Here is a 57,362-nt window from a genome sequence, read left to right as displayed (position 1 = left end):
GATACAGGTAGACGGCTTTGACCTTCGGGTCGGGACGCATCATGGCATTGGGCTCCACTGTAAAACGGGAGCCCAGCTTCCTTGGCCCTTCTAGTCATTTGAAGGTGGGGTTTGTGGAGCGGTTACGCTCATGGCACGGTCGCCTTGCGCATCTTCGCTGAGGCTGTAGGCATAGCCGCCAGAGATGTTCCAGCCCTCGGCGAGTTCTCCATTGACCTCCAGTTCCACACCCTTGGTGGTGATGCCCTGCAGGGCACGGTAGGCGCTGATGGTGGCGTCGTACTCCGCGACATTGTCCTGCTCGACCTTGAACAGCGCCAGGCTGGCATTCAGGCGCCCTTCATGGAAGCCAGCCTTGATACCGGCTTCATAGGCGCTGCCTTCTTCCGGATCGAGCGGGCTGTTGTTTATGTCGCGCGCCGTCGCGCTTTGCGGGTTGAATATCTGTGTGTAGCTGCCGTATAGCGACCAGGTGTCGTCCAGCGCATAGATCAGGCCCGCAAAGGGCACGACCACACCGTTTTCCTTTTTCTCGCTGCTGCTGCGTACCCCGGCAGTCGTCGTGGTGTCGGAGGTGCGTTTCCAGTCGATCACCCGGGAGCCCACGATCAGGCTGGCGGCATCCGTCAGGTTGAAGCGCGATGTCAGGTAGGCGCTGTATTGGGTTTCTTCCGTCTCCGATTTGCCTGTCCTGTTGAAGACGGGGCGGTTGGCGCCACTGCCATCCCACTCCCAGATATTGCCAAGTGTGCCGTCATAGTTGCTGTTCCATGCATACAGCCAGTTATAGTTATTGGGCTTGCTGTCCGTTCTGGAAAGAGCAACGCCCGTGGCCAATTCATGTTCGCGCCCTCCGAGTGAAAAGGGCCCGGATATATAGGCGTCCAGGCTATTCTGTTTATCGGTTTGTTCCCATTTGACCGGTGCAATACTGCTTCCCAGGCCGGTGTTCTGATCGATGCCGCCATACTGGTAATAGGAGATGGCATCCTGTTCGTAGCGTGTATGGCCGATCTCTACCTTGCCTCTCCAGCCATTGCCGAACCGGTGATCCAGTGACGCGAAGAAACTGCTCTGCTTGGTATCGTAATACGACCAGTCCGGGGCATTGTTGTAGGAGCGTGGCAGGTCGATCCTGACGCCATTGCGGTAGTTATCGTTGTAATAGAGCGGTACGCCACTGCGCATCGGCTGCTCATGGTCGTTTGCCTGATGACTGAAGCCCACACTCAACAGTGTTTCAGCGCTCAGGTCGAACTCGGTGATGCCATAGGCCAGCAGGGATCGGCTTTCGTAGCGATCCAGCCAACTGTTCTGATCCTTGAGGTCGAGGACCAGCCGGCTACGGATGCTGCCTTCCTCGTTGAGCGGTCCCGAGAGGTCCGTGCCTACCCCGTAGTGATCCCAACTGCCCACCTCCGCGCTGATGCTGGCCTGGCCTTCGACGGTCGGGCGTTTGCGGATCAGGTTGATGGAGGCTCCGGGGTTGCCCATGCCGCTCATCAGGCCGGTGGCGCCGCGCACGACCTCCACCCGGTCGAACATGGCCGTCCCGGATTGAAGGTTGAATATCCTGCCAGACGACCTGGGCAGGCCATCGACCAGATAATTGGAAATGATGAAGCCCCGCGAGTAGGGCTGGTTCAGGTCAGTGCCTATGCCCTGGTTGAAGGTGGTGACGCCTACGGTCGCTTCCAGTACATCGCTGATGTTGGAGAGCTTCTGGTCATCCATGCGCTGGCGAGTGATGACGCTGATGGACTGCGGTGTCTCGTGCAGGGCCAGGCCCAGTCTGGTAGCGCTATTGCTGGGGCCGGCGGTGGTGTAGCTGCCACTGCCTTCCGTGGTGGCGGCGTTGCCGATCGCCGCGCCGGTCACGCTGGTGGCGGCCAGCTCCAGCGTAGTGTCTCCCTCCTTGCCGATCACCAGCGTATTTCCCGCGCGCTGGTAATGCAGGCCGCTATTGGCCAGCAGCCGGGCCAGGGCATCGACGGCTTCCAGGTTGCCACGCACGGCGGGAGCATTCAGGCCGCGCAGCAACGCGGAATCCACCGCGATGGTCAGGCCCGAGGCTTCGCCCAGTTGGCGCAAGGCGCCGGCCAGGGGCTGGGCCGGGATATCCAGGGCGACCGGCGCGGCCTGGGCGGCGGCGCTGGCCGCCAGGGTGATGGCGAGCGCCAGGCGGCGCAGGGGGATGGGGGTGAGCATATGCAGGTTCCCTTGTTGGGTGGTGGCAGATGCTTCACTGACGCGGGAGGGTGGTTTTTCCCTGATATGAGGGTGAGAATTATTTTTCTTTTACGGACGCCCGGCTTTCAGCCCAGCCAGCGCAACAGCCCCAGGGCCGCGGCGCGGCCGGTGGCGAAACAGGCGGTGAGCAGGTAGCCGCCGGTCGGTGCTTCCCAGTCGAGCATTTCCCCGGCGCAGAACACACCGGGCAGCTTGCGCAGCATCAGGTTGGCGTCCAGCTCCTCGAAGGGCACGCCGCCGGCGCTGCTGATGGCTTCTGCCAGGGGGCGGGGGCGCAGCAGTTCGATCGGCAACGCCTTGATGGCCGCCGCCAGGGCCTGCGGGTCGTTGAAGGTGTCGGCGGCCAGGCATTCGTGCAGCAGGGCGCTTTTGGCGCCTTCCAGGCCGGCCTGGCGCCTGATGTGCTTGCCCCGCGACTGGCTACCGCGTGGCTTGCCCAGCGCCTGTGCAAGCTGCTGCTGCGAGCGCTCCGGCAGCAGGTCGAGGAGGATGAGGGCACTGCCGTGGCGGGCGATCTCTTCACGAATCGCGGCCGACAGCGCATAGACCAGGCTGCCTTCCACACCCTTTTCGGTGAGGACGAATTCGCCCTTGCGCGTGGCCTGGCCGGCCAGCGCCAGGCTGACGTTCTTGATCGGTGCGCCGGCGAACCTGTCCCGTAGCAGCGCGCTCCAGCCAGCCACCTCGAAGCCGCAGTTGGAGGCTTGCAGGGGCGCTATCGCCACCCCATGGGCCTGCAGTTCGCCAACCCAGCGGGCGTCCGAGCCGAGCCGTGGCCAACTGCCGCCACCCAGGGCCAGCAACGTCGCGGCGGGTCGGACCGAGAGGGTGCCGTCGGGGCTATCGAAACGCAGGGCGCCATCCGCCGAGCAGCCGCGCCAGCGATGCCGGGTATGCAGGCGCACGCCACTGTCACGCAGGCGCTTGAGCCAGGCGCGCAGCAGCGGCGCGGCCTTCATGTCGGTGGGGAACACGCGGCCGGAGCTGCCGACGAAGGTGTCGATACCCAGCCCGTGGATCCATTCGCGCAGTTGCGCCGGGGTGAAGTCGTCGAGCATCGGCCGCAGATCGCCGGCGCGTTCGCGGTAGCGGGCCAGGAAAGGTTCGAACGCCTCCGAGTGAGTGATGTTCATGCCGCCAACGCCCGCCAGCAGGAACTTGCGCCCCGGCGATGGCATGGCGTCGTACAGGTCGACGGCGATGCCGCGCCGGGCCAGGGTTTCGGCGGCCATCAGGCCGGCGGGGCCGGCGCCGATGATGGCGACATTGGGTGCGGTCGGGGCGGTTGTCATGGCTGCGGCCTGGGCTCTCGGGGCGCTGATTGTAACGGCTGCGAATGGTTGTCGATATTTCCGCTTTGTCCGTAACATGCGCGTCTGCCCGTGCCCTGAGGAAAATGACATGACCGATACACTCGATACGTTGGTGAACCTGCTGTCACTGGAGAAGATCGAGGAAAACCTGTTCCGTGGCGCCAGCCAGGACCTGGGCTTCCGCCAGTTGTTCGGTGGGCAGGTGCTGGGGCAGGCATTGTCCGCGGCCAGCCAGACCGTCTCCGCGAAGCGGCACGTGCATTCCCTGCATGGCTATTTCCTGCGCCCCGGCGACTCCAACGAGCCGGTGCTGTACATGGTCGACCGGGTGCGCGACGGCGGCAGTTTCACCACCCGGCGGGTCTCTGCGATACAGCGCGGCAGTACGATCTTCACCTGCAGCGCCTCGTTCCAGGCGGACGAGGCTGGCTATCACCACCAGTTGCAGATGCCCGAGGTGGCCGGCCCGGACGACCTGCCCAGCGAGTGGGACCTGCTGCGCCAACTGAGCGCGGGCGTGCCCGAGCGGGTGGCGGAGAAGCTGAAGCGGCCGAAGCCGATCGAGATCCGCCCGGTCACCCGCCAGGACCCGTGCAACCCGCAGCCGATCGAGCCGGTACGGCACCTGTGGTTCCGCGCCGATGGCCAGTTGCCGGACAACCCGGCGCTGCACAAATACCTGCTGGCCTATGCGTCCGACTTCAGCTTCATCGGCACCGCGTTGCAGCCCCATGGCGTCAGTTCGTGGAGCCGCTTCATCCAGTTGGCCAGCCTGGACCACGCCATCTGGTTCCACCGTGATGTGCGCATGGACGACTGGCTGCTGTACGCCGTCGACAGCCCCTGGGCGGGCAATGCCCGTGGCTTCGTGCGCGGCAGCATCTTCAACCGTGCCGGGGAGCTGGTGGCCTCGGTGGCCCAGGAGGGGCTGATGCGCGTGCGCGAGGACTGGAAGTGAGCTTGCGCCAGGCGCGCCACTGGGTATTCGACATGGACGGTACCCTGACGGTCGCCGTGCACGATTTCGCGGCGATCCGCCGTGGCCTGGAGATTCCCGAGAGCGACGATATCCTCCAGCACCTGGCGGCCCTGCCCATGGCCGAGGCGGCGCGCAAGCGGGCCTGGTTGCACGAGCACGAGCGTGAACTGGCCCGCGCCGCACGCCCGGCGCCGGGCGCCTACGCGCTACTGGACACTCTGCACCGGCGCGGTGACCGCCTGGGGATACTGACGCGCAACGCGCATGACCTGGCGCTGTTGACCCTGGGTACTCTGGGCATGCTGGCGTTCTTCGATGCCTCGGATATTCTCGGGCGCGACGAAGCCCGGCCGAAGCCCGATCCCGACGGCCTGCTGAGCCTGGCCGGGAAGTGGGGCGTGGCGCCGGCTGAGCTGGTGATGGTCGGTGACTATCATTTCGACCTGGCCTGCGCCCGCGCCGCTGGCGCGCGCAATGTGCTGGTCAACACCCCGGACAACCCCTGGCCCGAACTGACCGACCAGCATGCCGCCGATTGCGCGGCGCTCAGGGCGATGCTGGGGTAAGGCAGCGGCCGTGCATACCGATCACTGTTCCTGCATGGCCATCGACCGTTGGTGGGTTTCGCTGCGTTCTACCCACCCTACGCCCGCCGCAAGCCGAAGATGCCGAGAGACATGGGAGCAGCGCGACACGTAATGTCGTCCAGCCAATACTCCTTCTTGCAGCTTGCAGCTTGCAGCTTGCAGTTGCTTAAAGCTTTTGAGCCTGGAACGTATCGCAACGCAGCGGCTGGCCATGCTCGAAGCCGGCACGGAACCACCTGACGCGCTGCGCCGAGGTGCCGTGGGTGAAGGCGTCGGGCACGACCCGGCCCTGGCTCTGCTGTTGCAGGCGGTCGTCGCCGATGGCGCTGGCGGCGTTCAGGGCCTTTTCCAGGTCGCCTTCCTCCAGCCAATCGTGGCGTGCCTGGGCATGGTGCGCCCAGACTCCGGCGAAGCAGTCGGCCTGCAGTTCCTGGCGCACCAGCAGGCCATTGGCGCCCTCCATCCGTGCGCCGCCCTGGCGCGCCTGGTTGACCTGCTGCGAGACGCCCAGCAGGGTCTGCACATGGTGGCCGACCTCATGGGCTATCACGTAGGCCTGGGCGAAGTCGCCGGCGGCGGCGAAGCGCCTGGCCATTTCCTCGAAGAATTGCAGGTCCAGGTAGACCTGCTGGTCCCCCGGGCAGTAGAACGGGCCGACGGCCGAACTGGCGAAGCCGCAGGCGGAGTTCACGCCATTGCGGAACAGCACCAGTTTCGGGTCGCGGTACTGCTGGCCGGCCTGTTGGAAAATGGTGCGCCAGGTGTCCTCGGTGTCGCCGAGGATGGCGCGCACGAAGTCGACCTGGGGATCCTCACTGGAGGCGGGAGCGCTTTGCTGCTGTGTGGTACCGCTGCCCGCTTCCATCTGCCCGGCCAGTTGCCCGAGAATCTGCAACGGGTCCTGGCCCATCAGCAGGCCCAGCACCACCACCAGGGCGATGCCGCCCAGGCCCAGGCGTCCGCCGCTCAGGCCGCGCGAGCCGCCGCCGCTTCTGGCATCCACCACGTTGTCACTGCGTCGTGCCCGTTTCCAGCGCATAGCCTGCCCGCCTGTCTATCTGTTCTATCTGTTCGCTGCTGGCCGTTCAGTTGGCCGGATAGCTGTTGATCACGCTTTCCCGGCCCTGGCCGTCCAGGCCGATGACCTGGTAGGCATCCTGGCGGTCACCCATTTCCATGCCGGGCGAGCCCAGTGGCATGCCGGGTACGGCGGCGCCGATCAGGGCCGGTTGCTGGCGCAGGGTGAGGATGTCGGCGGCCGGCACATGGCCTTCGACGAACTTGCCGTCGATCACCCCGGTATGGCATGAGCCAAGGCGATGGGGGACGCCGTACTTGCTCTTGATCGCCGCCATATCGCTTTCGACGTGGTCATGGACCTCGAAGCCGTTGTCCCGCAGGTGGCTGATCCAGGCCTTGCAGCAGCCGCAGTTGGGGTCGCGGTAGACATCGATGCTCAATGCATCGGCGGCCTCGGCCAGGCCGGCGAACAGAAGGGGGACAAGGATCAGGCGGCGCATGGGAATCTCCGGGAAGCTGTCTCGGGCTACAGGCTACAGGCTACAGGCTACAGGCAAAAAGCGGAAACCCGGACATGCACGTTGACCTTGTGGATCCCCCCCACCATCCTGCTCCTGCTCCTGCTCCTGCTCCTGCTCCTGCTCCTGCTCCTGCTATCTGCGCTCGAGCAACACCCCCGCCTCCATATGATGCGTGTAAGGGAACTGGTCGAACAACGCACAGCGGCTGATGCGATGGCTGTCGTGCAGTTGCGCGATGTTCCGCGCCAGTGTCTCCGGGTTGCAGGAGATATACAGGATGCGCGGGAAGCGCCGGGTCAGCTCGCAGGTGTCCGGGTCCATGCCGGCGCGGGGCGGGTCGACGAACACCGTGCCGAAGTCGAAGCCTTTCAGGTCGATGCCGGCCAGGCGGCGGAAGGGCCGTACTTCGTTGAGCGCCTGGGTCAGCTCCTCGGCGGAGAGGCGCACCAGGGTCACGTTGTCGATGCCGTTGTCGTCCAGGTTGGCCAGCGCGGCATGCACCGAGGACTTGCTGATCTCGGTGGCCAGCACCTTGCGTACCCGGGTGGCCAGCGGCAGGGTGAAGTTGCCGTTGCCGCAGTACAGCTCCAGCAGGTCGTCGTCGCGCTGGCCGAGGGCGTCGAAGGCCCAGCCGAGCATCTTCTGGCAGACCTCGCCGTTGGGCTGGCTGAAGGCGCCCTCGGGCTGGCGGTAGCGATAGTCGCGCCCGGCCACCTGCAGGGTTTCCAGCACATGGTCGCGGCCAATGACCAGCCGTTGCCCCCTGGAGCGGCCGACGATACTGGCCTGCAGTTCTTCGGCCAGCGCCCGGGCCGCCGCCTGCCAGGCGTCGTCCAGCGGCCGGTGGTAGGCCAGGGTGACCAGCGCATCGCCGCTCAGGGTGGTGAGGAATTCCACCTGGAACAGCTTGAAGCCCAGCGCCTCGCTGGCCAGCCAGGCGGCTTTCAAGCGAGGCATCAACTGGTTGATGCGGCGGCTGGCGACGGGAAAGTCGTCGATCAGGATCGGCGTGTGCTTGTCGCCCGGCGCGAACATCGCGTAGTGCCGCTGGCCGTCCTCGCGCCACAGGCGGAATTCGCTGCGCAGGCGGTAATGCTCGTGTGGCGACTCGAATACCTCGGGGGCTGGCGCGGCGAACGGCGCCAGCAGCTCGACCAGGCGCTGGCGCTTGGCGGCGAGCTGGCTGGCATAAGTGTCGGGATCGAAGAATGGCTGACTCATAGGAAACCTGAAAACCGAACGAAGGGGGCAGGATGCTCCCGGTTTTTCTCTTGCCGCTTGAAGTTTGCCGCCGCTCTTTCAGAACAGCCCCAGCTTGATGGTGCAGAACACCGCGAGGATCACCAGCACCGGGTTCAGTTCGCGCCAGCGCCCGGCCAGGACCTTGGCCGCGACCCAGGCGATGAAGCCGAAGGCGATGCCGGTGGCGATGGAATAGGTCAGCGGCATCGCCAGGGCGGTGACCACCACCGGCGCGGCGACGGTGATGTCGCGCCAGTCGATCTCGGCCATGCCCGAGGCCATCAGTACCGCGACGAACAGCAGCGCCGGGGCCGTGGCGAAGGGCGGCACGCTGCCGGCCAGGGGCGCGAAGAACAGCGCCAGCAGGAATAGCAGCGCCACCACGATGGCGGTCAGGCCGGTACGCCCGCCGGCGCTGACCCCCGCGGCCGACTCGATATAGCTGGTGGTGGTCGAGGTGCCCAGCAGCGAGCCGCCGAGCGCCGCGGTGCTGTCGGCGATCAGCGCGCGGCCCATCTTCGGCAGGTAGCCATCCTTGCGCATCAGGCCGGCCTTCTTCGCCACCGCGATCAGGGTGCCGGAGTTGTCGAACAGGTCGACGAACAGGAAGGCGAAGATCACGCTGATCAGGCCGACGTCCAGCGCGCCCATGATGTCCAGTTGCAGGAAGGTCGGCGCCAGCGACGGCGGCAGCGACACCACGCCGCCGAACTCGGAGATGCCCAGCAGGATGCTGGCCAGGGTGACCGCGAGGATGCTGATCAGCACCGCGCCGGTGACCTTGCGTGCCTCCAGGCCGATGATCAGGAAGAAACCGAGGATCGCCAGCAGCGCCTCTGGCTTGCCCAGGTCGCCCATGCCGACCATGGTTGCCGGGTTGTCGACCACGATGCCGGCGCTCTGCAAGGCGATCAGCGCCAGGAACAGGCCGATACCGGCGGCGATCGCCGAGCGCAACTCCAGCGGGATACTGTTGATGATCGCTTCGCGGATCCTGAGGATCGACAGCAGGAAGAACAGGCAGGCCGAGAGGAACACCGCGCCCAGCGCCACCTGCCAGGTATGGCCCATGCCCAGCACCACCGTGTAGGTGAAGAAGGCGTTGAGGCCCATGCCCGGCGCCAGGGCGATCGGGTAGTTGGCGATCAGCCCCATCACCGCCGAGCCGAAGGCCGCCGCCAGGCAGGTGGCGACGAACACCGCGCCCTTGTCCATGCCCGTCTCGCCGAGGATGCTCGGGTTGACGAAAAGAATGTAGGCCATGGTCAGGAAGGTGGTGACGCCCGCGAGGATCTCGGTGCGTACCGTGGTGTCATGGGCCTGGAGTTGGAACAGTCTTTCCAGCATGGGTGTCTCCCGCGCGCTTGGGTGATGGCGGCGCGCATGATAGCAGTTGTCGGTAAAAGCACGGGAAGGCCGGTTTCTGTCGCTCCGCGAGGTGGGTCGAGCGGCCCCGTCCCGTGGCCTGCCGCCGCACCCGGGCAATGCACACATCTACGCCCGCGGGATCACCGTTCCTGGCATCCGCACAGCCATTTTCAGCAGCGCCTGTGGGAAAGAGCGCGACACCAGGAACGCCAGGACAAGGCGTAGATGTGTCAGGGCGCTCGCGCTATGCACGGCAAACAGCCGAAACAGCGCAGGAAGGCTGGGCGAAAGCGCGTGGCAACCGGTGTTTTTCGTCCAGCTTTGCAGCCTCCAGCGCTTTTATCGAAGGCCCTTGCCGGTGAATAACGGCATAGCGTGATCGCCCTGGTAGATGTGTGTATACGTCAGCCCCCCGGGGAGAGGGGAAATCCGCGTATGGCAGCCCGCCTGTAGCCTACAGCCGCGTTTCCCCGCTATTCGTCCTGGCTACAGCGCCGCCAGGGCCTGGCGGATATGCTCCAGGCCCTCTGCGGAATAGTCGAGCGCCAGCGCCCGGGTATGGCCGCTGGCGTCCATCTTGCGCAGGGACTTGCACAGGATATCGACGATCTTGTCCGGGTATTCCCGGTGGAAGGCCTCGTACTGGTATTGCAGGAACACCAGGCACAGGGCGTTCTCGATGACCTGTACGTCGGCGTCGGTCTTGATGCCCTTCTTCTGGATGATCTGGCTCACCCGCCCGACCAGCGGTTCCGGGTAGCCGAGTTCGCGCAGTATCCGCGCCGAGTGCGCGGCGTGATGGCCCATCAGCTCCTTGCGCCATTGCAGGTAGCCGAGACGGCCCTCGGGGTAGCTGTCGCGGGGCATTTCCCAGCGGCCGATATGCTGGCTGCGCGCGGCCAGCAGCAGCGCCTCGCCGGCTTGCGGGGCCAGTTCGAGCACCCACTCATGGCGTTTGCGCGACAGGAACAGCTCGCGCGGGTGATCCTGCCCTTGCCATTCGAAGCGGTTCGGGTCCCGGGCGTTGTAGGCATCGTAGCGTTGGAACGCCTGCTGCAGGCGTGATGTGGCATCGTTCATGGCTGTCTTCGGGCGGCGAGAATGACGAATTTAGGGGTGGCGGCGACCTGCCGGCAGTTGCCGAACAGGCGCTTCAGTTTCAAGTGATAGCCCAGGTGGCGGTTGCCCACCAGCAGCAGTTCGCCGTTCGTCGCAAGCGCCCTGTGGGCCTGCTGGAACATGCGCCAGGCGAGGAAGTCGCCGACCACCTGTTGCTGGTGGAAAGGCGGGTTGCACAGTACCAGGTCGAGGGAGCCGGCCGGCTGTCGCGCCAGGCCGTCGTCGGCGCGAATCTCCACCGCCCGCTCGCCCAGCGCCGCCTGCCAGTTCTGCCGCGCCGACTGCACGGCCATGTAGCTCTCGTCGACCAGGGTCAGTTGCGCTTGCGGGTTGGCCAGGGCACAGGCGATGCCGAGGATGCCGTTGCCGCAGCCGAGGTCGGCGACCCGCCGCCCGCCGAGGTCTTGCGGTAGGTGCGGCAGCAGGGCGCGGGTGCCGATGTCCAGCCCCTCGCGGCAGAACAGATTGGCATGGTTGAGCAGTTCCAGTGGCGGTTGCTCGATACGGTAGCGGCTTGGATAGGGTGACTGCGGCTTGCGCTTTTCCTCTGGCGTGGCCGACAGCAGGCGCGCCTTCTTCACCGCCAGCGAGGCCTGGACCGGGCCGATATAGCGCTCCAGCAGGTCGCCGGCGGCACGTGGCAGGTGCTTGAGCATGGCGCCGGCCACCACCTGGGCGCCCGGCGCCAGTTGGCCATGCAGGCGGATCAGTTGTTCCTCCAGTAGCGCCAGGGTCTTGGGCACGCGGATCATTACATGGTCGAAGGGCCCCTCGGCGGTTTCGCTGGCCGGCACGAATCGCAGGCCGCTCGCCGGCAGGCCATTGCGTTCGAGGTTCTTTTCCAGCGCCAGCCTGGCCAGGTGCGAGTCGCCGCTGCTGCAGACTTGCGCATGGGCGGCCAGGGAGCAGGCGAGGGCGCCGAAGCTGTCGTTGAGGACCAGTACGCGCGCATCCGCCGGCAAACCCCGCTGCCACAGGTGGTCGAGCAGGTATTCGTCGGCGGCATCGAACGCCTGCAGGGGCTCGTTGGGCCGCTCGGGCTGGCGAACCAGGTCGAGGCTGGCAAAATGACTGGTTAGAATAGGCATGGCAACCGACGGTGTTTATCTGTACCTGGATGAGGTATCAATGAACCCCGGCCGGCACCGCCGCCAGGTATTCGCAAGGAAAGAAGTATGACCGTGAGTGACGAGAAGTTCACCCGCCAGCGCTTGCTCGATGTGCAGACGCTGACACCCAGCCTGTTCACGCTGCGCACCACCCGTGACCCCGGGTTTCGTTTCAAGGCCGGCCAGTTCGCCCGCCTGGGGGTACGCAAGCCGGACGGCACCATCGTCTGGCGCGCCTATTCGATGGTGTCCGCGCCCCATGACGAGTTCCTGGATTTCTTTTCCATCGTGGTGCCGGATGGCGAATTCACCAGCGAGCTGAGCCGCCTGCGGGTTGGCGACGAGCTGCTGGTGGACAAACAGGCATTCGGCTTCCTCACCCTCGACCGTTTTCCCGACGGTCGCGATCTCTGGCTGCTGGCGACCGGCACCGGGGTGGCACCGTTCATTTCCATCCTGCAGGACTTCGAGGCGTGGCAGCGTTTCGAGCGCATTGTACTGGTCTACAGTGCCCGCGAAGGGCGTGAGCTGGCCTACCAGCGACTGATCGCCGAACTGCCGCAACGCGATTACCTGGAGGGCCTGGGCGACAAGCTGCTGTACCTGCCGGTGGTCACCCGCGAGCAGGTGCCGGGCGCCTTGCAGGGGCGTATCACCGCATTGATCGAGAATGGCGAGCTGGAGCGCGCGGCGGGCCTGCAACTGACCCCCGAGCATTCGCGCATCATGCTCTGCGGCAACCCGCAGATGATCGAGGACACCCGCACGCTGCTGAAGACCCGCGACCTGAACCTGGCTCTGACCAGAAGGCCGGGGCAGGTGGCGGTGGAGAATTACTGGTAAAAACAGTAGCTGGAAGAAAGAGCCGAAAAAGAGCGCTGGAGACTGGAAGGCTGGACGAAAAAGCGGAAAGCGCTTGACAGGGTTTTGGCGCTGAGGCGCACGCTGTCCAGGCTCCAGGCTCCAGGCTCCAGGCTCCAGGCTCCAGGCTCCAGGCTCCAGGCTCCAGGCGCTTTTAGACCACCCCCTGCGCCAGCATGGCGTCGGCGACCTTGACGAAGCCGGCGATGTTGGCGCCGTCCACGTAGTTCACCTTGCCGTTGCGCTTGCCATGAGTTTCGCAGGCATGGTGGATGGACTGCATTATGTTGTGCAGTCGGGTGTCCACTTCGCCGGCGCTCCAGTGCAGGCGCATGGCGTTCTGGCTCATCTCGAGGCCGCTGACCGCCACGCCGCCGGCGTTGGAGGCCTTGCCCGGCGCGTAGAGGATGCCGGCCTCGATGAACAGGTCCACCGCTTCCAGGGTCGATGGCATGTTGGCGCCTTCGGCGACGCAGACGCAGCCATTCTTGAGCAGGGTACGGGCATCTTCGCCGTCCAGTTCGTTCTGGGTGGCGCAGGGCAGGGCGATGGCGCAGGGCAGCGACCAGGGGCGCTGTTCGGCGAGGAACGGCAGGTCGAAATGCCCGGCCATTTCCTGCAGCCGGCCGCGACGGACGTTCTTCAGTTCCATCAGGTATTCCCACTGCTCTTCGCTCAGGCCCTGCGGGATGTGCAGGGTGCCGGCCGAGTCGGAGAGGGAGATGACCTTGCCGCCCAGCTCGATGACTTTCTGTGCGGCGTACTGGGCGACGTTGCCTGAGCCGGAGATGGCGACGCGGCGCCCGTCGAAGCCGCTGAGGGTGCTCTTGAGCATTTCCTCGGCGAAGTACACGCAGCCGTAGCCGGTGGCTTCCGGGCGGATCAGGCTGCCGCCGTAGGAACTGCCCTTGCCGGTCAGCACCGAGGTGAACTGGTTGGACAGGCGCTTGTACTGGCCGAACAGGTAGCCGATCTCGCGCCCGCCGACGCCGATGTCGCCCGCCGGCACGTCGACATCGGCGCCGACATGGCGATACAGCTCGGTCATGAACGACTGGCAGAAACGCATCACTTCATTGTCGCTCTTGCCCTTCGGGTCGAAGTCGGAGCCGCCCTTGCCGCCGCCCATGGGCAGGGAAGTCAGGGAGTTCTTGAAGACCTGTTCGAAGGCGAGGAACTTGAGTACGCCGAGGTTGACCGACGGGTGGAAGCGCAGGCCACCCTTGTAGGGGCCGATGGCACTGCTCATCTGCACGCGGAAGCCACGATTGACGCGGACCTGGCCCTGGTCGTCGACCCAGGGGACGCGGAAGGTGATGACCCGCTCCGGTTCGACCATGCGCTCCAGGATGCCGTCGCGCAGGTACTTGGGATTGGCTTCGAGGAACGGCCAGAGGCTGCGCAGGACTTCTTCCACCGCCTGGTGGAATTCCGGCTGGTGGGGGTCGCGCTGCTTCAGCCGTGCAAGAAAGGCATGAAGGGTTTCAGTCATATCAAGAGCCCTCGGCGGACCGCCACCGGCAGTCATGGGGAAAAAGCGGGCAGCGACTTTAGCAAAGATTTTTTGCACCGTAAAAGGGCGTAATTGAATGTTTTTTGTTCTTGTGTGGTGCGTTAGGTGAGTAGCGTAAAATCTCGAATGGCCAGGAAAAGCACTGATTGCGCGATATAAAAAGGGTTTACACAATGCTGGGTGGATTTTTCAGGATTTTAATCTGCCCATATTTGTGTCTGGCGAATGTTTTATATTGGTGCGTGATTCGTTGCGCAATGCGGCGCCCACAGGGCGATCGCAACGGCATCCCAGTCCATGGCCGTGGAGGCCGGGTAATCGTACGACGCCTCGTTGCGAGTGGATTGGCAATAATGTGTCTGGCTTCAGGATCGTAGAGCGCAACCTTGAGCTCACCTTATCTGTGCGAATGCCTGGTGGCGGGACGGGGCACGCGTGAATACATCCCTGTAGCTCTTCGCCGCCATCCCTGGCGGCGAAGGCCCCGTCCCGCTACCTGGCATCCGCACAGCCACTTTCGGCGGCGCCTGTGGCAAAGAGCCGGCGAACGTGGCGCATACTTGGCTTGAAGCTTGGGGAAGCGGATGTACGCTACCTCCAGCCTCCAGCCTCCAGCCTCCAGCCAGCCTTTATTGCGCCAACTTCTTGTGCCGTACCCGGTGCGGCTGGGCGGCGGCGTCGCCGAGGCGTTTCTTGCGGTCGGCCTCGTACTCGGTGTAGTTGCCTTCGAAGAACACCACGCCGTCGTCCTCGTAGGAGAGGATGTGGGTCGCCACGCGGTCGAGGAACCAGCGATCGTGGGAGATCACGATGGCCGCGCCGGGGAAGTCCAGCAGTGCTTCTTCCAGCGAACGCAGGGTTTCCACGTCGAGGTCGTTGGAGGGTTCGTCGAGCAGCAGCACGTTGGCGCCTTCCTTGAGGGTCAGGGCCAGGTGCAGGCGCCCGCGCTCACCGCCGGAGAGGTCCTTGACGAACTTCTGCTGGTCGGCGCCCTTGAAGTTGAAGCGGCCGACATAGCCACGCGACGGCACCTCATAGTTGCCGATGCGGATCATGTCCAGGCCATCGGAAACCGCTTCCCAGACGCTCTTGCTGCCGTCCAGGTCCTCGCGGCTCTGGTCGACGCAGGCCAGTTGCACGGTGTCGCCGATCTCGATGCTGCCCGAATCCGGTTGTTCCTTGCCCATCAGCATGCGGAACAGTGTGGATTTACCCGCTCCGTTGCCGCCGATCACGCCGACGATGGCGCCCTTGGGCATGCTGAAGGACAGGTTCTCCACCAGTACTCGGTCGCCGTAGCCCTTGGAGACGTTCTTGAACTCTATGACCTTGTCGCCCAGGCGCGGCCCGGCGGGGATGTAGATCTCGTTGGTTTCCGCGCGTTTCTGGAACTCCTGCGACTGCATTTCCTCGAAGCGCGCCAGGCGCGCCTTGGATTTCGACTGGCGTGCCTTGGCGCCCTTGCGCACCCACTCCAGTTCTTCCTTCATGGCCTTTTCATGGGCCGATTGCTGCTTGGACTCGCGGGCCAGTCGCTCGGACTTGGCCTCCAGCCAGCCGGAGTAGTTGCCCTCGTAGGGGATACCCTGGCCACGGTCGAGTTCGAGAATCCAGCCGGCGACGTTGTCGAGGAAGTAGCGATCGTGGGTGATCGCCACCACGGTGCCGGGGAAGTCGTGCAGGAAGCGCTCCAGCCAGGCCACCGAGTCGGCGTCCAGATGGTTGGTCGGCTCGTCCAGCAGCAGCATGTCGGGGGCCGACAGCAGCAGGCGGCACAGCGCCACGCGGCGCTTCTCGCCACCGGACAGGTGGCCGATGCGCGCTTCCCAGGGCGGCAGGCGCAGGGCGTCGGCGGCGACTTCCAACTGGCGCTCCAGGTTGTGGCCGTCGGCGGCCTGGATGATCGCCTCCAGCTTCGCCTGCTCGGCGGCCAGGGCGTCGAAGTCGGCATCCGGCTCGGCGTAGGCGGCGTAGACCTGATCCAGGCGCGCCTGGGCGTCCTTGATCGCGCCGACGGCTTCCTCGACCACTTCGCGCACCGTCTTGTCCGGCTCCAGTTGCGGTTCCTGCGGCAGGTAGCCGACGTTCAGCCCGGGCATGGCGCGGGCCTCGCCGTCGAACTCGGTATCGACCCCGGCCATGATGCGCAACAGGGTGGATTTGCCCGCGCCGTTCAGGCCGAGTACGCCGATCTTGGCGCCCGGGAAGAACGACAGGGAGATGTTCTTGAGGATTTCACGCTTGGGCGGAACGACCTTGTTCAGCCGGTGCATGGTATAGACGTATTGAGCCATGGAAGCGAAATGTCCGTGACGAAGGGTGATGGTAATGATGGCGACAGGCCGCGCTGGGCGACTATGCGGCAAAGCTACCCCAATGGCCGGGGTTGGGCAAATGGGGGAAAACCAGGGTGATCGCGCTACAGGCCAAAGCCTTCGACAAAAGCGCTGGAGGCTGGACGGAAGAGCGTGGCTACCGGTATTTTTCGTCCAGCTTTCCAGCTTTCCAGCTTTCCAGCCTCCAGCGCTTTCGTCGGCTCTTTGAGCACATGGTGCGATCACCCGGGCGGGAAAAGCAGCTTGCAGCAAGCGTATGATGCCCATCGACGTACCGAACCACGCTGCTGGAGATACCCCATGTTGCTGCGAGGCCTGACCTGGCTGGTCCTGTTCCAATTGCTGGGCACTATGCTCAACGTCCTGTTCCTGCCCATGCTGCCCGGGCCGATCATCGGGCTGCTGCTGCTGTTCCTCTCTTTATTGGTGCGGGGCCATGTCAGCGAGCCGTTGCAACTGGCGGCCAGCAGTATGCTGCGCTACCTGCCGCTGTTGCTGGTACCGCCGGCGGTGGGGGTGATGGCCTATGCGGCGCAGATCCTCGAGCATTTCTGGGCCATCGTCGGGGTGCTGGTGATCTCGCTGGCGCTGTCGCTGGTCTTCAGTGGCTGGATGATGCAGATGCTGATCCGCCGCCAGAAAGCCCGGCGGGAGGATGTGCTATGAGCCTGCACTGGCATGCGGCGGTCCAGGCGCTGATCCACCATCCGCTATTCGGGGTCGGCGTGACCCTGGCGGCCTTCCAGTTGGCCCAGCTCGCCTATGACAAGACACGCTGGGTATTCCTGCAGCCGGTGCTGCTGGCGATGCTGCTGATCATCGGCGTGCTGCTGCTCTGCGGGATTTCCTATGCGGAGTACAACAAGAGCGCACAGTGGCTGACGGTGCTGCTGGGGCCGGCCACGGTGGCGCTGGCGGTGCCGCTCAGCCTGAACCTCGGGCGTATCCGCGAACTGTTCGCGCCGATCCTGCTGACGCTGGTCGTCGCCGGCATCGTGGCGACGGCCCTGGGCATACTGCTGGCCTGGCTGTTCGGCATCGACCGGATGATCCTGATGACCCTGGCGCCGAAGTCGGTGACCTCGCCCATCGCCATGCTGGTGGCCGAGCAGATTGGCGGCGTGGCGGCCCTGGCCGCGGTGTTCGTGATGATCACTGGTATCCTCGGGGCGATCTTCGGCCCGCAGTTGCTGAGCCTGTTCCGCGTGCGCAACGCCGCGGCGCGGGGCATGGCGCTGGGCCTGACCGCCCATGCGGTAGGCACCGCCCAGGCATTGCAGGAAGGCGAGGAGTGTGGCGCTTTCGCCGCCCTGGCCATGAGCCTGATGGGGGTGATGACCGCCGTGCTGCTGCCGCTGGCGGTCGGCCTGCTGGCATTCTGATGTCGCAGTGAACAAGGGTGCGCGGCGCGCACCTGAACGTTCGACGCCGCTATCTCCCCGGCGCGCGCGGCGCACCTTGCGGCGCACAACGGAATCCCGGCATTCGATATGTGATGTGACTCTGGCCTCGAGCTTGCTCTCGAGGCTTGAATATCCACCGATCATCCTCATCTAGTCTTCATTACGCGGGGCTATGCTGAATCGAGCGCTGCTCCGCTCCACTCGTTGAGGATGACCCCATGCGCATAGACCGCTTGACCAGCAAGTTGCAACTTGCCCTTTCGGACGCCCAGTCCATCGCCGTCGGCCTCGATCATGCTTCGATCGAGCCGTTGCACCTGATGCAGGCCCTGCTGGAGCAGCAGGGCGGTTCGATCAAGCCGCTGCTGATGCAGGTCGGTTTCGAGATCGGTAGCCTGCGCCAGGCGTTGACCCAGGAACTCGACCAACTGCCCAAGCTGCAGAGCCCCACCGGCGATATGAACATGTCACCGGACCTGGCGCGCCTGCTCAACCAGGCCGACCGCCTGGCCCAGCAGAAGGGCGACCAGTACATCTCCAGCGAACTGGTGCTGCTCGCCGCGCTGGATGCCAATACCCGCCTGGGCAAGCTGCTGCTGGGCCAGGGCGTGAGCAAGAAGGCGCTGGAAAACGCCATCGCCAACCTGCGCGGCGGCGAGGCGGTGAATGACCCGAATGCCGAGGAGTCGCGCCAGGCGCTGGACAAATACACCGTCGACATGACCAAGCGCGCCGAGGACGGCAAGCTCGACCCGGTGATCGGCCGCGACGACGAAATCCGTCGCACCATCCAGGTGCTGCAACGGCGCACCAAGAACAACCCGGTGCTGATCGGCGAGCCCGGCGTCGGCAAGACCGCCATCGTCGAGGGCCTGGCCCAGCGTATCGTCAACGGCGAAGTGCCGGACGGTCTCAAGGACAAGCGCCTGCTGGCACTGGACATGGGCTCGCTGATCGCCGGCGCCAAGTTCCGCGGCGAATTCGAGGAGCGCCTGAAGGCCGTGCTCAACGAACTGGGCAAGCAGGAAGGGCGGGTCATCCTGTTCATCGACGAACTGCACACCATGGTCGGCGCGGGCAAGGCCGAGGGCGCGATGGACGCCGGCAACATGCTCAAGCCGGCCCTGGCCCGTGGCGAGTTGCACTGCGTCGGTGCCACCACCCTGGACGAGTACCGCCAGTACATCGAGAAGGATGCCGCGCTGGAGCGGCGCTTCCAGAAGGTGCTGGTGGACGAGCCGAGCGAGGAAGATACCATCGCCATCCTGCGCGGCCTCAAGGAGCGCTATGAGGTGCACCACGGCGTGACCATCAGCGACGGCGCGATCATCGCCGCCGCCAAGCTGTCGCACCGCTACATCACCGACCGCCAGTTGCCGGACAAGGCCATCGACCTGATCGACGAAGCCGCCAGCCGTATCCGCATGGAGATCGACTCCAAGCCGGAGGAGCTGGACCGCCTCGACCGTCGCCTGATCCAGTTGAAGATCGAGCGCGAGGCGCTCAAGCGCGAGGACGACGAGGCCACCCGCAAGCGTTTCGTCAAGCTGGAGGAAGAGATCGCCAAGCTCGAGAAGGAATACGCCGACCTGGAGGAAATCTGGAAATCCGAGAAGGCCGAGGTGCAGGGCTCGGCGCAGATCCAGCAGAAGATCGAGCAGGCCAAGGCCGAGCTGGAGGCGGCGCGGCGTAAGGGCGACCTGGCGCGCATGGCCGAGCTGCAGTACGGCATTATCCCCGATTTCGAGCGCAGCCTGCAGATGGTCGACCAACACGGCAAGGCCGAGAACCAGTTGCTGCGCAACAAGGTCACCGACGAGGAAATCGCCGAAGTGGTGTCGAAGTGGACCGGCATCCCGGTATCGAAGATGCTCGAGGGCGAGCGCGAGAAACTGCTGCGCATGGAAGACGAACTGCACAAGCGCGTCATCGGCCAGCACGATGCGGTGGTCGCGGTGGCCAATGCGGTGCGGCGCTCGCGTGCCGGCCTGGCCGACCCGAATCGCCCCAGCGGCTCCTTCCTGTTCCTCGGCCCGACCGGCGTCGGCAAGACCGAACTGTGCAAGGCGCTGGCGGAATTCCTCTTCGATACCGAAGAGGCGATGATCCGCATCGACATGTCCGAGTTCATGGAGAAACATTCGGTGGCCCGCCTGATCGGCGCGCCTCCTGGCTATGTGGGCTATGAAGAGGGCGGCTACCTGACCGAGGCGGTGCGGCGCAAGCCCTACTCGGTGGTGCTGCTGGACGAGGTGGAGAAGGCGCACCCGGATGTCTTCAACATCCTTCTGCAAGTGCTGGAGGATGGCCGCCTGACCGACAGCCACGGGCGCACCGTGGATTTCCGCAACACGGTGGTGGTGATGACCTCCAACCTCGGCTCGGCACAGATCCAGGAACTGGCCGGCGACCCGGATGCCCAGCGTGCGGCGGTGATGGATGCGGTGAGCAGCCACTTCCGTCCCGAGTTCATCAACCGTATCGACGAGGTGGTGGTGTTCGATCCGCTGGGCAAGGAGCAGATCGGCGGTATCGCGCGCATTCAACTGGCGCGCCTGCGCCAGCGCCTGGCCGAGCGCGAGTTGAGCCTGGAGTTGAGCGACGAGGCCCTGGAAAAGCTGATCGCCGTCGGCTACGACCCGGTCTACGGTGCGCGGCCGCTCAAGCGCGCCATCCAGCGCTGGATCGAGAACCCGCTGGCACAGCGTATCCTAGCCGGCGACTTCGCCCCGGGGCATGTGATCACGGCGGCGGTCGAGGGCGACGAGATCGTTTTCACGTGAATCGCGGCATGGGGCGGGGCGATCATGCGATGCCCCTCCCCGGCGGCAAGGCGCGGCGATGAAGACGCTGGCGGCTGGACGCAGGATGGCGAGCAGGGCTTTTCGTCCAGCTTTCAGCCTGCGGCGCTCTTTTCGGCTTTATGGAAATCGCAAGTCCCTGTCATAAATCGTGTTTTCGGGGTTGACAGGGAGGTGCAGAGACGTAAAATGGCGCGCCTCTGAAGGGCGCTTTGCAACCCCGGTTGCAATATCCGTCAGGGATGGAAGATCGAAGTTCCGCGATAGCTCAGTTGGTAGAGCAAATGACTGTTAATCATTGGGTCCCTGGTTCGAGTCCAGGTCGCGGAGCCAACTTCCTTGTCGGGGTATAGCGCAGTCCGGTAGCGCGCCTGCTTTGGGAGCAGGATGTCGGGAGTTCGAATCCCCCTACCCCGACCATATAGGGTCGTTAGCTCAGTGGTAGAGCAGTTGGCTTTTAACCAATTGGTCGTAGGTTCGACCCCTACACGACCCACCACTTTCAAATGACGTATGCGGCCTGAGCGCCGTGCGCGTTCATGCGGCAGGCATGGCAGCCGGGCGTTCCCGGAGCGATGCAAGCGTCGCGAACAGATAGTACGAAGATACGAAAGAACCCGCCCTTGCCGGCGGGTTCTTTCGTTTCGGCGTGGCGAATCCGGGGCGGTGCGCCAGGCGGTTCGGACGGGGCATTCCGCTTAGATTTGCTCAGATTTGCTCAGACAGCCCGCCATGGATAATTGTTAGCCTTGCTCGAGTCCATATAGCAAGGCTGAATGTCTCCGTGCCGATACGACTCATCTCGCCCGTCCTGTTGCTTACGCTGGGGCTGGGTGTCGCCCACGCGCAAACCCTTCCCGATGCCGGTGCGCTGCGTCAGCAGATCGAACCCGAGCGTCCGCGGCTGCCGCCGCCGCAGGCTCCGCAGCCGCCGGCCAGCGTCGCTCCGCCGAAGGCGCAGTCGGGCGTGCAGGTCGAGGTCAGCGCGTTCCGCTTTGCCGGCAACAGCCTGCTGAGCGATGCCGAACTGTCGGCGGCGCTGCATGGCTACCTCGGCCGCAGCCTCGATTTCGACGAACTGCAACGGGCACCGCAGGCGGTCGCGACGCTGTATCGCAGCCATGGCTGGGTGGTGCGTGCCTTCCTGCCGCGCCAGGACGTGACCGAAGGGGTGGTGCTGATCCAGGTCGACGAAGCCCGCTTCGGCACGGCGCGCATCGAGGGCGAAGCGCCGCGTCGGCTCGGGCCGGCTACCTGGCAGGACACTATCGCCGCGGCCCAGGCGCAGGATGAGCCGCTGCATGCACCGGCCCTGGACCGTGCCCTGCTGTTGCTCGACGACCTGCCGGGGGTAACCGCTTCCGGTAGCCTGGCGCCCGGCCAGCAGCCCGGCCAGACCGACTTGCTGCTGCGCCTGGGCGACGAGCCTCTGGTGGTCGGCAATATCGGCGCCGACAACTTCGGCATGCGCGGTACCGGTAGCCAGCGGGTGACCGCCGCCATCGGCGTCAACAGCCCGTTGCGCCTGGGCGACCGGCTCAATGCCCACCTGATCCACACCGATGGCAACGACTATGGCCGCCTCGCCTACAGCCTGCCGGTCGGTAGCCGTGGCCTGCGGCTTGGCGCCAATATTTCCAACCTCGACTACCGTCTGGTCGGCTCGCGGTTCTCCGCCTTCGACGCCGAAGGCAGCTCGTTGTCATGGGGGCTGGAGGCCAGCTACCCGCTGCTGCGCAGCCGGCAGCGCAATATCTACCTGGTCGCCAATGCGGACAGAAAGCGCTTCGACAACCGTGCCAACAGCGCCACCACGGCGAAATACGATGTGGATGTCTTCACCCTCGGCCTGATCGGCAACCGCTACGACACCTGGGGCGGCGGTGGCTCCAATGAGGCCAGCCTGTTCCTCAGCAGTGGCCAGGTCGATCCGGCGGGCCTGGCGCAGCCCCGCGCCGACGACAGTGACAGCGGCTTCACCAAACTGCGCGCCGGCCTGGCCCGCCACCAGGCGATCACCGGCGGGCTGTCCGCATTCGCCGCCTGGAGCGGGCAGTGGGCCGACAGCAACCTCGACTCCTCGGAGCGTTTCTTCCTCGGTGGTTCCAGTGGCGTGCGCGCCTACCCGGTGAACGAAGGGGGCGGTAGCTGGGGGCAGGTGCTCAACCTCGAATTGCGCCAGCGCCTGGCGCATGGCTGGCAATTGAACGGATTTTTCGATTACGGCCAGGTCTGGCAATACCGGCATGATCGTTTCGTCGCCGGCCAGCGCCTCAGCGGTAGCGCCGGCAACCGCCTCGACTACAAGGGCTACGGCCTGACCCTCGGCTGGAACGGCCCGCTGGGCCTGCAACTGAACGCCACCTGGGCACACCGCGTGGGTAGCAACCCGAACCCGGCGCTCGATGGCCGCGACCAGGATGGCTCATTGAACAAGGATCGCTTCTGGCTGAGCGCCAGCCTGCCGTTCGAGTTCGGCCGCACACCCCGTACCGCCAGCCCCAGCCCCATAGAATCACGACCGGCCCAGCCTTGAGCCCAGGTAGAAGACCATGTACAAGCACGCCTCCCTGAACAGACAGTTCCGTATCATCTGGTCCAGCGCCCGGCAGGCCTGGGTCGCCGTCGCCGAGCACACCGCCGCGCGGGGCAAGTCCAAGGGTGGCGTGCTCCGGCGTACCAGCAAGCTGGCGGCGCTGGGCGCGGCCGGCCTGCTTTCGGGCCTGGCCCTGGCCGCGCCGCCGCCTGGCGAGCTGCCCGGCGGCGGCCAGGTGGTCGGCGGCGCTGCCAGCATCGGCAGTGCCGGCAGCGCCATGACCATCCACCAGTCCAGCCATCGTGCGGTCATCGACTGGAACACCTTCAACGTCGGTGGCGCCGCCTCGGTGGATTTCATCCAGCCGTCGAGCAGCAGCGCCACCCTCAACCGGGTGCTGGACAACAACCCCAGCCAGATCGCCGGGCGTATCAGCGCCAACGGCCAGGTCATCATCAGCAACCCCAATGGCGTGTTGTTCACGCCCGGCGCCCGGGTCGATGTCGGCGCCCTGACCGCCACCACCCACAGTATTTCCACCCACGACTTCATGACCGGGCTGAACAGCTACAGCCGCGACGGCGCCAGCGGCAGTGTGGTCAACCAGGGCGAACTGAACGCAGCATTGGGGGGCTACATCGCCCTGCTGGCGCCGGAAGTGCGCAACGAAGGGGTCATCGTCGCCCAGGCCGGCAGCGTGGCGCTGGTCTCCGGCGAGGTCATCCGCCTCGATTTCGACGGCGGCGAGCGGCTGGTCGGCATCACCGCCAGCCCCAGCGAGGTCGAGGCGCTGGTGGAGAACCGCCACGCCGTCTACGCTCCGGGCGGGCTGATCATCCTCAGTGCGCGCGCCGCCGACCAACTGCAGGGCGGCGTGGTGCGCAACAGCGGTACCCTGTCGGCCAGCAGCCTGAGCGCCCAGGGCGGGCGCATCCTGCTCGGTGGCGACGAGGTACAACTGACCGCGAGCAGCGTCGTCGAGGCGCGTGGCGCGAGCCAGGGCGGGCAGATCGAGATCCACGCCGAGCGGGCCGAACTGGCCGGGCGCCTCGATGTCGGCGGCGCCAGCGGTGGCAGCTTGTCGATCGAGGTCGGCGAGCAGGCGCGCATCGCCGCGATCCTGGACGCCAGCGGCAGCGCGGCCAGCGGCGGCAGCATCCGTATCGCCCAGCACGAGCAGGCTGCTGCATCCGCCGTGGCGGGCATCGAGATTGTCGCCGATGCCCTGCTCGACAGCGCTGGCGTGACGGATGGCGGCCAGATCGAACTGGAGGCGGTCGCTGCCATCAGCGTCGAGGCGGCCAGCCTGGATGCCAGCGCCGCCGAGGGCGATGGCGGACATATCGAGCTGTACAGCCAGACCGCCATCGCGCTGGCGGATGCCGCGCTGCGCGCCGATGGCGCGGCGAACGGCGGCAGCATCCACCTGGCCACGGCCGAGCTTCCGCCGGAGCAGCCGTCGACACCGCTGTCGAACCATCCGGATATCGCCCTGATCGGCAATACCCGCCTCGGCGCCAATGGCCGGCGCGGGCAGGGTGGTAGCGTCCGCCTGACTGGCCGCGACCTGTCGCTGGCCGATGGCAGCCGTATCGACGCCAGCGGCGCCACGGGCGGCGGCACGGTCCTGGTCGGTGGCGACTGGCAGGGCGCCGGGGAACTGCCGCAGGCCAGCCGCGTGAGCTTCGGCAGCGACGCGCTGATCGACGCCAGCGCGACGGGAAATGGCGACGGCGGCACCGTAGTGCTGTGGAGCGACGTGACCCTCGATGACGGTTTCACCCGCGCCAACGGCACCATCCTCGCTCGTGGCGGCGCGCAGGGCGGCGACGGTGGACGCATCGAGACCTCCGGGCACGCTGTCAGCACCGATGGCATCCGCGTCGATGCCGGTGCCGGGCATGGCAATGGCGGCTTGTGGTTGATCGACCCGTACAACTACACCATCACCCAGACCCAGGCGAACACCATCGCCAGCGCGCTCAACAACAATACCAGCGTCACCGTCACCACCACGGCCAACAACACCAGCTATGGCAGCAGCGGTAACAGCAGCCAGGTGGGTAACATCACTGTCAACAGTAACGTCAGCATCGCCAAGAGCGGCGGCAACGGCAATGCCACCCTGACACTGCAGGCACACAGCAACATCAGCTTCGGCTCGGGCAGCAGCGTCACCTCGACCAGCGGCAAGCTCAACCTGGTGCTGTGGTCGCGCCTGAATCCTGGCAATGCCGGCACCATCCACCTCGACAGCACCACCATCAACACCAATGGCGGCCATGTCTGGATGGGCGGTGGCGCCGCCGCCACGTCGCAGTGGAACGGCCTGGCCGTGGGCAATTCGGTGGCCGCGACCTCGAGCCAGAATACCCCCGGCTTACGGCTGACGAGCAGTACCATCACCACCAGCGGCGGTCACTTCTACGCGGGTGGGCAGGGCAACTATACAGGGACGTCCGCGGCGGGCTATTCGCTTGGCGTGAGGGTGGGCGGCACCAGTATCAGCACCGGCAGCGGCAGCCTGACGCTGCAGGGCGAGATTCGCGGCAACCACACCACGGCCGACAACGTCAGTGCCGGGCTGTTCGTGGCTGAGGGCAGCACGCTGAGCAGCGGCAGCGGTAGCATCACCTTGCAAGGCACGGCCTCCGCCAGCAACAGTCCGGCAGGTATTGTGTTCGGTACTTACCTGACGAACAAGAGCACGATCAGAAGCGGCAGTGGCGCCATCAATGTCTACGGCAGTACCACCGCTAACAGCGTGCAAGGTGCCGGTATCTGGCTGGGATCGTCGAGAGACAGCGGCGGCAGCGTCGGCGACGGCAACCAGAGCAGCGGCGTCGGCAATGGTTATAACGTGGCGGTGGTCAGCAACAGCGGCAACGTGCTGTTCGATGCGCGTGCGCAAAGCACCCGTAGCGACAGTTGGATGCATGGCTTCACCATCGTCAACTATGGTAGCGACAAGCAACTGGTCAAGACCACCAGCGGCAATATCACCATCAAGGGCGATGCCGACGTTCAGAAGAACGATTCCTCCGGTGTGCAGTTCCAGGTAAACACGGCCACCGGCAACATCCACGTGGTGTCGGCCAGCGGCGATATCTACGTGCAGGGCTTCCAGCACTCGGGTAGCACGCACGCCTACAACAATGCCTTGCGCTTCACTCCCGGCGCCTCGGCCGGCAGCATCCGCTTCGGTGCCGTCAGCGATGCGGCCAGCTACACCGGCCGGCTCACCTTCGAGGCGGACTCGATCTGGAACAACACGATCAACACTTCGAGCGCCAGCGCCATCAAGGCCTATGGTAGCGGTGCCATCGGCTTCCTGTCTTCCGGCAGCAGCTCGGTCAAGGATTTCACGCTGACGAGCTTCTGGGATTTTGGCAGTGCCCACAGTAGCGTCAGCATCGGCAAGCCTACCGAGAGCAAAACCGTCACCCTCGACAGCGCCATCACCGCCGCCGGGCCGATCACCGTGTACGGCGGCAATATCGTCCTCAACAACAACCTGAGCAGTACGCGGGCCGGCGCGGCCATTCGCCTGCTGGCCTCGGGCAGTATCACCAGTACCAGCAGTACCGGCACCACGCTGACGCTGACCAGCAACGCTGGCGATGTGATCCTCGCCAGCGCGAGCCGTGGCGCCAGCAGCGGCAATATCGACTTCCAGGACCAGGCCCTGAGCATCGACACGCGACCGGGCACGGCGGGCGCCAAGAGCACCAGCGGCAGCGGCGGTGGCAACATCACACTGGGCGGTGGCAATACGCTGGGCAGTGGCTATGCCACTGGCGTCGGCAGCGATTCCGCCGAAGGTATCCGCGCCCGCAACCTGACCCTGCGCTCCGGCGGCGGCGAGGTCAACCTGCGTGGCCGCAGTTGGGCCGGCGCCGTCGCGAACGGTTATGGCGGCTGGGGTATCGGTGTGTATCAGGGCAGCACGACCGGCAACCTGACCATCGACAGTGGCACCGGCCGCATCCGCCTGGAAGGCATCGGCCGTTCGACCGGCACGGGATCGTACAAACAGGGCATTGCCGTCTATGGCGTCACGGATATCCGTTCGGCCTATGCCGGCAACGATGCCATCCGCCTCGACGGCAGCGTGACGGCCACGTCCGGCACCGAGGAATACCGCAGCGCCGTCTATCTGCTGGGTACCGCGACCCTTGCCGCCACGGGCAACGGCGGCGGCCTCTCGATTCATGGCAATACCACCTATGCGTCGCTATGGCTGGGCGGTGCCGCCTATGTGCTGGGCAACGGCGGCGACCTGAACATCTCCGGTACACAATTGGCCGGTGGCAGCAACAACCTGCTGCGCATGCTCCAGGGTAGCAACGTGTGGTTCGGCTCGGTGCCGACCTCGACACTTGCCAGCTCGCCCATCACCAGCACCGGCAGCGCACTGTTGCTGGAATTCGATGGGTCCTTGTGGAGCGGCCGTCCGAACATCGCCACCAGCGGCGCAGTGACCGTTCAATCGAATGCCGCCAGCTTCAACCAGGATATCTACAGCCGCTGGTTCAACTGGAATCCGACTGCGCAACGCATTGGCGGCCTGACCTTCGGCAAATCGAGCAACAGCGCCTACGGAATTTACCTCAGTGGCAGCAACGAAGTCAGCGGCAGTGTCTCTTCTCTCATCGTCAACGGCCCGGTCACCGCGTACGGCAAGTTCGTCGAGGTCATCGCGCCGCTGACGATCACCGGTGACGGCGATGTCTATCTGCGCAGCTACCAGGACGGCAGCGGCAGTCTGGTCATCGGCAGTACCATCAGCAAGACCGGTGGCGACGATGCCACGCTGACCCTGCGTAGCAATGGCCGCGTCACGGTCAACGGCAACATCAGTGCCAGCGGTGCGGGCACCGGCGCGCTGAACCTGGTGGTCTGGGCCGATGCCGATGGCAACCGCCTGGGCGGCGTTTCTTTCGGCAACAGCAGCCACAGCACCAACGGCGGCCATATCTGGATCGGCGGTGGCAGCGGCACCAGTATCTGGAATGGCCTCACCGTGGCTGACGGTGCCTCGCCCGGCGCCTATGGCAGTAACTACAACGGCATCGACCTGCGAGGTACGTTCACCACGGCTGGCGGCGATTTTTACGCTGCGGGCAAGAGCTACGTTCAGACCCTGGCCAACTGGGACATCAACGCCTCAGGAGATTTGCTGGTCAATACCGGCGACGGCGATGTCACCTTCGTCGGCAACCACATCGACTTCGGTGGTGTCTACAGGCCCAATGTGACGACCACGGTGGACACCACCGGCACGCTGAGCATCCGGCCCTGGGACGACAGCTTCACCTATGGTTTCAACGTACGGGGTGCCTTGTCCGGCAGCGATTGGCTGGGCACCCGGGTGAGCACGGTGAGCACCGACGAGAACGCGAACAACCGTGGCAGCGCGGCGATCAGCAACAACCTGACCGGCACCGCCAACCTGATCATCAAGAACGTCGCCAGCCTCGGCGGCCTGGTGATCGGCAAGGAAACCAATACCAGCCAGGTCAGTGTCTATAACTCCCTGAGCATTCTGGGCGATATCAACATCTACGCTGGCCAGATCCGCAACCAGAACAGTGCCTCGCTGACCAGCACGGCCGGCAGCATCCTGCTCGACGCCGACCTCGGGCGCGGCCTGGACTTCAACGCAGCCGGCATCGGCTGGACGGGCGGCAGCCTGACGGCTTCGTCCAGCGCTGACGACGAAGGCAATATCACCCTGCTCGGCCGGGGCGGTTCCAAGGCCAATACCAACCATGGCGTGCTCCTGAGCAATACCAGCCTGCAAGCCGGCGGCGACCTGCTGGTGCGGGGCCTGGCTACCGGGCAGGGCAGTACGGGTGTCTCCGTGACGGGCGCTGCGACCGTTCTCGACGCCGGACGGACGCTGGCGCTGGACGGCCGTAACCTGGCCTCGGCATCCTCCGCCAATAATCGCGGCGTGCTGCTGAACGCCGGGGTGCACCTGGCCGCGGTCGATGCCCTCGGCGTGACCGGCCAGAGCGGCCCCGGCTCCGCGTATGCGCTGGAGCTGGGCCAGGCCGTTGGGATCGACACCACCCACGGCGATATCCGCATCGCCGCGCTGGCCGGTGGCAGCATCGCCAGCCGTAGCGGCGGCAACGGCAACGCCAGCACGATCACTGCGGGCAACGGCGCCGACATCACGTTGAGCGCCGACCGGCTGAGCATCGACGCCAGCCGCCCGCTGACACTGTCGACCACTGGCACATTGACCATCGAGCCGAACAGCAACAGCTTCCCCACGGCCTTCGCCTGGGACGGCGATCTGCTGAGCGGAAACTTCACCGGCTTCGCCGGCAGCAGCCTGGCCCACGTCACCATCGCCAACGTCGATACCCTCGGCGGCCTGACACTGGGCAAGCAGACCAACCTCAGCGACATCGTCGTCGCCACCGACGCCGCCATGCAGGCCGCCGGCCCGATCCGCCTGTTCGGCCAGCACCTGACGCTGGCCGGGCGCATCACCGCCCAGGGCAACGCCGACGAGGACGACGACCGTATCGAACTGCACGCCCGCGGCAGCGTTACCCAAGGCGACGAGGCCCTGAGCGCGCATGCCCTGAGCCTGCAGGGCGGCGGCCGGTTCACGCTGACCGCCCACAACAACGTGGACACCCTGGCGACGGGAGGGATCGGCAACCTGAGCTTCGTCAACAACGGCACGCTCACCGTGGGCAGCGTGAGCAACACCGACGGCAGCCAGGCCAACGGCATCTCCGCCAGCGGCAAGGTGCGGGTGGAAACCCTGAGTGGCGATCTGAACCTGCACGGCAACGTCAGCAGCGGCAGCACCGCCACCGATGCACTGGTGCTCAATGCCGGCCGCGCCAAGAGCCTGACCGATCTGGACTTCCACAGCGGCGCCGGCGGCAGCATCACGGCGGCCGGCGGCATCAGCCTGACCACCGGCAGCGGTGGCCGCGCCACGCTGTACAGCGGCAGCGTCGCCGCCAGCACTGGCCTGGCCGATCTGGTCGGCAGTGGTTCCGGCCGCTTCCGCTACGCCAGCGACGAAGTCACGACCGCCTATATCTCCCCGCTGGGCACCGGCCTGCATGCGGTCTACCGCGAGCAGCCGACCCTCACGCTGCAAGGCGTGGAGCAAACCCTGGTCTACGGTAACGACGCGGCACTGCAGGCGCAGGCCAGCGGCCTGCTGAACGGCGACAGCACGCCGCAGAGCATCGGGCGGCTACCGACGGTGACGCTGATGGACGGCGCCAGCGCTGCCACGCGCAACGCGGCCGGCCACCTGAACGTGCGCCGCGACGGCAGCGGCAACGTGACCGGTTACGACATGGCGCTGTCGCGCGATGCGGTCTCCGTACTGGGCTATGCGCTGGCCTACGACGACTCCGCCAGCGTGACCGTCACGCCCCGGGCGCTGTCGGCCGTCATCAACGACGACGCCAAGTTCGTCGGCCTGGCCGACAGCGCCGGCTACGCGGGCGCCACCTTCAGCGGCTTCGCGCGCGGCGAAACGGCGGCCGATGTCAGTGCCAACGCCACCATCACCCGCAGCATCGCCGGCGAAACCCTCGGCACCTATGCCAACGCGCTCACCGGCAGTGTCGCCGTGGCGGCCGGCAACTACGTGCTGGACCCCGCCAACGTCACCGCCGGCACTTACCACATCGTCGATCCGAGCACGCTGATCGTCAGTGTGGGATCGGCCTCCGCTGTCTATGGCGACGCCGCCAGCTACGATGTCGCGCGCGTGCGTTACTACAACGAGGCGAGCAACAGCGAGGTCAGCCTGGTCCAGGGCGCCAGCCTCTTCGACTGGCACCTGGCCGGCAATCCCGAACAGGTCGTCCAGTTCACGCTCGACAGCGCTGGCATCAACGTCGGTACCCACGCTATCACCGGCACCGTGATCACGCCCCACGCGCTGCCGGGTACCAACTCGAGCACTACGCCGAGCCAGTTGCTGGCCATCGGTGGGCGCCTGACCATCACGCCGCGCTCGCTGACGCTGTCGGCCAGCAAGGTATACGACGGCAGCGACGCGCTGGGCGCGGGCGCCCTGACGCTGGGCAACCTCGCCTACGGCGACACCCTGGGCTACAGCGGCGGGCGCGCCAGCGACCGCAACGTGGCGACTGCGGGCAAGTACGTCAGCGAACTGACGCTGACCGACGGCACAGGGCTCGCCAGCAACTATCAACTGCCCAGCCTGGCCGCCTACGACGCCACCGGCAATAGCGTGCTGATCACGCCGCGCGCCCTGGGTGTGACGGTCGACAAGGTGTACGACGGCCTGGCCAGCGCCAGCGCCGCGCAGACCACGCTGAGCAACCTCGCCGCTGGCGAGACGCTGGCCATTCTCGATGTACAGTTGAGCGACGCCCATGTTGCCACCAGCGGCAAGTACGTCAATTCGCTCACGCTCGATAACGTGACGGACGGCGCCTCGGGCGCGGTCTACTACACCAGCAACTACAGCCTGCCGGGCCAGGCCGCGGGCATCACCGCGGGCGCGCTCAACGTCCTCGGGGCCTCCGCTATCAATACGGTCACGATCACGCCGCAGACACTGACGGTGCGCATCGATTCGGCCAGCGGTGCCCTCAAGACCTATGACGGCAGTACTGGCGTGCATTCCAGCTTCGCGGCGGTGCTGGATGTCGAAGGCTACGTGGCGGGCGACAGCGGCACGCTGGATTATGAGGCGCTCTACGATACGAAGAACATCGACGCCGAACAGATCCACCTGAACGACCTGGCGCTGACTGGCATCGCCTCGACGGTCGGCTCGCAGGCGTCGGATTACCTGATCGACGGCAGTTCGGCCTTCGTTGCCGGCAGCATCGCCGCGCGTACCGTCAACGCGGCCGCGAGCGGCAACCCGACCAAGGTCTACGACGGCACCACCAGCGCCAACGGCGCGCAGGTCAGCCTGGCGGCGGCCACCGCCAGCGAAGGCAAGGTCGGCGGCGACGACCTGAGCATCCTCGCGGCGGGTGGCAGCTTCAGCGATGCCAACGCCGGCAGCGGCCGCACCTACTCGCTGCTCGACATCACCCTGGCGGGTGACGATGCGCGCAACTACGTGCTGTCGAGCGGCACGATCTCCGGCAGCGACGGCGTCATCACACCGCGCACGCTGACGCTGGAAGCCGGCAAGGTCTACGATGGCGGCACGGCGCTCGACTCGGTCACACTGGGCAACCTGGTGCAGGGCGAGTACCTGAACCTTGTCGCCGCCACCGCCCGCTCGGCGCGGGTGGGCGGGCCGGACGGCGATACGTCGACCCTCGACAACTACATCAGTAGCATCCAGCTCAGCAATGTGCTGGATGGCTCGACACCGATATACCTGACCGCCAACTACAGCCTGCCGGGCGGCACCGCGGGCGTGGTCTCGGGGGTGAGCAACAGCCTGCTGGCCGCGCCCGGCAACCGGGTCACGATCACGCCCGTGCTGCTGTCGGTACAACTCGACGCGACCCAGGTCGGCAAGATCTACGACGGCAGCGCCACGCTCTCGGACAGCGCCCGCCCGGCCTACCTGGTGACGGGGCTGGTCGATGGCGACACGGCGGCCACGCTGACGCAGGCCGCCAGTGCCTTCAATTCGGCCAACGTGGCCGAGGCCGATACCTTCACGCTGTCGGGCATCGCGGTGTCCGGCGTCGCCGGCGGCAACGGCTCGGCGGCCAGCGACTACGTGCTCGATACCACGACCTTGTCCCTGCCCGGCAGCATCACGGCACGCGCGGTAGCGGTGAACAGCGACGAAGTGAACAAGGTCTACGACGGCACCACGGGTTTCGACAACCTGGCCATCGGCCTTACCAGCGTGGCCGGCGACAGCAGTTCCGGGCTGATCGCGGCCGATGCCGGCAGCGTATCCGTGCAGGCGGCGGGCGGTGGTTTCGACAGCAGCCAGGCGGGTAGCGGCAAGTCGTATACCCTCACCGGGCTGACGTTGGCCGGCAGCGCCGCGAGCAATTACCAGATCGCGTCGGGTGACAGCATCAGTGGCCTGGATGGCGAGATCGAGCGCAGACAGATCCAGGTCCAGGACATCATCGCCAGCGACAAGACCTACGATGGCCTGACCACCGCCAGCGTCACCGCCGGCATGCTCTCCGGGCTGGTCGCCGGCGAGTCGCTGACCTTCACGACCAGTGGCGCCTTCGCCAACAAGAACGCCGGCACCGGCATCACCGTCGATACTGTCACCACCCTCGGCGATGGCAGCGACGGCAGCGGCCTGGCCAGCAACTACGTGCTGAGCAACGCCAACGGCAGCACCACCGCCACTATCGAGCGGCGTACGGTGACCCTCTCCCAGGCCGTCGCCAGCGACAAGGTCTACGATGGCAACACCCAGGCCAGCGTCAGCGCCGGCACGCTCTCCGGGCTGGTCGCCGGCGAGTCGCTGACCGTCATGGCCAGCGGCACCTTCGCTGACAAGAACGTCGGCACCGGCATCGCCGTCGACACCCTCGCTACCCTGGTCGATGGCAGCGACGGTAGCGGCCTGGCCGGCAACTACGTGCTGAGCAACGCCAACGGCAGCACCACCGCCACTATCGAGCGGCGCGCGGTGAGCGTCTCGCCGGTCGTCGCCAGCGACAAGGTCTACGACGGCAACATCCAGGCCAGCGTCAGCGCCGGTGTCCTCGACAACCTGGTCGCCGGCGAGTCGCTGGCCATCACGGCCAGCGGCGCCTTCGCCGACAAGAACGCCGGCACCGGCATCACCGTCGATACCGTCACCACTCTCGGCGATGGCAGCGACGGCAGCGGCCTGGCCAGCAACTACGTGCTGAGCAACGCCAACGGCAGCACCACCGCCACTATCGAGCGGCGCGCGCTGACCGTCTCGCCGATCGCCGCCAGCGACAAGGTCTACGACGGCAACGTCCAGGCCAGCGTCAGCGCCGGCACGCTCTCCGGGCTGGTCGCCGGCGAGTCGCTGGCCGTCACGGCCAGCGGCACCTTCGCCGACAAGAACGCCGGCACTGGCATCACCGTCAACACCGTCACCACCCTCGGCGATGGCAGCGAAGGCAACGGCCTGGCCAGCAACTACGTGCTGAGCAACGCCAATGGCAGTACCACCGCCACTATCGAGCGGCGCGCGGTGAGCGTCGCCCAGGTCGCCGCCAGCGACAAGGTCTACGACGGCAACGTCCAGGCCAGCGTCAGCGCCGGCACGCTCTCCGGGCTGGTCGCCGGCGAGTCGCTGGCCGTCACGGCCAGCGGCACCTTTGCCGACAAGAACGTCGGCACCGGCATCGCCGTAGATACGCTCGTCACCCTGGTCGATGGCAGCGACGGCAGCGGCCTGGCCGGCAACTACGTGCTGAGCAACGCCAACGGCAGTACCACCGCCACTATCGAGCGGCGCGCGGTGAGCGTCTCGCAGGTCGTCGCCAGCGACAAGGTCTACGACGGCAACGTCCAGGCCAGCGTCAGCGCCGGTGTCCTCGACAACCTGGTCGCCGGCGAGTCGCTGGCCATCACGGCCAGCGGCACCTTCGCCGACAAGAACGCCGGCACCGGCATCACCGTCGATACCGTCACCACCCTTGGCGATGGCAATGATGGCAACGGCCTGGCCAGCAACTACGTGCTGAGCAACGCCAACGGCAGCACCACCGCCACTATCGAGCGCAAGACGCTGACGGTCGTCGGCCTGGAAGCGGCCGACAAGACCTACGACGGCTCGAACACGGCCATCGTCGCCGACCTGGGCCGCGTGGATACCGGCGTCGGCAACGAAACGCTGGCGCTGGCCGCTACCAGCGCCACCTTCGCCAACGCCAGCGCCGGAACGGGCAAGACGGTCACGGTGACGGGCTACACCCTGTTCGATGGCGCCCAGGGCGGCCAGGCGGGCAACTACCAGTTGAGCAGCACCAGCGCCACCACGACGGCCAACATCGAGCGCGCCATCCTCACCGTGATCGCCAACGATGATGCCCGCTTCGTCATCCAGGCGGACTCGGCCTCGTACAACGGCGTCAGCTACAGCGGTTTCGTGGCGGGAGAGACCAGCGCGGTGCTCGGCGGCACGACTTCGGTGGTGCGCAGCAATCCGTCCGAGAACCAGGCCGGCATCTACCTCGATGCGCTGCAGGCCGATGTCAGCGGCCTGTCGGCGGAAAACTACAGCTTCGTCACCCGCAGCGGCAGCTACACCATAGTGCCGTCGAACCAGTTGCTGGTGCGCATGGCCGCGGCCAGCAGCACCTACGGCACGCAAGCCAGCTACGCCCTGGCCAGCGCCGAATACGAGCACGAAGGAACGATCTATGCCTTGAACGGCACCCTGGAGGGCAACAATCGTTTCATGGTGCAGGATGGCGTCGGCGGCTCGGCGACCTTCAGCGTTACCCCGGAGGCCCCCTCGCTGTCGGGCTCCGGTGCGCTGCGCAGCGGCGTCTACCAACTCGGCATCGGCGAATTGAGCACGACCAACGCGCAGAATTTCAGCGACACGCTCACCCTCGTTGGTCATCAGTCGGTCACGTCCAAGGCCGTGACGGCCAACGCCGAGGCTGGCGTCGGCAAGGTCTACGACGGCGGCAACGCGATGAGCGAACTGGTCATCGGTTTCGATGGCGTGCGTGCGGGCGACACCCTGGGCGCCACGGGCATCGGCCTCTTTTCCACGAGCAACGCCGGCAGCGGCATCAACTACACGGTGGGTGGCCTCATGCTGAGCGGCAGCGATGCCGGCAACTATCACCTGAGCGGCGGCACCAGTTTCAGCGGTGACGACGGCGTGATCGCCAAGCGCTCCCTGGCGGTGGACTACACCGGCGTGGACAAGGTCTACGATGGCAGCGCCGCCGCCACGGTCACGGCCCAGGACAACCGTATCGGCGGCGATACGCTGCAACTCGACTGGAGCGCCGTCTTCGCCGACAGGAACGCCGGCACCGGCAAGCTCATCGACATTTCCGGCATCACGCTGGGCGGCGCCGATGCGGGCAACTACACGCTTGTATCCACGACGGCGTCGACCACCGCCAACATCCTGCAACGCGAGGTCACGGTCAGCGAGGCCAGTGCCAGCGACAAGGTCTACGATGGCAGCACCAGCGCCGCCGTCACTGCCGGCAGCCTGAGCAACCTGGTCGAGGGCGAGACCCTGACGGTCTCCGCCTCCGGCGCCTTCGTCGACAGGAACGCCGGAGCCGGCGTCGCCGTCGATACGACGACATACATCGCCGATGGCGCCAATGGCCTGGCCAGCAACTACATCCTCAGCAACGCTACCGGCACCACCAGCGCCGATATCGACCAGCGCACGCTGCTGGTGGACTTCAGCGGTGTGGACAAGGTCTACGATGGCAATACGTCCGCCGCCGTCACGACCAGCGACAATCGCATCGACGGCGACCTGTTGCAGGTCGCGCTGAGCGCGAACTTCGCCGACAAGAACGTCGGTACGGACAAGCGCGTGCTGATCGAGGAGGTCGCCCTGAGCGGTGCCGACGCCGCGAACTACCGCGTCGCCGCGACCGGCGAGACCGCCGCGAGCATCACCCGCCGCGACAGCGCGACCTGGATCGGCGGCGACACCGGCAACTGGTTCGACCCGGCCAACTGGGCAGATGGCGCAGTGCCGGACCTGAGCAACGTCGCCAACGTCGTGATTCCCGATGGCGTCGAGGTAACCTTCGGCCCCGATATCGTTGCCCCGGCGGAAAGCGGCCCGGTGAATGTCGACAGCCTCGACGGGGCGGGCGGCAGCCTGGTACAGAATGGCGGCGAGCTGCATGTCGGTAGCGGCGGCGTGACCCTCGACAGCCTCACCCAGGCCGATGGGGTACTGACCAGTGACGGCCCGATCGACCTCGGCAGCTTCTCGCAGACGGGCGGCAGTACAGCGACGGACGGTGACTTCAGCGTCGACGGCGACTTCAGCCAGGGCTCCGATGGCTCGCTGGCGGTAGTCGGCAATGCCGATATCCGCGATGACGACGGGGGCGTGACCCTTGGCAACATCAGCGTCGACGGGGACCTGAGCGTCACCAGCGAGGATGGCGACATCGAGCAGGCGGCCGGCACGACCATCGTCATCGGCGGCGAAACCACGGTGGATGCCGGCAACGGCGATATCGTGCTGGATGGCGAGAACAACGACTTCGCGGGCCCGATCAACGCCATTGGCGGCGACATCAGCCTGGTGGATGGCAGCGGTGGCCTGATCCTCGGCGATATCGAGGCCACGGGCGACCTGCAGGTGACCAGCAGCGACGGCGATATCGTCCAGGAAGGCGGCTCGACCATCGCCGTCGGCGGCGAAACCATGGTGGATGCCGGCAACGGCGATATCGTGCTGGATGGCGAGAACAACGACTTCGCCGGGCCGATCAACGCCAGTGGCAACGACATCAGCCTGGTGGACGGCAGCGGTGGCCTGATCCTCGGCGATATCGAGGCCACGGGCGACCTGGAAGTGGTCAGCAGCGACGGCGATATCTCCCAGGAAAGCGGCTCGGCCATCCAGGTTGCCGGTTCCACTGTCATCGAGGTGACGGCCGCGGATTCGAGCATCCGCCTGACTGGCTCCGGCAACAGCTTCGGCGGCGGGCTGAGCCTGGTCGGCAACCGGGCGGATGACCTGCCCGAGGTGATCCGCCCGAGCGCCCCGAGCTTGCCGCTGCCAACCCCGAACAACGCTCCGCCCGTACTCGGCGCCTGGGGCGAGGGGCTGAAGGGCTTCGACAGTGGCCTGTCGGTGCTGCTGCTAAGGGTGCCTTCGCTCGGCGAAGTGGGGTTGGTCATGGTGCGGGTCCCGCAGGATGGTAGCGCGACCGGTTTCAGTTTCTTGCTGCCGGAGCGGTTGACCGAAGGCCAGGCGGCCGACGTGGAGATCCGCGTCGCGCTGGCCGATGGCTCGGCGTTGCCTGCCTGGCTGCGTTTCGTCAGTGCGACCCGTACCTTCGTGGCGGACAGTGTGCCGACGGGAGGCTTGCCGCTGGAGGTGGAAGTCGTGGTCGGCGACAGCAGGACGATCGTCCTGGTCAGCGAAGAAAACGACTGAGCCTGCCCCGGGCGTACGCTGGCCGTACGCCCGGGGGCTTCACGTGGTGTGGATAGCTGGCGGTGCCGGCCCTGCCTGGCAGGCCGTTGAAAAACTACCTGCGTTGCCATTGCGGCGTTGAAAACAGGCTCACAGCCAAAGGCTGAACGTGCCTCGGTACGGCCCCGAAGGGGGCGAAGCGAATAAAATGCTCATTTACAGCTTGTGAACTGCGCTTTTGACTCACTGCGTTCGCCCTTCGGGCCAGCCTGCGGCTGTTGATATTTCGCTTTAACTCATTGATTCTGATGGGAATATATTTCGAATCCAGCCCTCCGGACGGGCTTTTCGAGGAACAAGCGGCCTTCGGCTTTCGATTAAAAGTACTGATGGCTGAACGCTGGACGAAAGTGCTGGCGCCGTGTGCCGGTCGTTCAGCCTCCAGCGCTTTTCGGCTGTCCGCTTGTGCCTCGATCCGGCCATCCATGCCGAAACGTCAACAGACCCTGGGGGAAATACCGCCGTGCCGGTTGCGGCGTGCATGGCGGGCCATCGTTGCCGTGCCGGGTACCGTATAATCCCCCGCGAACCGTCGTGGAGCCCGTCATGCCCAATCTCACTCTTGCCGACCTCGGCAGCGAAATCGAGGCCAATGTCCGTCGAGCCCTGGCCGAGGATATCGGCCAGGGGGATATCACCGCCCAACTGATCCCGGCCAGTCGCCTGGCGCATGCCAGCGTGATCACCCGCGAGCCGGCGGTGATCAGCGGCACGCGCTGGGTCGATGCGGTCTTTCGCCAACTGGATGCCAGGGTCGCCGTGCACTGGCAGGTGGCCGATGGCGAGCGGGTCGAGGCCGATGCGCTGCTGTTTCACCTGCAGGGGCCGGCCCGCGCCCTGCTGACTGGGGAACGCAGCGCGCTGAACTTCCTGCAGATGCTCTCTGGCGTGGCGACCCGTTGCAGGCACTATGCCGACCACGTGGAAGGCACGGGGGTGAAATTGCTGGACACGCGCAAGACCATTCCCGGCCTGCGCCTGGCGCAGAAGTATGCGGTGACTTGTGGCGGCTGCCATAACCATCGCCTGGGCTTGTACGACGCCTTCCTGATCAAGGAAAACCATATCGCCGCCTGCGGTGGAATCGCGGCGGCGGTCGAGGCGGCGCATCGCATCGCGCCGGGCAAGCCGGTGGAAGTCGAGGTGGAAAGCCTGGATGAACTGGAGCAGGCGCTGCAGGCCGCTGCGGATATCGTCATGCTCGACGAGTTGAGTCTGGAGGATATGCGCACGGCGGTGGTGCTGACGGCGGGGCGGGCGAAGCTGGAGGCTTCGGGGGGCGTCAATGACGACAACCTGCGCAGCGTTGCCGAAACCGGCGTGGACTATATCTCCATCGGTGCGCTGACCAAGCATGTGCAGGCCATCGACCTGTCCATGCGCCTGCGGGACTAGCGATCAAATGTCGCGGCCGGCAGCCTTGTGCAGGGTGCGCCGCGCGCACCTGAGTGATCGGCACCGCTATCCCAGGTGCGCACGGCGCACCGGTGGCCTGAGCGGTCCTGGCCGCTCAGGCCAATGGGCCTTTCACGGGCGGCTTTTCAGGCCGAAGTTTTCGTGCAGGGTGCCGGTGGCGTCCGCGCCCTTGGGGGCGTAGTCCTTTGGCGGCTCGGTGAAGGTCGAGGCGCTCAGGCGCTCGCGCGGCGTGTGGTTTTCGCTGTGCAGCGCGGTCAGCAGGCGCTGGCGGGTCTGTTCGTCGAGGGCGAGCTTGTCGGCGCCCTGGGACAGGTGGTCCCGGATGTCCTGCTGGGTGCTGGTCAGTTTGTGCAGCAGGGTCGCCGTGGTATTGAAGTGCGTGACCACTTCGCTCTGATAGGTATCGAAGCGCTCCTGCAGGTTGTCGACCTGGCGTTGGGTACCGCTTGGCGCCGCGTAGCGTGCGATCAGGTAGCCGATGGCGATGCCGACGATCAGGCCGATGATGGGGAGCAACCAGGTCGCGAGAGTCTGTTCCACGAGTCCTTCCTCTTATATAAAACGGCTGTGTTGACAGGCCGGCAGTGGTCTTTCGGTGGCCTGTTACGTTAACGTCTCGTTCCTGCTCTGTATACCGCGACGAATGCCTGTGTTGCAGGCGGTCCATCCGTTCCAGTGCATGTGCCGAAACGGCAATCCGAGTTCAAGACGAGTCGACCGGCCCCAAGGTCACGGAGTTCCAAGTTGCTCAAGCGAGAAACCCCCATTTCGATCGACGGTCCCAGTGGCGCACTGGAAGGCCTTTACCATGAAGAGCCGGTCGCCCGCGGTCTGGCGTTGATCTGCCACCCCAACCCGGTCAAGGGTGGGAGCATGCTCAACAAGGTCGTTTCGACCTTGCAGCGCACCGCCCGCGATGCCGGCTATAGCACGCTGCGTTTCAATTACCGGGGCGTGGGCGCCAGCGCCGGCGAGCATGACATGCGTTTCGGCGAGGTGGACGACGCCGAAGCCGCGCTGCGCTGGCTGCGTGAGCGCGGGCCAGGGCTGCCGGTCGCGCTGCTCGGGTTTTCCTTTGGCGGCTTCGTCGCCGGCGCCCTGTCCGGGCGGGAGCAGGGCCGGGGCGGCGAGATCGAGCGGCTGTTGCTGGTTGCGCCCGCCGCCGCGCGGTTACAGGACGTGGCGCTGTACGAGGGCTGCCAACTGACGATCATTCAGCCGGAGCAAGACGAAGTGATCGAGCCGGAGAGCGTCTATACCTTCTCCGCCGGCCTGCCGTACCCCCATGAACTGCTGAAAGTGGCAGAATGCGGCCACTTTTTCCACGGCAAGCTGGTCGAGCTGAAGGCGCTGGTTGCACCGCGACTGGCCTGAGGACTGCTTTCGTAGGGGCGGGCTTCCCGCGAATGGGCGCCGCTGGCACTGGAAGCTTCGCGGGCAAGCCCGCTCCTGCGATGGCGGCGATCCTTTCGATAACGGGTTCCGAGAGCCTGCTTGCCATCTCTTTGCGCCAACGGATAGAACACCCATGACCACGCGAATTCTCACCGGCATCACCACCACCGGCACGCCACACCTCGGCAACTATGCGGGCGCCATCCGTCCGGCGGTGCGTGCCAGCCGTGACGCCGATACCGACTCTTTCTACTTCCTGGCCGACTACCACGCGCTGATCAAGTGCGATGACCCGCGGCGCATCCAGCGCTCGCGCCTGGAAATCGCCGCGACCTGGCTGGCCAGCGGCCTCGATCCCGAGCGCGTGACCTTCTATCGGCAGTCGGACATCCCGGAAATCCCCGAGCTGACCTGGCTGCTCACCTGTGTCGCCGGCAAGGGCCTGCTCAACCGTGCGCACGCCTACAAGGCGTCGGTGGATAAGAATATCGAGGCCGGGGAAGACCCGGATGCGGGGATCAGCATGGGCCTGTTCAGTTATCCGGTGCTGATGGCGGCGGATATCCTGATGTTCAATGCCCACAAGATCCCGGTAGGGCGCGACCAGATCCAGCATGTGGAAATGGCGCGTGACATCGCCCAGCGCTTCAACTACCTGTTCGGCAATGGCAAGGCGCTGTTCGCCCTGCCCGAGGCGCTGATCGAAGAAAGCGTATCGACCCTGCCGGGCCTGGACGGGCGCAAGATGTCCAAGAGCTACGACAATACCATCGCGCTGTTCGGTACGGCGAAACAGCTCAAGGATGAAGTGGCGCGCATCGTCACCGATTCGAAACTGCCGGGCGAGCCGAAGGATCCCGATAGCGCCCATCTGTTCGAACTGTACCGGGCGTTCGCCACGCCGGAGCGCAGCGCGGCGTTCCGTGCCGAGTTGATCGACGGCCTGGGCTGGGGCGAGGCCAAGCAACGCCTGTTCCAGTTGCTCGACGAGGAGTTGGCCGCGGGGCGTGAGCACTACCATGCGCTGATTGCACGCCCTGACGATCTGGAAGATATTCTCCAGGCCGGTGCCGTCAAGGCACGCCGCATCGCCACACCGTTCCTCGGCGAGCTGCGAGAGGCGGTTGGCCTGCGCAGCTTCCGCGGCGAGGGGAGCGAGGCGGCCGCGACGAAGAAAGCGGCTGCGGCGAAAAAGGGCGGCAAGCGTGCCCGTTTCGCCAGCTTTCGCGAAGCCGATGGCCGTTTTCGCTTCCGCTTCTTCTCGGCCGCTGGTGAGGAATTGCTGTTGTCGCGGCCTTTCAGCGACCCGAAGGCCATCGGTGCGCTGGGCCAGCGGCTGGTCGAGCTGGGGGGGGCTGCCCTGGATTTGCGCGTCGGCGAGGCCGATGTCTTCAGCTTGTGGCTGGACGGCGAGGTCCTTGCGGACAGCCCACGGCAGGCCGACTCGGCAGCGCTGGAGCGCGCGATGCAGAACCTGCGCGATGCGATCGACGGGCTGGCCGAATAGGCGCCAGGATGAGGTAGAGGGGATTCAGGGGGGCGAATGAAAGACTTGAGTGAATTGCCTGGCGCGGGAGGTGCGGATAAATTGCCAAGCGTCGGAGGTGCGGATAAATTGCCAAGCGCCGGAGGCGCGGATAAAGTGTCGGCCCCCTTTTCTCGACCAGGCCCCGGCATGACACCCCTTGAGCGCTATCAGGCTGACCTGAAACGTCCCGAATTCTTCCACGACGCCGCCCAGGAAAATGCCGTACGGCATCTGCAGCGGCTGTATGACGATTTGCTGGCCGACGACCGTGGCAGCAAGGGCGGGCTGTTCGGCAAGCTGTTCTCGGCCAGGCGCCAGGGACCGGTCAAGGGCCTGTATTTCTGGGGGGGCGTCGGGCGCGGCAAGACCTATCTGGTCGATACCTTCTTCGACGCGCTGCCGTTCGAACAGAAGATGCGCACGCACTTCCACCGCTTCATGAAGCGCGTGCACGAGGAAATGAGGACCCTCAAGGATGTGAAGAACCCGCTGACCGTCATCGGCAAGCGCTTCGCCGATGAGGCGCGGGTGATCTGCTTCGACGAGTTCTTCGTGTCCGACATCACTGACGCGATGATCCTGGCGACCCTGCTCGAAGAGCTGTTCAAGAACGGCGTCAGCCTGGTGGCCACCTCCAACATCGTGCCGGACGGCCTCTACAAGGATGGCCTGCAGCGCGCGCGCTTCCTGCCGGCCATCGAACTGCTCAAGGTGCATACCGAGATCGTCAATGTCGACAGCGGCATCGACTATCGCCTGCGCGCCCTGGAGCAGGCCGAGCTTTACTACTGCCCGCTGGGTGCGGATGCCGATGCCAGCCTGGAGAAAAGCTTCCGCAGCCTGCTGACGGAAAACTGCGCGATCCGCGAGAACGAGGCGTTGACCGTCGAGAAGCGCGAGATCGTCGCGCGCAAGGTGGCCAACGATGTCGTCTGGTTCGAATTTCGCGCGCTGTGCGACGGGCCGCGCAGCCAGAACGACTACATCGAGCTGGGCAAGGTCTACGAGGCCGTGCTGGTGTCCAACATCGAGCAGATGGGGGTGGCCAAGGACGACATGGCGCGGCGCTTCATCAATATGGTGGACGAGTTCTACGACCGCCAGGTCAAGCTGATCCTTTCCGCCGAGGTCGAGCTCAAGGACCTGTATGCCGGTGGCCGGCTGGAGTTCGAGTTCCAGCGCACCCTCAGCCGCCTGCTGGAGATGCAATCCCACGAATACCTGGCGCGTCCGCACAAGCCCTGATGGCGCGGCTCGTTGCATCGGTCGGTGCCCTGCGCGGGTAATCGGATCTTGTGTCGGTGAGTACTGGCACTCTGCCCTGGGGCAGTGCATTCTAGTATCAGTTCGATGGCCCGCCCGTCCTGACGGGCGGGCCGCTCCATACGAAACGAGGTGTGCTCGTAATGGGGGCATGTGGGTGACGAGCGTCGTGGTGGTACAGGGATATGTGCCAGTCGCGGCCTTCGATGAGGCCCCTGCCTCCCCGTGTTGATTGTTTCGACGCCGTTGTTCAGGGACCCGTCGCGTGGCCAATAAGAAAACCTCCTCCCGGCAGATCACCAGCCAGTCGTGGATCGCGCGCGTGCGTGACTGTGGCCTGGCTGCCATCGCCTGGTTGCCGGCACCACGGAGGGCCATCTGGCATCGTCGCACGCTGGGTTTCGCTGCCAGTGCCCTGGGTGCCATCGAAGAGCTGGTACTGATCAGCGGTCTCGACGGGCGCTTGCGTTACCTCAACCCGCCAGCCCAGGAAATGTTTGGCCTGGATAACACCGATGCCGGGCTCTATCTGCTGCAGGAATTGCTGCTGGGCCTCGATCCGCGTGCCCTGGATGTCAGCCTGCGCAGCCGTGACCTTGTGCTGGAGCCATTGCGCACGCTGCAGGGGGGCGAGGTGCGTTTCTATTCGGTCACGCGCAGGGCGCTGCGGGTCGACGATGAGCAACAACCTTCAGGATTCGTCTGGGTGTTGCGCGACATCAGCCAGCAGCGTAATGCCGAAAAGGCCCTGCGCATGGCTGCGACGGTATTCGAGAATTCCACCGCGGCGATCCTGGTGACGGACCCCGGCGGCTCCATCGTGCAGGTCAACGATGCCTTCAACCGCATCACCGGCTATTGCGACGAGGAGGTGGTCGGCCAGTTGCCGGCTTTCCTGAGTGCCGATAGCCAGCAGGCCAACCAGATGAATTATGTGCTTACGCAGATTCGCCAGTGCGGCAGTTGGGAAGGCGAGTTCTGGCTCAAGCGCAAGAGCGGCGAGGCCTATCCGTGCTGGGTGGGGATCACCGCCGTGCGAGGCGAGGCGCAGGAGCTGGTCAGCTATGTGTGCTTCTTCAACGACATGAGCGAGCGCAAGGCCAGCGAGCAGCGTATTCACCGGCTGGCCTACTACGATGCCCTGACCCAGTTGCCCAATCGCACGCTGTTCCAGGATCGTCTCTACAACAGTCTGCAGCAGGCCGGGCGCCGGGGGGACTGGGTGGTGCTGATGTTCCTTGACCTGGACCGCTTCAAGCCCATCAACGACTCGTTGGGGCATGCCGCCGGCGACAGCATGCTCAAGGATGTGGCCGTCAGGCTGGCGGCCTGTGTCGATGATGATGATACGGTGGCGCGCATGGGCGGGGATGAGTTCACTTTCCTGCTGAGCCCCTGCGGTCGGCGCGAGGATGCGCTGCGGCAGGCGATCCGGGTCGCCGAGGACATTCTCTCCACGCTCACCGAGCCGTTCGTGCTGTCGGAGCGGGAATTCTTCGTCACCGCCAGTATCGGCATCGCCCTGAGTCCCCAGGATGGCGCCGAGGCCAGCCAGTTGATGAAGAATGCCGATACGGCGATGTATCACGCCAAGGAACGCGGCAAGAACAACTTCCAGTTCTACCAGGCGGAGATGAACGCCAGCGCCCTGGAGCGCCTGGAGCTGGAGAGCGACCTGCGCCATGCCCTGGAGCAGCGGCAGTTCATCCTGCACTATCAGCCGCAGTTCACCAGCGACGGCCAGTGCCTGACCGGCGCGGAGGTGCTGCTGCGCTGGAATCACCCCCGCCGTGGCCTTGTGTCGCCGGGCGATTTCATTCCGGCCCTGGAAGAACTGGGGCTGGTGGTGGAGGTTGGCGACTGGGTGCTCGCCGAGGCCTGCCGGCAGATCGTCGCCTGGCATGAGCTGGGCCTGCGGGTGCCCAAGGTGGCGGTCAATCTTTCCGCCCGCCAGTTTGCTTCGGGGCAGCTCGGGCAGCGTATCGCGAGCATTCTCGGTGCCGCCGGGCTCGCGCCTGCGAGCCTGGAGCTGGAGTTGACCGAAAGCATTCTGATGCAGGATGTCGGGTTGGCCATGCGGACCCTCGCCGAACTCAAGCAGCTCGGGCTGTCGATTGCCGTGGACGACTTCGGCACCGGCTATTCATCGCTCAATTACCTGAAGCAGTTCCCTATAGATGTGTTGAAGATCGATGGCAGCTTCGTCGATGGCCTGCCAGAGGGCGAGCAGGACGCGCAGATCGCCCGCGCCATCATCGCCATGGCCCATAGCCTGAATATGTCGGTGATCGCCGAAGGCGTGGAAAACCAGGCCCAACTGGATTTCCTGCGGCGCTACGGCTGCAACGAAGTGCAGGGCTTCTTCCTTGCCCGCCCGATGCCGGCCGATTGCTTCCAGGCGATGCTGGGGTGAACGAATCGGCTGCAAGCCACAAGCGGAAGTACGCCGAAGCCACGCTTTTTCTTGCAGCTTGAGGCTTGCCGCTTGAAGCCGCTTCTATTTGCCCATGACCACCCTTCAATATCCGCATCAGGGCGAATCAGGTAGAATCCGCAGCTTATTTTCCAATGCCGCTGATTTCCTAGGGGACCACCATGTTCAGCCGTGATTTGACCCTCGCTCGCTACGATGCCGAACTTTTCGCTGCCATGCAGCAGGAAGCCAAGCGTCAGGAAGACCACATTGAACTGATCGCCTCGGAGAACTATGCCAGCCCGGCGGTAATGGAAGCCCAGGGCAGCGTGCTGACCAACAAGTACGCCGAGGGCTATCCGGGCAAGCGCTACTACGGTGGTTGCGAATACGTCGATATCGTCGAGCAGCTTGCAATAGACCGGGCCAAGCAACTGTTCGGCGCCGACTACGCCAACGTCCAGCCGCACGCCGGTTCCCAGGCCAACAGCGCGGTCTACCTGGCGCTGCTCGAGGCTGGCGACACCATCCTCGGCATGAGCCTGGCCCATGGCGGGCACCTGACCCACGGCGCCAGCGTGTCTTCCTCCGGCAAGCTGTACAACGCCGTGCAGTACGGCATCGACGATGACGGCCTGATCGACTACGACGAAGTCGAGCGCCTGGCCCTGGAGCACAAGCCGAAGATCGTCGTCGCCGGTTTCTCCGCCTACTCCCAGGTGCTGGATTTCGCACGTTTTCGCGAGATCGCCGACAAGGTCGGGGCCTACCTGTTCGTCGACATGGCCCACGTCGCCGGGCTGGTCGCCGCTGGCGTCTACCCGAACCCGGTGCCCTTCGCCGACGTGGTCACCACCACCACCCACAAGACCCTGCGCGGCCCGCGTGGCGGCCTGATCCTGGCGCGCGCCAACGCCGAGATCGAGAAGAAGCTCAACTCCGCGGTATTCCCGGGTGGCCAGGGCGGCCCGCTCGAGCATGTCATCGCCGCCAAGGCGGTGTGCTTCAAGGAAGCCCTGCAGCCTGAGTTCAAGGCCTACCAGCAGCAAGTCGTGAAGAACGCCCAGGCCATGGCCCAGGTGTTCATCGAGCGCGGTTTCGACGTGGTTTCCGGCGGTACGCAGAACCACCTGTTCCTGCTCAGCCTGATCAAGCAGGGCATCACCGGCAAGGACGCGGATGCCGCCCTGGGCCGTGCCCACATCACCGTCAACAAGAACGCGGTACCGAACGACCCGAAATCGCCGTTCGTCACCTCGGGCCTGCGCATCGGTACGCCGGCCGTGACCACCCGTGGCTTCAAGGAAGCCGAGTGCCGCGAGCTGGCCGGCTGGATCTGCGATATTCTCGCCGACCTGGGCAACGAGGCGGTAATCGAGGACGTTCGCGGCAAGGTATCCGCCATTTGCGCGAAACTGCCGGTCTACGGCAACTGAGCGTACTGGCGTTGAAATGAAAAACCCGGCCTTCGCGCCGGGTTTTTTGTTCTTGGGTGCGCCGTGCGCACCGGGGAGGATGGCACGTCGCTTGCTGGTGCGCATGGCGCACCCTGCGGTATGGGACGTTGAAAGGGCTTTTGTGGGTGAACGCTATTCGAACAGCGCATCCAGCGCCTGCTCCAGGCGCGTCACCGGGATGATACGCAAGCCCGCCGGGGCTTCCTTGGGGGCGTTGCCCTTGGGGATGATGGCGCGCTTGAAGCCGTGCTTGGCGGCTTCCTTGAGGCGCTCCTGGCCGCTGGGCACCGGGCGGATCTCGCCGGACAGGCCGACCTCGCCGAACACCAGCAGGTCGTTGTCCAGCGGGCGGTTGCGCAGGCTGGAGATGACCGCCGCCATCAGCGCCAGGTCGGCGGCGGTTTCCAGCACCTTGACGCCGCCGACCACGTTGAGGAACACGTCCTGGTCATAGGTGGGAATGCCACCGTGGCGGTGCAGTACCGCCAGCAACATGGCCAGGCGGTTCTGGTCCAGGCCGAGGGTGACGCGGCGCGGGTTGGCCAGGTGGCTGGTGTCCACCAGCGCCTGCACTTCCACCAGCATTGGCCGGGTGCCTTCCCAGGTGGCCATCACCACGCTGCCGGGCACGGCCTCCTGGGCGCGGGTGAGGAAGATCGCCGAAGGGTTGGTGACTTCCTTGAGGCCCTTGTCGGTCATGCCGAACACGCCCAGCTCGTTGACCGCGCCGAAGCGGTTCTTCACTGCCCGCAGCAGGCGCAGGCGGCCATCGGATTCGCCCTCGAAATACAGTACGGTGTCGACCATGTGCTCCAGTACCCGCGGGCCGGCCAGGGCGCCTTCCTTGGTGACGTGGCCGACCAGGAAGATCGCCGTGCCGCTCTGCTTGGCGAAGCGCACCAGCAGCGCCGCGCTCTCGCGCACCTGGGCGACGCCGCCGGGGGCCGACTGCAACTGCTCGGTGAAGATGGTCTGGATCGAGTCGATCACCATCACCTTGGGCTTTTCCTGGCGGGCGGTGGCGATGATCGACTCGATGCAGGTTTCGGTCATCACCTTGAGCTTGTCCTGCGGCAGGTCCAGCCGCCGGGCGCGCATTGCCACCTGTTGCTGGGATTCCTCGCCGGTGACGTAGAGCGCCGGGAAGCGCTGGGCGATGTTGCACAGGGTCTGCAGCAGGATGGTCGACTTGCCGATACCGGGGTCGCCGCCGATCAGCACCACCGAACCATCCACCAGGCCACCGCCGAGCACCCGGTCCAGCTCGCCGGAGGCGGTGGAGAAGCGCGGGACTTCCTCGACGCTGACTTCGGCCAGGGTCTTGATATTGGCCTTGTCACCGGTCCAGCCGCTGCGCCCGGACGGTGCCGCTCCTTCGATGACTGTTTCCACCAAGGTATTCCAGGCACCGCAGTCGGCGCATTGCCCGGCCCATTTGGGAAAGGTGGAGCCGCACTCGGTGCAGCCGTACATACGCTTGGCTTTGGCCATGCTGACTCCCTATCGGTGGATGAGGCGGCATGATAACGGTGCACTGACAGTTGGCCAAAGTGGAAGTCGTCATCCTGGAGCTTTGAGCGCGCGCTGTGCCAGCTTCCGGCTTTTAGCCACCACACTTCCCACAGCAGGAGCCTGAAGCACGCTTGAGCTGGCGGGCGATTTCGTCCTTGAGCGCCACGCGATCGTTCTTGAGGGTGTGCAGGGCGGTGTCGTCGAGCAGTTCCAGGCCGTCTTCGACGCGGCAAATGCGCTTGTCCAGGTCTTCGTACTGCAGGGCCTTCTGGGCGAAATGCGGGTCGCTCTGGCGCAGCTCATGCAGCAGTTCGCGGCGCTCGGGGAAGTCCTTGATCAGTGGGTGGTGTTCAACGTGCATGGCCTAAGCTCCGGGGATTGAAGTCAGGGGCCACATTATCCGTGACGCGTGGGCACGGCCTTGACGATGGTCAAGGTGCCTTGAGATTGGGAATGTTTCCTTTCCGGACGGCTTGCTCTGGCCTGTCCCCGGCCTGGGCCTTATGCTTGGCCTGCCGCGCCGCAGGCAGCCAAGACGGCAGGCCCATTCATACCGAACAGGAATTTCATCTATGAGTTTTATCAGCGAGTTCAAGACTTTTGCCGTACGTGGCAATGTGATCGACATGGCGGTCGGTATCATTATCGGCGCCGCGTTCGGCAAGATCGTCTCGTCTTTCGTCGATGGCGTGATCATGCCGCCGCTGGGGCTGCTGATCGGTGGCGTGGACTTCTCGGACCTGGCGATCGTGCTGAAGGAAGCAGCGGGGGATGCGCCAGCGGTGCTCCTCAGTTATGGCGCCTTCATCCAGACCGTGGTGGACTTCGCCATCGTGGCGTTCGCCATTTTCCTGGCGATCAAGGCGATCAACCATCTCAAGCGCGAAGAAGCCGCCGCGCCTGCCGCGCCGCCCGCTCCCTCGGCGGAAGAGGCCCTGCTGACGGAAATCCGTGACCTGCTCAAGGAGCAGAACAAGTCCTGAGGATGTCGCATATGCAAGAACGCCCCGTAGACCGGGGCGTTCTCGTTTCCGCAATGGTTTACTCGGGTTTCGGTGTCGAGTGCGTGCTTGCCGGCAGCACCGGGTAGGCCACTTGTGGCTGGTCGCCGGTCAGGCTATGCAGGAAGGCGGTGATCGCCGTCACTTCATCATCCTTCAGGTCGCGTCCCAACTGGCTGTTGCCCATGATTGCCACGGCTTCCTTCAGGTCCCATACCTCGCCACTGTGGAAGTAGGGCGGGGTCAGGGCGACGTTGCGCAGCGGTGCGGCGCGGAACACATATTCGTCGGACGCGGTGTTGGTCACGGCGAAGCGGCCCTTGTCGCCCTCGGGCAGGACATCGGCCCCCGGTCTCTTGATCAGGCCGAAGGGGAAGTAGCCCTGGCCGCCCACGTTGACGCCATTGTGGCAAGCGATACAGCCGGCATCCATGAACAGCGCCAGGCCTTTCTTCTGCTCGGCATCCAGGGCCTTGTCCTCACCCTTGAGGAAGCGGTCGAAGGGTGAGTTCGGCGTGGTCAGGCTGATTTCGAAGGCTTCCAGGGCATAGGCCATGTTGTCGAAGCTGACCGGGTCCTTGTCTTTCGGGAAGGCCTTCTGGAACTCCTCGACATACTCGGGAATGCTCTTGAGCGTGGTGACCACCCGATCCGGGGTGTTGTTCATTTCCACGCTGGCCTGTACCGGCCCCTTGGCCTGCTCCTGCAGGTCCTTGGCACGGCCATCCCAGAACTGCGCGGCATTCAGCACCGCGTTGAGCACGGTCGGCGAGTTGCGCGGGCCTTTCTGCCAGCCGTGGCCGATGGAGGTGGTGACGTTGTCGCCACCGCCGAGGCTGAGGTTGTGGCAGGTGTTGCAACTGATGATATGGCTGCGCGACAGGCGCGGATCGAACCAGAGCTTATGGCCAAGGATGGCCTGCTCGTCGCTGATCTTCTGGCCACGTACTTCAGTGATCTTCTCGGGTATCGGTTTGAAGATGCTGTTGGCGCGATCGCGTAATTCATCGGCGCTACAAGCGCCTGCCATCAGTAGCAAGCTACCTACTAGCAAGGGTGTGGTTCTGTTCATTATCGACCTCATCACGGTGCTGGCTAATCTATCGCTAGGAAGCTCTAAATCCGCTTGCGTGGGGTTGACCTGAATCAAGAACCGGACGCTCTGGCCGGATGAAAGTGTCACAAGTTGTAATGGTATTGGTGGGGCCCAAACGGTTGCCGCAGGCGGCTCGCAACCTTGCGGCCAAGCGGTGGCAGCGCCAGAATGGCACATCGTTCATGGCCCTCCGGCCCCGTGCCGTGTGAACACATGGCCATCCATTCAAGGATTCCCGATGTCAGACCCCCTTGCTGCAAGCCTGCGCCTGGCGCCCGATGCGCTGACCCGCCCGTTCCAGCCTGACCAGTTCGCTTTCACCACTACCGATGAATTGGAGCCTTTTTTCGGTGTGCTCGGGCAGGAGCGTGCCGTCGAGGCCCTGCAGTTCGGCGTGGCGATGCCGCGTCCAGGTTACAACGTGTTCGTCATGGGCGAATCGGGGACCGGGCGTTTCTCCTTTACGCGGCGCTACCTGCGGGCCGAGGCCAAGCGCCTGGAAACGCCGTCCGACTGGGTCTACGTCAACAACTTCGACGAACAGCGCGAACCGCGGGTGCTGGAGTTGCCGCAGGGCAGTGCGGGCGCCTTCATCGAGGACATGGGGCAGTTGATCGGCAACCTGCTGTCGACTTTCCCGGCGGTGTTCGAGCACCCGAGCTACCAGCAGAAGAAAAGCACCATCGATCGCGTCTTCAACCAGCGCTATGACAAGGCGCTGGATGTGATCGAGAAGCTGGCGCTGGAGAAGGAAATCGCGTTGTACCGCGACAGCACCAATATCGCCTTCACACCGATGAAAGACGGCAAGTCGATGGACGAGGCCGACTTCGCGCAGTTGCCCGAGGCCGAGCGCGAGCGTTACCACGCCGATATCGCCGCGCTGGAGGTGCGCCTCAACGAGGAACTGGCCAGCCTGCCGCAGTGGAAACGCGAATCCGTCAACCAGGTGCGCCAGCTCAATGACGAAACCATCAGCCAGGCCCTGGAGCCGCTGCTCGCACCGCTGTCGGAGAAGTATGCGGAGAACGCCGGGGTACAGGCCTACCTGCAGGCGGTACAGGTCAACCTGCTGAAGACAGTGGTCGAGCAACTGGTGGACGAGAACCGCACCGAAGCCCAGGGGCGGCAACTGCTGGAAGAGCAGTACAGCCCGAGCCTGGTGGTCGGGCATCCGGTCGATGGCGGGGCACCGGTGGTGTTCGAGCCGCATCCGACCTACGACAACCTGTTCGGCCGCATCGAATACAGCACCGACCAGGGCGCCCTTTACACCAGCTACCGGCAATTGCGCCCGGGCGCGCTGCACCGGGCCAACGGCGGCTTCCTGCTGCTGGAGGCCGAGAAGCTGTTGGGCGAGCCGTTCGTCTGGGAGGCGCTCAAGCGCGCCTTGCAGTCGCGCAAGCTGAAGATGGAGTCGCCCCTGGCCGAGCTGGGGCGGCTGGCCACCGTCACCCTGACGCCGGAATTCATCCCGTTGCAGGTCAAGGTGGTGATCATCGGTTCCCGGCAGCTCTACTACACCTTGCAGGACCTCGATCCCGACTTCCAGGAGATGTTCCGTGTACTGGTGGACTTCGATGAGGACATCCCGCTCGCAGAGGACAGCCTGGAGCAATTCGCGCAATTGTTGAAAACGCGTACCCATGAAGAGGGCATGGCGCCGCTGACTGCCGCCGCGGTGGCGCGCCTGGCCACCTACAGCGCGCGTCTGGCCGAGCACCAGGGGCGCCTGTCTGCCTGCATCGGCGATATCTTCCAACTGGTCAGCGAGGCGGATTTCGTGCGCCAACTGGCCCGCGACGAAGTGACCGATGTCGGCCATATCGAACGCGCTCTCAGGGCCAAGGCCACCCGTACCGGGCGTGTGTCCGCGCGGATTCTCGACGATATCCTGGCCGGCGTGATTCTGATCGACAGTGAAGGCGCCGCCATCGGCAAGTGCAACGGCCTGACCGTTCTGGAGGTGGGCGATTCCGCGTTCGGCATGCCGGCGCGTATTTCCGCTTCGGTCTATCCGGGTGGCTCGGGCATCGTCGATATCGAGCGCGAGGTCAATCTGGGGCAGCCGATCCACTCCAAGGGGGTGATGATCCTGACCGGTTACCTGGGCAGCCGCTATGCCCAGGAGTTCCCCCTGGAAATCTCCGCCAGCATCGCGCTGGAGCAATCCTACGGCTACGTGGACGGCGACAGCGCCTCGCTGGGCGAATGCTGTGCGCTGATCTCGGCGCTTTCCCGCACACCGCTCAAGCAGTGCTTCGCCATTACCGGCTCGATCAACCAGTTCGGCGAAGTGCAGGCGGTCGGTGGGGTCAACGAGAAGATCGAAGGCTTTTTCCGCCTGTGCGAGGCGCGTGGCCTGAGTGGCGAGCAGGGCGTGATCATTCCCTTCGCCAATGTCTCGACCCTGATGCTCGACGAGCGGGTGCTCGACGCCGTGCGCCAGCAGCGTTTCCATGTCTATGCCGTGCGCCAGGTCGATGAGGCCCTTTCGCTGCTGGTCGGCGAGGCTGTCGGCAGTGCCGGTGAATCGGGCGCCTTCCCGGAAGGCAGCGTGAATGCCAGGGTGGTGGCGCGCCTGCGCGATATCGCGCAGATCGGTATGGCGGACGATAGCAAGGAAGAAGGTACACCGTCGGCGACCGGGACCGGTAAGTGATTTCCCGGGAACGATAGCCCGGGCTGGCGGGTCTGCCGGATAGGTAGCGATGTTTCACTCGTACCCTGGAGGGCCTGCCCATGACTTATTCGTTTTGTCTGACCCGGCGCTGCCTGGGAGCGGACGCGCGGATCGAATGCGAAGTCTTTCCGCTGTGCAGCGACCAGGGGCTGTGGGTGCTGCTGTGCGTGGCCGGAATGCAGGGCGCGCAGCCGTCGGAGTTGCGGGTGCAGGGGCCGTTCCGTGGCGTGGCGATGGCGCGTTCGATATTGGATGCGATCGGCAGCAGCCTGCGCGAGCAGGGCTATGAGGATGGTGAGGGTCCGGCCATGTGGCAGTTGCACATGCGTTCCGAACTGCGCCGGGTCAATGCCGATCAGGCCCGTCTATTCCGGGGCTGGGAGGGCCGCTGAAGACGGGGTCCCCATGCCGCTGTCGCGGTCGAGGCCTTCGCTAAAAGCACCGGGGGCTGGAAAGCTGGACGTGGAAACGTTGCCTTCGGACAGGCAACGGACTGCCTGTCGTTCAGCCTAGGGCCTTCAAGCGCTGTTTTCGGCCCTTTGAGCACATAGCGCGATTGCCCTGGGCGCGTTCCAGGGGCCTCTTGTGCCTGGCGCGCTGCGACGTATACTCGTCCGCCCGTTTTCCTTAGACATGAGAGAACCATGGAGCGCTTCATCGAGAATGCCATGTACGCCTCGCGCTGGCTGCTGGCCCCCATCTATTTCGGTCTGTCCTTCGCGCTGCTGGCGCTGGCCATCAAGTTCTTCCAGGAAGTCATCCATGTCCTGCCGGCGATACTGACGCTGAGCGAGGCCGAGCTGATCCTCAGGTTGCTGTCGCTGATCGACATGGCGCTGGTTGGCGGCCTGCTGGTGATGGTGATGATTTCCGGCTACGAGAACTTCGTTTCGCAGCTGGATATCGACGAGAGCAAGGAAAAGCTCGACTGGCTCGGGAAGATGGATTCCGGCTCGCTGAAAATGAAGGTGGCCGCCTCCATCGTGGCGATCTCGTCGATCCATCTGCTACGGGTATTCATGGACGCCCAGCAGATCGCCAACGACAAGCTGCTCTGGTATGTGGTCCTGCACCTGACCTTCGTCCTGTCGGCTTTCCTCATGGGCTATCTGGACAAGCTCTCCAAGCACTGACCCGGCCGACCATGGCAAGTGGAATGTGTCTGCCATGGTTGCTGTGCTAGTCTGCCCGCCCTTTGAAATGAATGATTGGAGCCGGGTATGAGCGACCTTGATCTTTCCACCGATGAATCTCGCGTAAGTTATGGGATCGGTCGCCAGTTAGGCGATCAACTGCGCGACAATCCGCCGCCGGGCGTCGATCTCGAGGCTGTGATCGTCGGCATTCGCGATGCTTTCGCCGCGCAGGAAAGCCGTGTCAGTGCGGAGGATCTCAATGCCAGTTTCGCGGTGATCCGTCAGCGGATGCAGGCCAGGGCCCAGGCCGAGGCGGAAGCCGCTGCCGCCGAGGGCCGCGCCTATCTGGAAGAGAACGCCAAGCGTGAAGGTGTCACCGTGCTGGCTTCCGGCCTGCAGTATGAAGTGCTGGCCGATGGCGAAGGGGCGAAGCCGTCCCGTGATGACAGTGTCCGTACCCATTACCATGGCACGCTGATCAACGGCACCGTGTTCGACAGTTCCTACCAGCGTGGCCAGCCGGCCGAGTTTCCGGTATCAGGCGTGATCGCGGGCTGGACCGAGGCGCTGCAACTGATGAATGCCGGCAGCAAGTGGCGCCTGCATGTTCCGAGCGAGCTGGCCTATGGCGCCCAGAACATCGGCAGCATCCCGGCACATAGTGTGCTGGTGTTCGATGTGGAGTTGCTGGAAGTTCTCTGAGAGCCTGCCCGGCACTCATCCCATCCCCGCGATGCCGGGAGACCGGCGGGCGGGGATGGCCGGAGCCTCACGGGCGCAACGCCCGGGCGTAGCTGAAGAGGAACAGGTTGCGTATCTGCTCCTTGAGTACGCAGGGCTCGCTGGTGCCGAGTTCATGCATGTCGAGCTCGCCCTGCTCGCGCAGCTCTTCCAGCGCGTCCCCTTCGAGCGAGACGCAGATGTCGCCGGTATTGCGGTCGAGTATGCGCAGGTAGGGTTGCGGGCGATCCAGCCAGGCGTCGATCAGATAGGTCATGACGTGTCCTCCAATAAAATTCTTCAATGAGAATAATTACTGTTAACAGAAAAGCAAGTCATGAATTGTGAAGACTGTGAAAAACCGCGGTTTTCGGATGGCTGGCGCCTTGGAGCCTGTTCACGATCTGCTGCGCGTCGGCCCTGCTGCGTTAAGAACGGGCCCGGGCAGGCCGCTTGCGGCTAACGCACTTCAGTGCGGCCCCGGGAGGGGCGAGCGGAGCATTTGCCACTTGTAGACTGCGCTTGATTCGCTGCGCTGGCCCTGCGCCCTGCGGGCCAGCCTCCGGCTCCGGCTGGTTACTCCCGTTGCTCTCGTTGGTCTTCTTGCCGGGCCTGGCTCGAGAGATCGTGAACGGGTTCTCAGTGTGTGCGGGCCACGGCGAAGCGGCTCAGTTCTTCCAAGGCGTCGCGATAGCGGGAGGCGGGCAGTGCCTGCAGGCACCCCACTGCGCGCTCGGCATATTGCCGGGCCAGACTGGCGGTGTAGTCCAGGGCGCCGGACGACTCGACGGCTTCGCGAATCAGCTCGAGATCGTCCAGGCCGCCTTTCTGGATCGCGCGGCGCACCAGGGCTGCCTGTTCGGCGCTGCCTTCGCGCATGGTATGGATGAGCGGCAGGGTGGGCTTGCCTTCGGCCAGGTCGTCGCCGACGTTCTTGCCCAGTGTCTCAGTGTCGCCTCGGTAGTCGAGCAGGTCGTCGACCAGTTGGAAGGCGATGCCCAGGTGGTCGCCGAATGTGCGCAGTGCCTCGCACTGTTCCGCGCTGGCGCCCGCCAGCGTGGCGGCGCTATGGGTCGATGCCTCGAACAGCATCGCGGTCTTGGCGCGGATCACTTCCATGTAGATTTCTTCGGTGGTGCTGGCGTCGCGGACCTTGGAGAGTTGCAGTACTTCGCCTTCGGCAATCACGCGGGTGGCCTGGGAAATGATCTGCATGACCGGCATCGAGCCGAGCCTGACCATCATTTCGAAGGAGCGGGCATAGAGAAAGTCGCCGACCAGCACGCTGGGGGCGTTGCCCCATAGCGCGTTGGCGGTGGAGCGTCCACGGCGCATGCCGGACATGTCCACTACGTCGTCGTGCAGCAGGGTCGAGGTGTGCAGGAACTCGATGATGGCCGCCAGCAGGCGCAACTGATCGCCCTGATGCCCCAGTGCATTGCCGGTGAGCAGCACCAGCAGGGGGCGCAGGCGTTTTCCACCGGCCGAGGTGATGTAGTCCCCGATTTTTTCCACCAGTGGTACACGGGAGGTCAGTTGGCTGCGGATGATGCCGTCGACCGCGGTAAAGTCGTCCGCCACCACTGTATAGAAGGACTGGGGCTGCATCGGGTGCTCCTCGAGGGTTGCGCGGCATGCTAGGGATGGGGGGGTAGGCTGTCAAGGCGGGCGCGGGCACTCTGCCATGCGAGGG

At 65.1% G+C, this 57,362-nt stretch carries 35 protein-coding genes, 3 tRNA genes and 1 pseudogene; 23 read left to right on the top strand and 16 right to left on the bottom strand.

Going from position 1 to position 57,362, the window contains the following annotated elements; genetic code table 11:
* Positions 1-90 precede the first annotated feature (90 nt).
* Together DNJ95_RS15415 and DNJ95_RS15410 are read right to left on the bottom strand one after the other, a co-directional pair.
* On the bottom strand, positions 91-2,208 hold the full coding sequence (locus DNJ95_RS15415; protein WP_131185615.1) for a TonB-dependent siderophore receptor: 2,118 nt from the start codon (positions 2,206-2,208) through the stop codon (positions 91-93).
* A 107-nt stretch (positions 2,209-2,315) separates the two neighbouring features.
* Positions 2,316-3,542, bottom strand: coding sequence for a TIGR03862 family flavoprotein (locus DNJ95_RS15410; protein WP_131185614.1), 1,227 nt, complete (start codon positions 3,540-3,542; stop codon positions 2,316-2,318).
* A gap of 109 nt (positions 3,543-3,651) precedes the next feature.
* Between DNJ95_RS15410 and tesB the strand changes: the two genes are divergently transcribed.
* A complete protein-coding gene (gene tesB, locus DNJ95_RS15405) occupies positions 3,652-4,521 on the top strand; it encodes an acyl-CoA thioesterase II (protein WP_131185613.1) in 870 nt (289 codons plus the stop codon).
* Positions 4,518-5,108, top strand: coding sequence for an HAD family hydrolase (locus DNJ95_RS15400; protein ID WP_276330890.1), 591 nt, complete (start codon positions 4,518-4,520; stop codon positions 5,106-5,108). Before tesB ends, DNJ95_RS15400 begins: the two co-directional genes overlap by 4 nt.
* A gap of 187 nt (positions 5,109-5,295) precedes the next feature.
* Here DNJ95_RS15400 and ypfJ read toward each other — a convergent pair whose 3' ends face one another.
* The 6 genes from ypfJ to DNJ95_RS15370 all read right to left on the bottom strand — a co-directional run bounded on the left by ypfJ (position 5,296) and on the right by DNJ95_RS15370 (position 11,487).
* Positions 5,296-6,168 (bottom strand): KPN_02809 family neutral zinc metallopeptidase, encoded by an 873-nt coding sequence (gene ypfJ / locus DNJ95_RS15395; protein WP_131185612.1) that lies wholly within the window; start codon positions 6,166-6,168, stop codon positions 5,296-5,298.
* Between the two features lie 46 nt (positions 6,169-6,214).
* A complete protein-coding gene (locus DNJ95_RS15390; RefSeq protein WP_131185611.1) occupies positions 6,215-6,649 on the bottom strand; it encodes a DUF411 domain-containing protein in 435 nt (144 codons plus the stop codon).
* 153 nt (positions 6,650-6,802) lie between these two features.
* Entirely contained in the window at positions 6,803-7,891 is a 1,089-nt protein-coding gene (gene trmA, locus DNJ95_RS15385; protein ID WP_131185610.1) for a tRNA (uridine(54)-C5)-methyltransferase TrmA, read from the bottom strand.
* Between the two features lie 78 nt (positions 7,892-7,969).
* Positions 7,970-9,259 carry an NCS2 family permease gene (locus tag DNJ95_RS15380; RefSeq protein ID WP_131185609.1) on the bottom strand — a complete coding sequence of 430 codons (1,290 nt, stop codon included), beginning with the start codon at positions 9,257-9,259 and terminating at the stop codon, positions 7,970-7,972.
* 507 nt (positions 9,260-9,766) lie between these two features.
* Positions 9,767-10,360, bottom strand: coding sequence for a DUF4202 domain-containing protein (locus DNJ95_RS15375; protein ID WP_131185608.1), 594 nt, complete (start codon positions 10,358-10,360; stop codon positions 9,767-9,769).
* Positions 10,357-11,487 carry a methyltransferase gene (locus DNJ95_RS15370; RefSeq protein ID WP_131185607.1) on the bottom strand — a complete coding sequence of 377 codons (1,131 nt, stop codon included), beginning with the start codon at positions 11,485-11,487 and terminating at the stop codon, positions 10,357-10,359. The genes DNJ95_RS15375 and DNJ95_RS15370 overlap by 4 nt, the downstream gene beginning before the upstream one ends.
* A gap of 87 nt (positions 11,488-11,574) precedes the next feature.
* Here DNJ95_RS15370 and DNJ95_RS15365 point away from each other — a divergent pair, with 87 nt between their 5' ends.
* Positions 11,575-12,351 carry a ferredoxin--NADP reductase gene (locus DNJ95_RS15365; RefSeq protein WP_131185606.1) on the top strand — a complete coding sequence of 259 codons (777 nt, stop codon included), beginning with the start codon at positions 11,575-11,577 and terminating at the stop codon, positions 12,349-12,351.
* Positions 12,352-12,523: 172 nt separating this feature from the next.
* Here DNJ95_RS15365 and gdhA read toward each other — a convergent pair whose 3' ends face one another.
* Both gdhA and ettA read right to left on the bottom strand, forming a co-directional pair.
* Positions 12,524-13,861 (bottom strand): NADP-specific glutamate dehydrogenase, encoded by a 1,338-nt coding sequence (gene gdhA / locus DNJ95_RS15360; RefSeq protein WP_131185605.1) that lies wholly within the window; start codon positions 13,859-13,861, stop codon positions 12,524-12,526.
* A gap of 650 nt (positions 13,862-14,511) precedes the next feature.
* Positions 14,512-16,176, bottom strand: a complete 1,665-nt coding sequence (ettA, locus tag DNJ95_RS15355) for an energy-dependent translational throttle protein EttA (RefSeq protein WP_131185604.1) — start codon at positions 16,174-16,176, stop codon at positions 14,512-14,514.
* A 342-nt stretch (positions 16,177-16,518) separates the two neighbouring features.
* Between ettA and DNJ95_RS15350 the strand changes: the two genes are divergently transcribed.
* From DNJ95_RS15350 to nadC, 9 genes are all read left to right on the top strand, one after another.
* Entirely contained in the window at positions 16,519-16,884 is a 366-nt protein-coding gene (locus DNJ95_RS15350) for a CidA/LrgA family protein (protein ID WP_131185603.1), read from the top strand.
* Between the two features lie 2 nt (positions 16,885-16,886).
* Positions 16,887-17,600: an LrgB family protein gene (locus DNJ95_RS15345; protein WP_131185617.1), complete on the top strand. Its 714-nt coding sequence runs from the start codon at positions 16,887-16,889 to the stop codon at positions 17,598-17,600.
* 239 nt (positions 17,601-17,839) lie between these two features.
* Positions 17,840-20,404 (top strand): ATP-dependent chaperone ClpB, encoded by a 2,565-nt coding sequence (gene clpB / locus DNJ95_RS15340; protein WP_131185602.1) that lies wholly within the window; start codon positions 17,840-17,842, stop codon positions 20,402-20,404.
* Positions 20,405-20,679: 275 nt separating this feature from the next.
* Positions 20,680-20,755 (top strand) — tRNA-Asn (locus DNJ95_RS15335).
* Between the two features lie 10 nt (positions 20,756-20,765).
* Positions 20,766-20,842, top strand: a tRNA-Pro gene (locus DNJ95_RS15330).
* A gap of 4 nt (positions 20,843-20,846) precedes the next feature.
* Positions 20,847-20,921: transfer RNA gene (locus DNJ95_RS15325), tRNA-Lys, on the top strand.
* 285 nt (positions 20,922-21,206) lie between these two features.
* Complete coding sequence (locus DNJ95_RS15320; protein ID WP_207388775.1) at positions 21,207-22,958, top strand: ShlB/FhaC/HecB family hemolysin secretion/activation protein; 1,752 nt, start codon at positions 21,207-21,209, stop codon at positions 22,956-22,958.
* Positions 22,959-22,974: 16 nt separating this feature from the next.
* Entirely contained in the window at positions 22,975-38,010 is a 15,036-nt protein-coding gene (locus DNJ95_RS15315) for a YDG domain-containing protein (RefSeq protein WP_131185601.1), read from the top strand.
* A 585-nt stretch (positions 38,011-38,595) separates the two neighbouring features.
* Complete coding sequence (gene nadC / locus DNJ95_RS15310; protein ID WP_131185600.1) at positions 38,596-39,444, top strand: carboxylating nicotinate-nucleotide diphosphorylase; 849 nt, start codon at positions 38,596-38,598, stop codon at positions 39,442-39,444.
* A 132-nt stretch (positions 39,445-39,576) separates the two neighbouring features.
* Here nadC and DNJ95_RS15305 read toward each other — a convergent pair whose 3' ends face one another.
* A complete protein-coding gene (locus DNJ95_RS15305; protein WP_131185599.1) occupies positions 39,577-40,005 on the bottom strand; it encodes a Z-ring associated ZapG family protein in 429 nt (142 codons plus the stop codon).
* A gap of 204 nt (positions 40,006-40,209) precedes the next feature.
* Here DNJ95_RS15305 and DNJ95_RS15300 point away from each other — a divergent pair, with 204 nt between their 5' ends.
* The 5 genes and pseudogenes from DNJ95_RS15300 to glyA all read left to right on the top strand — a co-directional run bounded on the left by DNJ95_RS15300 (position 40,210) and on the right by glyA (position 47,500).
* Entirely contained in the window at positions 40,210-40,839 is a 630-nt protein-coding gene (locus DNJ95_RS15300; protein WP_131185598.1) for an alpha/beta hydrolase, read from the top strand.
* Positions 40,840-40,993: 154 nt separating this feature from the next.
* Positions 40,994-42,367 (top strand): tryptophan--tRNA ligase, encoded by a 1,374-nt coding sequence (locus tag DNJ95_RS15295; RefSeq protein ID WP_131185597.1) that lies wholly within the window; start codon positions 40,994-40,996, stop codon positions 42,365-42,367.
* 168 nt (positions 42,368-42,535) lie between these two features.
* Positions 42,536-43,633, top strand: a complete 1,098-nt coding sequence (zapE, locus tag DNJ95_RS15290; protein WP_131185596.1) for a cell division protein ZapE — start codon at positions 42,536-42,538, stop codon at positions 43,631-43,633.
* A gap of 439 nt (positions 43,634-44,072) precedes the next feature.
* Positions 44,073-46,064 (top strand): annotated as a pseudogene (locus DNJ95_RS15285) (putative bifunctional diguanylate cyclase/phosphodiesterase); the annotation flags it as partial.
* 182 nt (positions 46,065-46,246) lie between these two features.
* Positions 46,247-47,500, top strand: coding sequence for a serine hydroxymethyltransferase (gene glyA, locus DNJ95_RS15280; RefSeq protein ID WP_131185595.1), 1,254 nt, complete (start codon positions 46,247-46,249; stop codon positions 47,498-47,500).
* 153 nt (positions 47,501-47,653) lie between these two features.
* Here glyA and radA read toward each other — a convergent pair whose 3' ends face one another.
* Together radA and DNJ95_RS15270 are read right to left on the bottom strand one after the other, a co-directional pair.
* Positions 47,654-49,012, bottom strand: coding sequence for a DNA repair protein RadA (gene radA / locus DNJ95_RS15275; RefSeq protein ID WP_131185594.1), 1,359 nt, complete (start codon positions 49,010-49,012; stop codon positions 47,654-47,656).
* A 112-nt stretch (positions 49,013-49,124) separates the two neighbouring features.
* Positions 49,125-49,394 (bottom strand): HP1242/YdcH family protein, encoded by a 270-nt coding sequence (locus tag DNJ95_RS15270; RefSeq protein WP_131185593.1) that lies wholly within the window; start codon positions 49,392-49,394, stop codon positions 49,125-49,127.
* A 211-nt stretch (positions 49,395-49,605) separates the two neighbouring features.
* Here DNJ95_RS15270 and mscL point away from each other — a divergent pair, with 211 nt between their 5' ends.
* Complete coding sequence (mscL, locus tag DNJ95_RS15265; RefSeq protein WP_131185592.1) at positions 49,606-50,016, top strand: large-conductance mechanosensitive channel protein MscL; 411 nt, start codon at positions 49,606-49,608, stop codon at positions 50,014-50,016.
* A 58-nt stretch (positions 50,017-50,074) separates the two neighbouring features.
* Here mscL and DNJ95_RS15260 read toward each other — a convergent pair whose 3' ends face one another.
* Positions 50,075-51,106 (bottom strand): cytochrome-c peroxidase, encoded by a 1,032-nt coding sequence (locus DNJ95_RS15260; RefSeq protein ID WP_131185591.1) that lies wholly within the window; start codon positions 51,104-51,106, stop codon positions 50,075-50,077.
* Between the two features lie 98 nt (positions 51,107-51,204).
* Here DNJ95_RS15260 and DNJ95_RS19865 point away from each other — a divergent pair, with 98 nt between their 5' ends.
* The 5 genes from DNJ95_RS19865 (at position 51,205) to DNJ95_RS15240 (ending at position 55,651) form a co-directional block, all read left to right on the top strand.
* Positions 51,205-51,339, top strand: a complete 135-nt coding sequence (locus DNJ95_RS19865; protein ID WP_476718337.1) for a Sec-independent protein translocase subunit TatA/TatB — start codon at positions 51,205-51,207, stop codon at positions 51,337-51,339.
* Between the two features lie 29 nt (positions 51,340-51,368).
* The gene (locus DNJ95_RS15255) at positions 51,369-53,792 is read left to right on the top strand and encodes a Lon protease family protein (protein ID WP_131185590.1); all 2,424 of its coding nucleotides are present in this window, start codon (positions 51,369-51,371) and stop codon (positions 53,790-53,792) included.
* An 80-nt stretch (positions 53,793-53,872) separates the two neighbouring features.
* Positions 53,873-54,205, top strand: coding sequence for a PA4575 family protein (locus DNJ95_RS15250; protein ID WP_131185589.1), 333 nt, complete (start codon positions 53,873-53,875; stop codon positions 54,203-54,205).
* Positions 54,206-54,457: 252 nt separating this feature from the next.
* Entirely contained in the window at positions 54,458-54,946 is a 489-nt protein-coding gene (locus DNJ95_RS15245; protein ID WP_131185588.1) for a TIGR00645 family protein, read from the top strand.
* Between the two features lie 87 nt (positions 54,947-55,033).
* Positions 55,034-55,651, top strand: a complete 618-nt coding sequence (locus tag DNJ95_RS15240) for a BamJ family beta-barrel-assembly machinery protein (RefSeq protein WP_131185587.1) — start codon at positions 55,034-55,036, stop codon at positions 55,649-55,651.
* A gap of 67 nt (positions 55,652-55,718) precedes the next feature.
* Here the strand turns inward: DNJ95_RS15240 and DNJ95_RS15235 are convergent, their stop codons facing one another.
* Positions 55,719-55,946 (bottom strand): PA4570 family protein, encoded by a 228-nt coding sequence (locus DNJ95_RS15235; protein WP_131185586.1) that lies wholly within the window; start codon positions 55,944-55,946, stop codon positions 55,719-55,721.
* 362 nt (positions 55,947-56,308) lie between these two features.
* A complete protein-coding gene (locus tag DNJ95_RS15230) occupies positions 56,309-57,277 on the bottom strand; it encodes a polyprenyl synthetase family protein (RefSeq protein ID WP_131185585.1) in 969 nt (322 codons plus the stop codon).
* Between the last annotated feature and the right edge of the window lie 85 nt (positions 57,278-57,362).

This window comes from Stutzerimonas kirkiae (assembly GCF_004327335.1).
Taxonomy (GTDB): Bacteria; Pseudomonadota; Gammaproteobacteria; order Pseudomonadales; family Pseudomonadaceae; genus Stutzerimonas; species Stutzerimonas kirkiae.
The sequence above is the reverse complement of the archived record's forward strand: the minus strand, read 5'-3'. Positions and strand labels throughout refer to the sequence as shown.

Excerpts from the sequence above, each read along its gene's own strand:
- DNJ95_RS15415 (WP_131185615.1), bottom strand. The coding sequence starts at position 2,208 with ATGCTCACCCCCATCCCCCTGCGCCGCCTGGCGCTCGCCATCACCCTG.
- DNJ95_RS15410 (WP_131185614.1), bottom strand. The coding sequence starts at position 3,542 with ATGACAACCGCCCCGACCGCACCCAATGTCGCCATCATCGGCGCCGGC.
- tesB (WP_131185613.1), top strand. The coding sequence starts at position 3,652 with ATGACCGATACACTCGATACGTTGGTGAACCTGCTGTCACTGGAGAAG.
- ypfJ (WP_131185612.1), bottom strand. The coding sequence starts at position 6,168 with ATGCGCTGGAAACGGGCACGACGCAGTGACAACGTGGTGGATGCCAGA.
- DNJ95_RS15390 (WP_131185611.1), bottom strand. The coding sequence starts at position 6,649 with ATGCGCCGCCTGATCCTTGTCCCCCTTCTGTTCGCCGGCCTGGCCGAG.
- trmA (WP_131185610.1), bottom strand. The coding sequence starts at position 7,891 with ATGAGTCAGCCATTCTTCGATCCCGACACTTATGCCAGCCAGCTCGCC.
- DNJ95_RS15380 (WP_131185609.1), bottom strand. The coding sequence starts at position 9,259 with ATGCTGGAAAGACTGTTCCAACTCCAGGCCCATGACACCACGGTACGC.
- DNJ95_RS15375 (WP_131185608.1), bottom strand. The coding sequence starts at position 10,360 with ATGAACGATGCCACATCACGCCTGCAGCAGGCGTTCCAACGCTACGAT.
- DNJ95_RS15370 (WP_131185607.1), bottom strand. The coding sequence starts at position 11,487 with ATGCCTATTCTAACCAGTCATTTTGCCAGCCTCGACCTGGTTCGCCAG.
- DNJ95_RS15365 (WP_131185606.1), top strand. The coding sequence starts at position 11,575 with ATGACCGTGAGTGACGAGAAGTTCACCCGCCAGCGCTTGCTCGATGTG.
- gdhA (WP_131185605.1), bottom strand. The coding sequence starts at position 13,861 with ATGACTGAAACCCTTCATGCCTTTCTTGCACGGCTGAAGCAGCGCGAC.
- ettA (WP_131185604.1), bottom strand. The coding sequence starts at position 16,176 with ATGGCTCAATACGTCTATACCATGCACCGGCTGAACAAGGTCGTTCCG.
- DNJ95_RS15350 (WP_131185603.1), top strand. The coding sequence starts at position 16,519 with ATGTTGCTGCGAGGCCTGACCTGGCTGGTCCTGTTCCAATTGCTGGGC.
- clpB (WP_131185602.1), top strand. The coding sequence starts at position 17,840 with ATGCGCATAGACCGCTTGACCAGCAAGTTGCAACTTGCCCTTTCGGAC.
- DNJ95_RS15315 (WP_131185601.1), top strand. The coding sequence starts at position 22,975 with ATGTACAAGCACGCCTCCCTGAACAGACAGTTCCGTATCATCTGGTCC.
- nadC (WP_131185600.1), top strand. The coding sequence starts at position 38,596 with ATGCCCAATCTCACTCTTGCCGACCTCGGCAGCGAAATCGAGGCCAAT.
- DNJ95_RS15295 (WP_131185597.1), top strand. The coding sequence starts at position 40,994 with ATGACCACGCGAATTCTCACCGGCATCACCACCACCGGCACGCCACAC.
- zapE (WP_131185596.1), top strand. The coding sequence starts at position 42,536 with ATGACACCCCTTGAGCGCTATCAGGCTGACCTGAAACGTCCCGAATTC.
- glyA (WP_131185595.1), top strand. The coding sequence starts at position 46,247 with ATGTTCAGCCGTGATTTGACCCTCGCTCGCTACGATGCCGAACTTTTC.
- radA (WP_131185594.1), bottom strand. The coding sequence starts at position 49,012 with ATGGCCAAAGCCAAGCGTATGTACGGCTGCACCGAGTGCGGCTCCACC.
- DNJ95_RS15270 (WP_131185593.1), bottom strand. The coding sequence starts at position 49,394 with ATGCACGTTGAACACCACCCACTGATCAAGGACTTCCCCGAGCGCCGC.
- mscL (WP_131185592.1), top strand. The coding sequence starts at position 49,606 with ATGAGTTTTATCAGCGAGTTCAAGACTTTTGCCGTACGTGGCAATGTG.
- DNJ95_RS15260 (WP_131185591.1), bottom strand. The coding sequence starts at position 51,106 with ATGAACAGAACCACACCCTTGCTAGTAGGTAGCTTGCTACTGATGGCA.
- DNJ95_RS19865 (WP_476718337.1), top strand. The coding sequence starts at position 51,205 with ATGAAAGTGTCACAAGTTGTAATGGTATTGGTGGGGCCCAAACGGTTG.
- DNJ95_RS15255 (WP_131185590.1), top strand. The coding sequence starts at position 51,369 with ATGTCAGACCCCCTTGCTGCAAGCCTGCGCCTGGCGCCCGATGCGCTG.
- DNJ95_RS15250 (WP_131185589.1), top strand. The coding sequence starts at position 53,873 with ATGACTTATTCGTTTTGTCTGACCCGGCGCTGCCTGGGAGCGGACGCG.
- DNJ95_RS15245 (WP_131185588.1), top strand. The coding sequence starts at position 54,458 with ATGGAGCGCTTCATCGAGAATGCCATGTACGCCTCGCGCTGGCTGCTG.
- DNJ95_RS15240 (WP_131185587.1), top strand. The coding sequence starts at position 55,034 with ATGAGCGACCTTGATCTTTCCACCGATGAATCTCGCGTAAGTTATGGG.
- DNJ95_RS15235 (WP_131185586.1), bottom strand. The coding sequence starts at position 55,946 with ATGACCTATCTGATCGACGCCTGGCTGGATCGCCCGCAACCCTACCTG.
- DNJ95_RS15230 (WP_131185585.1), bottom strand. The coding sequence starts at position 57,277 with ATGCAGCCCCAGTCCTTCTATACAGTGGTGGCGGACGACTTTACCGCG.